Below are 56670 nucleotides of genomic sequence, written 5' to 3'. Positions count from 1 at the left end.
ATCCCCCACACCCCGAAGGCCCGCCCCGTGCGGGCCTTCCCGTTTCCGGGAGGCCGAGGCCTCCGGACGGGACATCCGGGGCGGCCGCAGGGAACGCCGCCACCGACCGAACCTTCCCACCGGCGCGCACGCGTGCGCAAACCCTGCGCTCCGCCGCGAAACGATAAAAAATATTATCAAAGTAAACAGCATGTTAAGAAATGGCACACCCCTTGCCATATTGAAATCAACGAAACCAAAACCAAGGAGACATTATGCGACGCTTCATCATCCTGACCCTGACCCTGTGCATGCTCGGCTTCACCGCTTCCGCCTGGGCCGGTCCCGGGAACAACGGCCGGGACAACCACGGCCAGGCCGTCCGCCAGTTCAACCAGCAGAGCCGACAGGGCAACCAGTCCTTCCACAACCAGGGCAACCAGTCCTATCACAACCAGGGCAACCAGGGCGTCCGGCAGTCCGCTCCCGGCATGTCCGGCCAACGCTTCATGCAGCCGGGCCACAACGTGCGCCATCAGCAGGCGAACTCCCCCCGCCATCATCAGGAACACCGCTTTCAGGGCCGCCACTTTCAGGGCCAACGTCCGCGCGAGGTGCGGCGCGAGGTGCACACCGGCCACCGGAACGTGACCACCTCCTCGGTGCAGGGTTCCTACCTGAGCATCGGCGGCGGCCAGATGCTCTCCCTCCAGATCCTGGCCACCGACTAGCCGCGCCCGACGCGGTCCGCCCCTCCTCCAAAAGAAAAGGCCCGCTCTCAGGCGGGCCTTTTCTCGTTTTCAGGGGAATGCCGGGATCAGGAGACGCGGATGGCCTCCTTCACGGCCTTGAGTTTCTTGACCTCGGCCAGGGCGGAGTAGAGCTGGTCCAGATCCTTGACCTCCACGGTGAAGTTGAGCAGCGTGGTGCCGTCCACCTTGGACTCGAACTCGCCGGAGTCGATGTTCACGTCCAGGTCCGCGAGCATGGAGCAGATGCGGCCGAGCATGCCCGGCTTGTTCAGGCACTTGATCTTGACCTTGGCCGGATACGGCTTCTCCTCCACACCCTCCCAGCTGACCTGGATGAGGCGTTCGTCCTCGAAGTGGCCCACGTTGGGACAGTCGATGCGGTGCACGGTCACGCCCCGGCCCCGGGTGATGTAGCCGATGATCGGCTCGCCGGGCAGGGGGTTGCAGCAGGAGGCGAAGCGGACCAGCACATTGTCCACACCGGAAATCTGCAACCCGTCGGCCTTGGGCTTCTTGCCGATCTCCACGGGCGAGGGGGCCGAGGGCTGCTGCTCTTCCTCGGGTTCCGTGGCGACGGCCGCCTTCTCCTTGAGCTTCCGCTCGTCCAGGGTTTCGCCGTGCAGGACCGCGTAGAGGCGCTTGACGACCTTGCGCGGAGTGAAGCGCGAGAAGCCGATCTGGGTCAGAAGCTCGTCCACGCTTCCGCAGTTGAACTCCCCGGCCAGCTTGATGAGCTCGCCGTCCTTGATGGCCTTCTGCATGTTGATGCCCACCCGGCGGCCTTCCTTCTCGAGCATCTCCTTGGCCAGGCTGATGGCCCGCTCCTTTTCCACGGTGCGGGTGTAGTGCTTGATCCGGGTCCGGGCCTTGGCGGTCTTGACGAATTTGAGCCAGTCCCGGCTGGGCACGCGGTTCTTGTCGGTGATGATCTCCACCGAGTCGCCGTTCTGGAGCCGGTACTGCAACGGCACGATGCGGCCGTTGACCTTGGCCCCGGCGCACTTGTCGCCCACCTCGGAGTGGATGGAATAGGCGAAGTCCACGGGCGTGGCCCCGTCGGGCAACTCCTTGATGTCGCCGTTGGGGGTGAAGACGTAGACCTCGTCCTGGAACATCTCCAGCCGCAGCGAGGACATGAACTCGCGCGGGTCGGACAGCTCGCGCTGCCAGTCCATGATCTGCTTGAGCCAGGTGTACCGCTCGGCGTCGCGCCGGCCTGCTGTCTTGCCCTTCTTGGCCCCCTTGCCCACCTCCTTGTACTGCCAGTGGGCGGCCACGCCGTATTCGGCGATGCGGTGCATCTCCTCGGTGCGGATCTGTATCTCGATGCGCTCGCCGTCCGGCCCCATGACCGTGGTGTGCAGCGACTGGTACATGTTCGCCTTGGGGATGGAGATGTAGTCCTTGAACCGGCCGGGCACGGGCCGCCAGGCCGCATGGATCAGGCCGAGCACGGCGTAGCAGTCCTTGAGCGAGCCGACGATGACCCGGAAGGCGATGAGGTCGTAGATCTCGTCGAAGGTCAGCCCCTGCTGCTCCATCTTGACCTGGATGGAGTGCAGATGCTTGGTTCGGCCGAACACCCTGCCCTTGATCTTGTTCTTCTTGAGCATGTCGGTGATCAGGCCGATGACCTTGTCGATGTACGGCTCGCCCGCGGCGCGGTGCTCGTGCACGGCCTCGGAGAGCTGGGCATAGACGTCGGGCCGCAGGTAGCGCAGGCAGAGGTCCTCAAGCTCGGTCTTGACCCGGTGCAGGCCCAGCCGGTTGGCCAGGGGCGCGTAGATGTCCTGGGTCTCCTGGGCGATGAGCCGCTGCTTGACCGGCTTCATGTACTCGAGCGTGCGCATGTTGTGCAGGCGGTCGGCCAGCTTGACCATGAGCACGCGGATGTCCTCGGCCATGGCCAGGATGAGCTTGCGGATGTTCTCGGCCTGCTGCACCGCCTTGGACTCGAAGTCCATGCGGCTGATCTTGGTCACGCCGTCCACGATGTCGGCCACGTCCGAGCCGAACAGCTCCTCGATCTCGTCCACGGTGGTGTCCGTGTCCTCCACGGTGTCGTGCAGCAGCCCGGCGGCCACGGTGGCCTCGTCCAGCTGCATGTCGGCCAGGAGGTAGGCCACGTTCATGGGATGCGAGATGTACGGCTCGCCGGACCGCCGGACCACGCCGTCGTGGGCCTGGGCGGAAAAGACGTAGGCCCGCTGGATCAGATCCAGGTCCGGGTCCTTGATGTATGAGGCCACCTTGTCGGTGATTTCGTTGATGCGAATCATATATGTCCGTCCGTGTTACGGCTGATGTTGCAGCCCGCGCGGTATCCACCACTTTTCGGAATTATAGGAGATTCCCGCCGGGGCGGCCTTGATGTTCTGAATCCGGGCCTGGACGATGGGCAGGGCCATGGGCACGTAGAGAAAGCAATAGGGCGCGTCGTCGTGCAGGATCTCCTGCACCCGGTCGTAGAGGGGCTTGCGCGCCGCCTGCCCGACCAGATGCCGCCCCCGTTCCAGCAATTCGTCCAGCTCGGGGTTGACGTAGCGGGTGAAGTTCAGCCCGCCGTCCACGGCCTGGGAGGAATGCCACACGTCGTAGATGTCGGGGTCCTGGAGGATGTTCCAGCCGAGGATGATGGCGTCGAAACGGCCCTTGTCCACGAACTCCTTGATGAACGCGGCCCACTCCACCGTGCGCAGGGAGACCTGGATGCCCACGTCCCTGAGCCGCTGCTGGAGGATGACCCCGGTCTTGATGCGCTGGGTGTTGCCCTGGTTGGTGATGATCGAGATGGCGAACCGCTTGCCGTCCTTGTCCAGCCAGCCGTCGCCGTCCGAATCGGTCCAGCCCGCCTCGGCCAGGAGCTCGCGGGCCTTGGCCGGGTCATAGGGGCGCGGCTTGACGTTCATGTCGTACTGCCAGGTGCCCGGCTTGTACGGCCCGTTGGCCGCCGCGCCCAGCCCGTAGAGCACGCCCTTGACCAACTCGCGGCGGTCGATGGCGTAGTCGACGGCCTGTCGCACGCGCACGTCCTGAAAGAACGGGTGCTTGAAGTTGAAGCCGAGGAAGGTGTAGCCCGAGGCCAGGAACTCGAACTTCTGGAAACTGCCGTCCCAGCCCGGCCCGGAGGTCTGGTAGAGGTATTGCAGGGGATCGAGCCCCATCATGTCGAGGTTCCCGGCCTTGAGCTCCAGGAACTGGGTGCCCATGTCCGGAATCATGCGGTAGACGATGCGGTCGATGTACGGCTTGCCCTCGAAGAAATTCGGATTGGCCGTCAGGACCAGCTGGCTGCCCGCGGTCCACTCCGTGAGCATGTACGGCCCGGCCCCCACGGGTGCGCGGCTGTACCTGGTGTTCAGCAGGTCCTCGCCCTCCAGGAGGTGCTTGGGCAGGATGTCCGTGGCCCAGGAGACCAGGGCCTTGGCGAACGGCCTGTCGTAGGTCACCTCGAAGGAGAATCTGCCGGTCTTGCGGAATTCCTTGACCAGCTTGAAGTTGCCCGCATAGGCCGTGGGCGTCTTGGGGTCGATGGTCAGACGGTAGGTGAACTCCACGTCGTCGGCCGTGAGCTGGACCCCGTCGGTCCAGTAAATGTCCTCGCGCAGCTTGAAGCGCAGCAGCCTGCCGTTGTCGAGGACCTCGTAGGACTCGGCCGCGTAGGGCACCAGGTTGATGTCCTTGTCGTACTTGAGCAGGCCGACGTAAATCTGGCCCGCGATCTCGTGGGAGGACCCGTCCGTGGCCAGGATGGGGATCAGGTTGCTCGGCTCGCCGATGGTCGGCTGGACCAGCGTGCCGCCCGATTCGGGCTCGGCCGGGATGTCGGCCGGGTTCACCGGAGGCACGGGCGTGGCCGGTCCTCCGCCGTCGGAACAGGCGGTCAGGAACAGTGCGCAAAGCAGGCAGGCAATCAGGTTCGCGAGTCTCATTTTCCCTTGCAAAAACAGTTTGGTTGGCCCATACAATTATGCGAGCATGGCTGATGTTCCCAGTATGGACCAACGGGTGCGAAAAGCCAAGGGTCCACATGGACATGGGGGAAAACAAATCCAGCTTGCCCATCGGCGGTGTTCCATGTAAGAAGTTCTGTTCGAATTTGTTGACCTGATTGATTTCGCGAGACATTGAATGAGCAGCGGTGAAGAACAGATAGTCAAATCCATACTCCAGGATTTCATCGGCGACAGCGTGCCGGACTACATCCTGGAGAGTGCCCATGGCATCGTGGCGGAGAACGGCGTCGCAAAACTGGACCTGAAGAAGCGGGAACAGTATTGGGACATCGACGGCCAGGTGCAGGGCGACGATTTCCAGAACTACACCTCGGAAATCGGGTTGAACCTGTCTGACAAGACCATCAATTACTACTGCAACTGCCCGGATTCCTTCTCCGGGGTCTGCCGTCACGTGGCCGCCACGGCCATCAAGCTGCTCAAGTCCCTGGACACCGAGTCCGGCGGCGAGATGCCCACCCCGCGCACGGACTGGCGCCAGACCTTCCGCCCCTTCTTCGCCACCGAGCTCGAACCCGAGGCGGGCCGCCACTACCTCATCTACCGCATCTACCCGGAGCTGGGCCGGTTGCAGGTGGCCTTCTTCCGCGCCCGGCAGAACAAGTCCGGCATCTCCCAGGTCCAGAACGAGGTCACCCTGGCCCAGATCGTCGAGAACGCCGACTGGTGCGACACCTCCCCGGCCCTGCCCGGCGTGGCCGAGCAGATCGGCCACTACCTGGACTACTGGGGCCACAAGGTCGAGATTCCGGCGGGCCTGCACTCCTGGTTCTTCCGCGCCATCAAGAACGAGTATTACCTCTATCTGCGCGAGACCGACCAGCCCGTGACCATCGAGTCCAAGACCATGCAGCTCAAGCTCTCGCCCGCGCTGAGCGAGGACGGCCTGTCCTTCGACATCCTCCTGGCCCGGGAGGACAAGATGCCCTTCCCCATCACCGACGAGGAGGAGATCTATTTCTACGGGCGGCTGCCGCTGTGGGTCTACTACAAGAACTCCTTCTACCCGGTGCAGACCGGGCTGGACCCCAAGCTGGTCCAGGGCATGGTCGAGCAGAAGCCCATCGTGCCCCACGCCGACGTGTCCGAGTTCCTGGACCGCGTCTGGACCCAGATTCCGGTCAGCGACCTCTACGGCCAGGAGGACTTCTTGGAGCGGGTCGGTCCCATCTTCCAGGACGCGGACTACGACCCCAAGCTCTACCTCGACGAGGAGGGCTCCCTGCTCGTGCTCAAGATCCAGAACATCTACTCCAACGAGCACGGGGAGTTCATCATGCCCGGCCCCAACCCGGACCTGCAGACCGGCTCCTACCACGAGGGCGGCAAGTCCTATCTCATCCGCCGCGCTCAGGACGAGGAGGCCCGGCTGCTGACCGAGCTCCAGGACATGAATTTCCAGCCCCGGAACAACCACATCTGGTTCATGGAACAGGAGGAGGCCATCAACTTCCTGCTGGACCACTACCCGCAGCTGGTCGAGGCCTACCGGGTCTACGGCGAACAGAACCTGACCCGCTACAAGGTGCGCACCACGCAGCCCGTGGTCGTGGCCGAGGTGGAGAGCGACGAGGAGGACAAGTGGTTCAACCTCGAGCTGTCCGTGCAGTACGACGACCAGCGCGTGCCCATCGACGTCATCTGGGAGGCGTGGACCAAGGGCAAGCGGTACGTCCAGCTCAAGGACGGCTCCTACACCAGCCTGCCCGAGTCCTGGCTGAACAAGCTCGGCCACAAGCTCAAGGCCCTGGGCTTCGACCCGGAAAAGGCCCCCAAGCAGCAGTTCAACCAGTTCGAGGCCCCGGTGCTCGAAAAGATCCTGGAGGACCTGCCCCAGGCCCAGACCGATGAATTTTTCGTCAAGCTGCGCGAGAAGATCAACAACTTCGACCAGATCAAGATCATCGCCCAGCCCAAGGAGCTGCAGGCCACCCTGCGCCCCTACCAGATTCAGGGCCTGAGCTACCTGAACTTCCTGCGCGAATACGGCTTCGGCGGCATCCTGGCCGACGAGATGGGGCTCGGCAAGACCATCCAGACCCTGTCCTACATCCAGTCCCTGGTGGACAGCGGCGTGACCGGGCCGAACCTGATCATCGTGCCCACCTCGGTCCTGCCCAACTGGGAGCGCGAGGCCCAGAAGTTCGTGCCCGGCCTGAAGCGGCTGACCATCTACGGAGCCAAGCGCGAGGGGCTGTTCCAGCACATCAAGGACTCCCACCTGGTCATCACCACCTACGCCCTGCTGCGGCGCGACCTCGACGAACTGCTCAAGTACGAGTACGCCAGCGTCATCCTGGACGAGGCCCAGAACATCAAAAACCCGAACACCATCACCGCCCGCTCGGTGCGCAAGCTCGAAGCAGGCCTGCGCGTCTGCCTGTCGGGCACGCCCATCGAGAACAACCTGTTCGAGCTCTGGTCCCTGTTCGAATTTCTCATGCCCGGCTTCCTGGGCTCCCAGCACTCGTTCCAGCGCGGCATCGTCAAGCCCATCAAGGACGGCGACGAGGAGACGCTGGATTACCTGCGCACGCGGGTCAAGCCGTTCATCCTGCGCCGCACCAAGGCCGAGGTGGCCAAGGACCTGCCGCCCAAGATCGAGACCACGCACTACTGCGACCTTGTGGACGAGCAGCGCGAGCTGTACAACGCCCTGGCCAAGAAGCTCAAGGACCAGGTCCTCAAGGACGTGGACGAGAAGGGCATGGCCAAGAGCCAGATGTCCATCCTGGACGCCCTGCTCAAGCTCAGGCAGATCTGCTGCCACCCGCGCCTGCTCAAACTCGACATGCCCGGCGTGTCCACCAACCTGCCGTCCGGCAAGTTCGACGCCTTCAAGGATTTGGTGGTGGACATCATCGAAGGCGGCCACAAGGTCCTGGTCTTCTCCCAGTTCGTGCAGATGCTCCATGTCATCCGCAACTGGCTGCAAATCCGGGAGATCCCCTTCGCCTACCTGGACGGCTCGTCCAAGGACCGCTTCGAGCAGGTGGACCGCTTCAACGAGAACCCGGACATCCCCATCTTCCTCATCTCCCTCAAGGCGGGCGGCACCGGCCTGAACCTGACCAGCGCGGACTACGTCATCCACTACGACCCGTGGTGGAACCCGGCCGTGGAGAACCAGGCCACGGACCGTACCCACCGCATCGGCCAGAAGCGCCAGGTCTTCGCCTACAAGATGATCCGCCAGAACACCGTGGAAGAGCGCATCCTCAAGCTCCAGGAGCAGAAGAAGGACGTGGCCGAAGCGATCATCCCCGGCCAGTCCGCCCTCAAGAGCCTGACCCGCGACGACCTCGAAATGCTTTTCGAAATTTAGGTTAATAGGAATATTTCCTATTTACTTTCCGCACGGTCCCTGCTAGTTCATCGACCGTGCCGGTTGACGGCGCGCAACCGATGGACTTATCCGGAAGAGATCATGCTACATCCCATGCACAAGATATACGACCTGGTGACCTTCACCTTCGATCCCCTGCACCACTTCTGGGAAAGGGACTCCACCCAGCGGGCCGTGGCCGGCTTCCTGGTGGTGGTCTTCGTCCTGGCGCTGATCACCATCGAGATGAAACGGCAGGGCTGGATCACCGGGCAGCTCGGAGCAATGATCCCGACCAGCCACTTCATGGCCATCAACCTGGCCTTCACCCTGGTCCTGGTCCTGGAGGTGGTCGGCCTGATCTTCACCCTGCCCTGCTCCATCTCCAAGTCCGTGGGCAAGCAGTTCGAGATCCTGGCCCTGATCCTGCTTAGGGACGCCTTCAAGACCCTGGCGGACTTCCCGGAACCCATCACCATCACCGGCCACGAGACCGAGCTGTGGGAACTCATCTCGGACGGCTGCGGGGCCGTAATCATCTTCTGCCTGCTCGGGGTCTACGCCCTGCTGCGCCGCAACCTGGACGAAACCATCAGGGGGGGCACCCCGCTGTTCAAGTTCGTGGCCGCCAAGAAGCTGGTCGCCCTGGTCATGCTGGCCATCTTCGTGGGCATGGGCATCCAGAACGGCCTGCACGTGCTCCGGGGCGAGCATCCCTTCCACTTCTTCAAGAGCTTCTACACGGTGCTGATCTTCAGCGACATCATGCTGGTGCTCATCGCCCAGCGGTTCCTGCCCGAGTTCCGGGCGGTCTTCCGCAACTCCGGCTTCGCCCTGGCCACCCTGCTCATCAGGCTGGCCCTGACCGCGCCGCCCTTCTACAACGTGGCCATCGGCATCGGCTCGGCGGCGTTCGCCTGCCTGCTGACCCTTGTCTACAACATCTTCTATTCGAGCAATTCGAAATTCGTCCAGAAACGGCTGTGACAACGGCCCGGAAGGAATTCAGAACAGTTCGCGCACCGCAGGCGCGTCCAGGTCGGCAGCGGCAAGGGACAACCCGCCGTCCGTGCCGAGGACCGTGCACTGCGCGTTGCCCGGCGTGAAGCGGAACAGATCGTCCAGGGGATGGCCGGTCAGACGGCAGCGCACCGCCCGGAGCACGCCCGCGTGGGTCGCCGCCAGCACCGGCTGCGGACCTCGGGCCAACTCCTCCAAAACGGCCATGGCCCGGTCGGCCACGTCGGCGAAGCTCTCCCCGCCCGGCACCCGGAACCGGCCGAGCCCCTGCCCGCGCGCCGCGTAGGCCTCGGGAAACCGCTCACGGAGGACCTCGAAGGGCAACCCGTCCCACGCGCCCATGTCGATCTCGTCCAGGGCGGGCAGGATGTCCACGACCCTGCCCAGCCGGGCGGCCAGCGGGCTCAGGGTCTCCCGCGCCCGGCGCGCCGGGCTGGAACAGAGCCGCGCCCACGGAATCTCCACGAAACATCCGGCCAGGTCCAGGGCCTGGACGTGTCCCTCGGGCGAGAGAAGCAGGGGCGTGCGCCCCACGCACATCCCCCGGCCGCCCTCGGTCCGGGCATGGCGCAGGAGCACGATCACGACAGGGCCTGCCCGGCGATGCGTTCGGACGAATCGGCCATCTCGCGGTCGAAGCGGTCCATGACCGCCCTGGCCCGGCCGAGCCGTCCCAGGATGGCCTCCTCCGCGCCCTCCTCGTGCCGGTACATGGCCACCTTCTCCATGTAGCGGTCCGCCAGCGGGACCGGCCCGTGGCAGCGGACCAGCTTGTCGGCCAGGAAGACGACCTCCTTCTCGGTGATCGGCGCGTCGTCGGCCAGGGCCACGTCGAAATGGGCGCCCACGACGTCGGCCGCGGCGGGAAAACCGTGGGCGCGGAGCAGTTCGGCCCCGGCGGCCTCGTGCCGCTTGGTGCCCTTGCCGATGTCGTGGGTCAGGGCCGCGCCCAGGACCAGGCCGGGATCCAGCCGGACCACGCGGGTCCCGGCGGCCCGGCGCTCGTCCAGACGGCCGTTCAACCGTTCGCACAGGGCCGAGGCCACGGCGGCCACGGCCCGGCAGTGGTTCCGGATGTGGTCCGAAACCCCCTGCAACCGGAACAGTTCGCGGCACTCGTCCGCGAGGGGATAGCCTATCCCGGCCACGGCCAAGGCCATCTCGTAGTCCTCGAGATGGTCCAGGTCGTACGAGATTCCGAAATCTGCCACGTCCAGGTCGCGCGCTCCCGCCTCGAACCGGCTCAGCACGGTCCGCAGCCCCCCGCTCCCGTCATGGGCGAGGATGTCCGGGACGACCTCGGCGGCGATGATCGGCGGGTGGCCGCGCTTCCCGGCGAACCGGGGGTAGAGCACGGTGGATCGCGTGCGCGAGTAGGCGTCCATGAGCCGCGTCACGGTCTCGGGCCGCACCAGGGGGATGTCCGCCGGAAGCATGAAAAAGGCGTCCACGTCCGGCTCGAGGGCGCGCACCCCGGTCAGGACCGAGGAATACATGCCCTGCTCGAAGGCCGCGTTGTGCACGGCCTCGGCCCCGGCCTCCATGGCGCAGGCGGCCACCTCGTCGGCGCGCTTGCCCGTGACCACCACGACCCGCTCCACGCCGCACGTCCTGAACAGCCGAACGCAACGCGACAGGACCGTGCCGCCGTCAAGGGGCAGGAGCGGCTTGAACCTGCCCACGCGCGAGGACAGCCCCGCGGCCGGGATGATCGCGGTCAGCCCCTTCATTGCTTGCCCGCCCGGACCTGGATGAGTTCGCCCACGATACTGACCGCGATTTCCTCCGGGGTCCGCCCGCCGATGGGCAGCCCGATGGGGCTGTAGCAGCGATCGATGTCGGCCTGGGTGAAACCGTCGGCCAGCAGGGAGTCGTAAATCTTGTTCCGCTTGGTGGAGCTGCCGATCATGCCCACGTAGTGCGCCCTGGTGCGCAGGGCCTCGGCCAGGACGTTGCGGTCGTGCAGGTGGCCGCGCGTGACGATGACCACGAAGGCCTCGGGATCGTCCTTGAAGGCATCGCAGCACCCCTCGAAGGAGTCGAGGACCACCACCTCGTCCACCTCGGGGAACCGCTCGCGGTTGGCGTAGTCCGCGCGATCGTCCAGGACCACGGTGCGGAAGCCGACCATGGCCGCCACCCGCGCGGTGAACCGGGACACGTGCCCGGCCCCGAAAATGTACAGCGGCGCGGGCGGGATGAACGGTTCGTCCAGGACCATGGGGTCGGCCTCGCGCGAAAAGACCGGCTCCTCGCCGACCGACCTGCCGAACAGCAGCTCGTGCCCGAGGATGCGCGGGGTCTTGCCGCCGTGGATGCGCGTGGTCAGCGTGGAGATCGCCCCCGTGCGCAACCGGTGATCGAGTTCGGCGTAGACGCGGGCGCAATCACCGCCCGGAGCGGCCATTTCCAGGAGCAGGGACAGCCCGCCGCCGCAGATCATGTCGGAATTCGCGGCCAGTTCCTGGGTCATGTCCACGAACATCAGCCTGGCCTCGCCGTCCTTGGCGCCGTTCGTCAACATCTCCACGGCCGCCCGGCAGGCCTGGGCCTCGGCCAGACCGCCGCCCACGGTGCCGAAAATGGACCCGTCGGGCCGCACGGCCATCTTCGCGCCCGAAGACCGGGGCGTGGACCCGGAACTCTCCACCACCGTGGCCAGGACAAAGGGCTCCTCGGCCCGCACCAGTCCGGCCACGTCGCGCACAAACGCTTTCATCATGCAACTCCTGTCGTTATGCGCCGCTTGGCCAGTCCTGGGACGGCGGGCGCGGCGTCATGCCTGTTCTCAATATCCACCTTCAGGGTGCCTTGGACAAGTCCCCCGGCCACGGCGGGCGCTCCCTTCAGGGCCGCCAGGACCGCGTCCGCCGGCTCGCTGCCGCAGACCGTGACGCGCAGGGTGTCGCCCTCCAGCCGGGCCGCGAAATCGGCCACGCCCGGCAGGCCGTACAAAATCTCGTTCAGTTCCCGCAGGGTCAGGCTACCGGAGGCCAGGGTCACACCGTCGCGCCTGCGCCGGACCAGCGGGTCCAGCCGACGCAGGGGACTGCCGCAACCGCACGCGCCGGGCAGGATGCGGCCCACGTCCCCGGTGCGGTAGCGGATGATCGGCATGCCCATCTTGAGCGGCGTGGTCACGACCATGTCGCCGAACTCGCCGTCCGGCAGCAAGGCGCCCGTGCGCGGGTCCACGATCTCAACGAAGACGTCGGTCTCGCGCAGGTGCATGCCCGAACCGGGCGCGCACTCCACGGCCCCGCCCAGGCCGGTCTCGATCATGCCCCAGTGGCGGAAGACCCGACAGCCCAGCCGCTCGGCCACGCTGGCCCGGACCGCGTCAGGGATGACGTCCCAGCAGAGCAGCGCGGACCGGATGCCCCCCTTGGGCAGGCCGCGCGCGGCCCAGGCGTGGGCCAGCAGGTTGACGTGGGCCGGGGAGCCGACCACGCAGGCGGCCTTCTCGGCCAGGCACCGCTCCACGGCCGCCCCGGCGTCCGTCAGTTCGCCGATGGCCACGACCCTGGAGCCGTGCCGCGCCAGGGCCTCGCCGAGCAGTCGCCCCACCCCGCCGGGCCGTTCGCCGGGCAGGAGCACCAGGGCCGTGCCGCCCGGCTCGACCATGTTGGCCATGCCCCAGCCGAAAAAATCCACCGTGGCCTCAAGGTCGGCGGCCGTGTGGAAGATGCGCTTGGGCTCGCCCGTGGTCCCGGAGCTGGACAGGGTGACCACCCGTTCGATCTCGCTGCGGGACACACTCAGGAGCGCGTCCGGGGTGGTCTGCAGCAGCTCCGGGGATATCTCCGGCAACCGGGCGAAGTCCTCCAGGGACGAAATGTCCGCGCCGGACACGTCCGCGAAGTGGCGGGCGTAGAACGGACTGCCCCGCCGGGCGTGGTCCACCAGCTCCCGCAGCCGCTCCAGCAGCCAGGCGCGCAGCTCGGGCCGGGTCGGCGTCGCGTCGCGCCCCATGCGCCCGGCCAGCCAGCAATCAAGATGGGACCGGCCCATGACATTTCCCCCGATACAGGGTTTCGCCGCCCATGGACGTCAGGTTGTAGGCGCAGAACGGGATGAGCCGCCCGTCCGGCGAGACCTCGTGGATGCAGCACCCCTTGAGCCGTTCCAGGTCCAGGGTCCAGCAATCCTGGAAGGCCATGGCCGAAACCGCGAAGGTGTGGGTGGCCGCCCGCCGGATGAAGGCGTCCAGGGCGTCCTCGGGTGCGCTCCGCGAAGGGGCGGCCCCGCCCGGCCCGTCGAAGGCCATGGGCAGCTGTTTGCCCGGGGCGGCCCACTGGCGCTTGACGAAGGCCTTGGCCGCGTCCGCCCCCTCGGAGGCCGGGCGCGGTGTGCAGCCGCAGGACCCGCCCGAGGAGAGCCGGGTCAGCCCGCCATCCTCCGTGACCACGTAGTTGGCGTGAAAGGAGCAGTAGGCGTGCTCGCAGCCCGGCGGCCGGAAATCCGTCGCCCTGAGCATCCCGCCCGTCTGGGCCTCCAAGCCGCGCATGATCTCGGGCAGGGTCATGCGCTCGCCGTCGTCCGGCTGCTTGGGATAGCGCCCGAAATAGCTGACCGGCTGAAAATGCACCCCGCGCACCGCCGGAGAGCGGGCCGCGCCCAGCCTGAGGATGTTGCCCAGGTCGCGGTCGTTGACCCCCGGCACCAGCGTGGGCACCAGGATGACGCCTACCCCGGCACGGGCCAATGCGTCCAGGGCCGCGAGCTTGGTTTCGAGCAGCGGGCGGCCCCGCAGGGCCTCGAAAATGGATTCCTCGGTGCCGTCGAACTGGAGAAAGACCGAATCCAGCCCGGCCTCGGCCAGCCGGTCCGCGTAGCCCGGTTCGCAACCGAGCCGCAGCCCGTTGGTGTTCAGCTGGATGAACGGAAATCCCCTGGCCTTGCCCAGCCGGATGATCTCGGGCAGGTCCTCGCGCACCGTGGGCTCGCCGCCCGAGAGCTGGATGTTGCAGTGGCCCGAGGCCAGCTCCACCCGGTCGAAGAGCGTGTCCAGTGCATCGAGGGACGGATCGGGTGGGGCCGCCTTGCCGGATGAAGCGAAACAGACCGGACAGCCCAGGTCGCAGCGCCAGGTGACCTCGATGAGCGCGGTGCAGGTGTGCTGCCGGTGGGCGTCGCACAGCCCGCAGTCCAGAGGGCACCCCCGCTCCACACGGGTGAACGGCGTCTTCGGCCCGGACGGGACCTTGGGACGCGCCCAGGAGTCGAAGGACGGCTCGCCGCGCCAGACCACGGTACGGAACGCGCCGTGCTCCGGGCACTCCTTGACCAGGAAGGTCTCGTGGGCCACGGTCTCGTGGCGGGCCGGGATCGGCCGCAGGCAGATCGGGCAGACGCTTCTCGGACTCGAATTCACGGCAGCTCGCGTCCCTCGGCCGGGTCGAGCCCGTTATCGACCAGAATTTCGCGCACCTTGGCGTTGGCCTCGGCCACCAACCCGCCGCAGCGCTCGGGATGGGGCTTGCCGCAGCCGCCGTCCAGGATCGCCCCGCAGGTGATGCCGCCGTATTCCAGGGTCCGCTCCGTAAACCAGTCGCGCAGGGACTCGAGCATGACCGGCAGGACCTCCTCGGGCTCCTCCATGTCCTGCCCCTTGCCCGCGTACAGGCCGAGCGCCAGGACCGAGCCCGTGAGCACGCCGCACGGTCCGGAGCAGTCGCCCAGCCCGTTGCACAGCCCGCCCGCGGCCCGGACCAGGTCCGGGTCCTCGCGGTCCATCTCGTCCAGGGCCATGATGACCATCATCTGGCTGCAACAATAGCCCTTTCCGGCAAGTTCCATGACGCGAAGTCCGGCGTCGTCCAGCATCAGTCCGCTCCTTGCTTTTGCGCGATCATCAGGAAATAGCCCAGGTCCCGGTTGCAGTCGGAGGCCGCCTCCCCGGCGGTCCAGACCAGCCGGGCGGCCAGGTCCCGCAGGTGGGCGCCGTGGTCCTCCAGCAGCCGGACCGTAAATCCGCCCTCTCGGACCAGCCGGTCGGTCTCGGCCAGGGGCGCGGCCCGGTCCGCGCAGGACGCGCCGTCGCCCACGGGGCAGCCGACGGCGCACAGGTCGGACAGGACCAGGAAACCGCCTGGCCTTAGCACCCGGTGAAATTCCGTGAGCCCTCCGGGCCGGTCGTCGAACAGGGAAAAGACGCACTCGCAGAAGAGCGCGTCAAAGGTTTCCGGCAGAAACGGCAACCGGTCGCCGCGCGCCCGGACGAGTCCCGGCGCACCCTTGGCCCGGTCGAGCTGGTCGGCCGAGGGCTCCACGCCCCAGGCCCGCACGCCGTAGCGCGCCCGCAGCCGGGCCACGGTGGCCCCCAGGCCCGCACCAACGTCCAGGACGCGCCAGCCCGGCACCGCGCCGATGAAGTCCGCCGCCCGGTCGGTCAGCTCGAAGCCGCCCGGCCGCAGGGTCTCCCCGGCCACGGCGCGCAGTTCCGCGCGCTCCCACAGCGGAGGCGGCGCGAATCGCACGGTTACTTGTCCTCCAGCAGTTGCTCCACCTGGTACATCTTGCCCAGGGCCAGGGACTCGGGGATGAGCACGTAGCCGCACTTGGGGCAGGTGGGCAATTCCACGTCAAACCGGGAGTTGAGATAGGTCAGCCCCACCGGTTTCATGACCATGTCCTCGTCGCAGGGGCCGCAACGCCAGCCCCCGGCTCCGGTTCCAGGTACCGTGATCGCGCTGCTCATGGCTGCCCTCCTTCTATCTTCATGCGGTGGCACCAGGCGTTATGCACCAGGTAGCCGCCGTCCGTGAGTTCGTATTCCACCCAGTAGGTCACCGTGTTCGGCCTGAACGAGGCCAGGAAGCGGCCGGTCTCGCCGTGGACCAGGTGCCTGCCGGATCGTTCGGCCTGGAGCAGGACCTTCTGCACGTCGCTGATGAGGATGCGCCGCTCCTCCATGGCCGCCGCGCCCATCTCGGTGCAGGTCATGCGGACCCGCTCGAAGTCCTCGGCCTGGACGCCGTCCGCCTCGCTCCACAGCTCGCGCAGGAGCTTCTCGCGCAGGTGGACGCGGTTCTCGCGCCGCTCGGAATGGCCTGGCGTGGGCCGCGCCCCCGGCTCGCCGCCGGGATAGAGCAGATCGTAGAGATGCATGGTCCGCTTGCCCGTGCGGGCGATCATGTCCCGGCACATGGCGCAGTAGGTCACGAAGTCCTCGTCCGCGCCGTCGGCCCTGGCCTGGGCCGCGGCCCGGCCGAGCTGGGGGTCCACCTCGTTGAGCAGGCCACCGTAGCCGCAGCACTGGGTCAACCCGCCACTGTACTCCGGTTCGACCACGGACACCCCGAGGGCGTCCAGCAGGCCACGCACCTCGCCGCGCAGCGCCCCGTCCTCGCGGGCAGCGCACGGGTCGTTCACGGCCAGGGTCCCGCCCGTCTTCAGGGCGGTGTCCGGCAGTCCCAGGGCGCTCAGGAGGGACCAATGGGAGACGATCTCCGCCTCGGGCATGGCCTGCCGCAGGATCTTGAGGCAGGAGGGGCAGGCCGCGATGATGCGCGGCGAGCCGAGGCCCTGCCAGTCCGCGCGCAGTTCGGCCAGGGACTCCCCGAACAGGGCGTCACGCCCGGACCAGGCGGCCGGAGCGCCGCAGCAGCGCAGGATCAGCCCGACCTTGCCCAGCCGGGTGCGGAGGTCCGCATAGGCGCGCTCCGCACCGCCGGGATCGGTGGCGGTCAGCTGGCAGCCGGGGAAAAAGACGTATTCGCTGGAGGTCTCGCCCGGCGCGTGCCGGGCCAGGGCGCACTTGTCGCCGTCGGCAAAGGCCATGTCGCGCAGAGCGAACTCGTGGGCCGAGGGCGGCATGGTCCCCTTGGCGATCATGTGCCGCCGCGCCTCGAGACAGACCTCGCCCATGGCGAAGTCCTCGGGACAGACCGTGTCGCACAGGCCGCAGAGCATGCACGAGTTGATCATCTTGTTGGCCTGGCGCGTGCCCCGGACAATGGCCTCGTTGTTGTAGACCTGGCGCACGTAGACCTTGGGGTACTGCTTGTAATGCTTGAGGAAGACGCAGCCCTTCACGCACTCCATGCATTCGCACTTCAGGCAGCGGGCGGCCTCCTCCACGGCGCGGGGCTGGTCATAGCCCTCCCCCACGGCCACGGGCGCCACCGGCTCCACCTTGTCGAGCACGGTGTACAGGCGCGTCTCGTAGGGGCCTTCGAGTTCGCGGCTCTTGACCATGGACACGCCCTGGGTGAACCGCAGGATGGAGTTGGCCGCGCGGCGTCCGGCCGCGGCCATGAAGACCGGCGAGGTCTCGCCCGGACGGGTGGCGAACAGCCCCAGACGGTTGGTGCCGAGCGTGATCTCGTCGGGTTCGGCGAAATTCAGGATCGCGTCGGGCACGCCGTCGCCGTCGATGAAGACCGCGTCGCATGCGTCCAGCCGGTCCTCGACCAGCTCCGGGGTCAGGGGTGCGCCCCGCTTGAGGGCCACGCCCATGCGCTCCATGTCCGCGAGTTCCCCGTCCAGGACCCCGTCGGGCAGGTCCGCGCCCGCGTCCGGCGCGGTGCAGTACACGGTCACGGCGAACCCCTTGCGGGCGATCTCCCAGGCCGCGCACAGCCCGGTCATGTTCCCGCCGATGACGGCCACGGACTTGCCGTTGCGCGGCAGGGGCCGGGGCGGTTTGGCCGCCTGGGCCGTTCCCGCCAGGAACCGTTCCAGGGCCCCCATCTCGATGGGGCCGCCCTTGTCCCGGCGCAGGCAGGCCGCCTTGCACGGCGCGTCGCAGGTCCGGGCCAGGACCCCCGGCAGGGGCATTGTCTTGGCCAGTACGGCCCACGCCTTGTCCACGCGGCCCGCGGCCAGCAGCGAACAGCACTCGCGCGCGTCCACATGCAGGGGGCAGGCCGCCGTGCACCGGGGGGATTCCTCCTGGATGCACTTCTGTTCCCACTGTCTGAGTTCCGCTTGTTCCATGGTTCACCACTTACGGAAAAAGGCGGCCCATGCCAAGGCACGGGCCGCCGTTGTTTCAAGTCTGTGCCGTTAGCCCTTGAGCGCTGCGAGCACCTTCTCGGGGTAGGCCGGCAGGTGGCGGATACGCGCACCGCAGGCGTTGTAGATGGCGTTGATGATGGCCGCATGCGGAGCGGTCAGAGGCATCTCGCCCACGCCGGAAGCGCCGAAGGGACCGTCGGGACGCGGGGATTCCACGTAGATGATCTCCATGTCGTCCGGGATGTCCTTGCAGTACGGGATACCGGCGCCGGCCATGTTGGCGTGCTTCTTGATGTCCTCGTAATCCTCGGTCAGCGCCAGGCCGATGCCCTGAGCGACGCCGCCGTGGATCTGGCCGTCCACCACGAGGTAGTTGTTCACCACGCCGATGTCGGCGACGGTGACGACCTTCTCGGCCTTGGCCTTGCCGGTGGCGATGTCCACGGAAACCAGGAAGCAGAACACGCCGTACATGTAGCAGCAGAACGGGTTGCCCTGGCCGTTGGCATCGCAGTCGTTGGCCGGAGCGGTCCACTTGCCGTGATAGAGCACTGCCAGACCGTCATCGACCATTTCCTTGTAGGTGCGGAAGGCGCCGTTGGGCTTCCGCATGGCGGCCACGAGCTGATCACAGGCGTTCTTGGTGGCCTGACCGACGACGACCTGGGAGCGGCTGCCGCCGGCGGGACCGGCCGCGGGGGAGTTGCTGGTGTCGCCCATCATCAGGTGGATCTGATCCGGGGTCAGGCTCAGGGGACGCAGGGCCTCGTGGGCGGTGCCCAGGGTACCCATGTCCGCGCCCTGGCCGTGGTCGCCCCAGGCGGAGTACACCGTGACGGTGTTGTCCTCGTTCAGGGCGATATCGACCTCGGCGGTGTCCGGGCCGTCCAGACCGGAACCGTACACGCCGATGGACACGCCCACGCCGTACTTCACGGCGTCGGTGGATTTCTCGGCGGCGATCTTCTTGAACTCCTCGTACTTGGGACGGACCTTGTCGATCATCTCAGGCAGGGAGTAGACCTCGGGATCCTGGCCGGTGGGGGTGGTGGAACCCTTGCGGTAGGCGTTCTTGTAACGCAGTTCCAGCGGGTCCATGCCCAGCTTCTCGGCCAGCTCGTCCATGCACACCTCGGAGGGGAACTCCGCCTCGGGAGCGCCGTAGCCGCGGAAGGCCGCGCCCCAGCAGTGGTTGGTGCACACGGTGCGGCCCTCGCCGCGAATGGCCGGGATGTCGTAACCGGCGCCGATGTACTGCGCGCCGCGCAGGGTCAGCAGGTCGCCGAACTCGGAGTACGGGCCGTGGTCCACGGTCCAGTCGGTCTCCATGCCGAGCAGCTTGCCGTCCTTGGTGGAGGCCAGGCGCACGGTGGTGAACTGCGGGGAACGCTTGCCGGTGTACTGCTGCTGCTGTTTCCAGGTGTAGTTCAGGAACACGGGACGGCCGGTGGCCAGGGCCGCCGCGCCGACCAGCGCTTCCATGGTCGGGGAGAACTTGTAGCCGAAGGTGCCGCCGGTCGGGTTCTGGACCAGGGCGATCTTGTCGGGCTCCAGGCCCAGACCGGGGGCGATCATCAGCAGATGCAGATGGATGCCGATGGATTTGGAGTGGATGAACAGCTTGTCGTCCTCACCCATGTAGGCGAACCCTACGTCGGGCTCGATGGGCATGTGGGGCTGGCGCTGGGTGTAGTAGTCGCCTTCCACGACCACGTCGGCCTTCTCGAAGATGGGCTTGGTGTCCGGTCCCTTGGCTTCCTTCTGGATGTAGTAGACGTTGGGGGTGCCGGGGTGGATCTCGATGGCGTCCTCGGCCATGGCCGCCGGGGCGGACATGTACTCGGGCAGCTGCTCGAGTTCGACCTTGACCTTCTTGGCGCCTTCCTTGGCCGCCTGCGGGGTGTCGGCGCAGACGATGGCGATGGCGTCGCCGTACTGGAAGACCTTCTCGTCGCACAGGATGGGACGATCCCAGCCGTCGCCGAGGTTGGTCGGGAAGGTGATCAGACCGGTGATGCGGTTCTTGCCCTTGACGTCCTTGTGGGTCACGACCTTGTAGACGCCGGGCACGGCCTCGGCCTCGGTCACGTCGATGGACAGGATGTTGGCGTGGGAAACCTCGGCCTGGACCAGTTCGCAGTGCAGGGTTCCCGGGGGCAGGCGCAGACCCATGTCGGCGCCGAAGTCCCAGGTGCCGGTGACCTTGGCCACGGCGGACGGACGCGGATACCGGGTGTTCCAGATGCGACCGCTCTCGGGGATCTTGAAGATCAGATCATCCATGGACTTGTCGCCGCGCATGACCTCGGCGGCGGCCATGACGGCGTCGACCAGGGGTTTGTAACCGGTGCAGCGGCAGACGTTCTTGTGCTGCTGGAACCAGTCGCGGATTTCCTCGCGGGTGGGGCTCGGATTCTCGGTCAAAAGCGCATAGGTGGAGACCAGGAAGCCGGGGGAGCAGAAGCCGCACTGCGCTCCGCCGTAGGCGATCCAGGCCATCTGAATGGGATGCAGGTTGTCGGGAGTGCCGAGGCCCTCCAGGGTCATGATTTTGGTGTTGTTCGGGACACGCTTCATCTTGACGGTGCAGGACCGGACCAGCTTGTCATCCCGCAGGATGGTGCAACTTCCGCACTGACCGGTGCCGCAACCGATCTTGACGCTGGTCAATCCCAGGTTCTGGCGCAACACGTTGGCCAGGGACTCTTCAGGCTCGCACACTACGTTCCTGGAGACTCCATTTACTCGGAGCGTCCTTTTGATCATGACAGTTTTCCTCCTAATTAGTTCTCACTGTCTCGCAGATGGTTTGGGTTCCCCCAGGGAACCATGATCTATTTACCGAAGGGACAGATGGGATAGCGACAGACCTCGCAGGTCGCACAAAACCCACCATGCCCCAGGGATACGATGTCCTCGCGGGTTACCTTCTCACCGGCCAGAATACGCGGGACGATCAAGTCGAACACGGACGCCCGGTAGTACATGACGCAGCCCGGCAGCCCGAGGATGGGCACGCCGTTGAGGTCCGCGACCATGAACATGACGCCGGGAAACGTGGGCGACCCGTAGGTGACGACGTCCGCCCCGGTGGCCCGGATGGCCGTGGGCGTCTGGTCGTCCGGGTCCACGGACATGCCGCCGGTGACCACGACCATTTCCGCGCCGCCGGCAATGAAGGCCAGGATGGCGTCGCGGGTCATGGACGGATCGTCGGAGGTCAGGGTCTGGCCCATGACCTCGGACCCGAGGTTGGAGAATTTCTTGCGGATGACCGGCCCGAACTTGTCCTTGATGCGGCCGTGGTAGACCTCGCTGCCCGTGGTCACCAGGCCGACGGACAGCCGCCGGAAGGGCCGGATGCCGACAACGTAGTCGTACTCGGCGCAGATGGCCTCCACCCGGCGGATCTTTTCCTCGTCGATGACCAGCGGAACCACGCGGGTACCGGCCACGGGACGGGTCTCCGTGACCTGCTGGCCCGTGTGCAGGGTCGCCAGGACGACTTCCTCGATGGAATTGATGCGGTGCAGGGCCTCGACGTTGACGTCGAGCAGGCCGGGTTCGGCGATGAAGTTGATGCGTCCCTCGGACACGTCCGACAGGGTTATGTGCGGCCCCACGGCCGCGTTGGCGATGCGTTGGGCAGCCTCGTTCTCATGGATGCAGCCCTTTTCCATATCCAGGACGTAGATGTGCTCCTTGCCGATCTCGAGCAACGTCCGGATGTCCTCTTCCGCGATGATGTGTCCTTTGCGAAAAACCGGCCCCTTGGTTTCCCCGGGAACGATTTTGGTCATGTCGTGGCACAGGACCATGCCGACGGCATCCTGAACTGGAACGGTCTTCATTGCTCCTCCACTAAAGACTCGACATATGTTCCGCCGCCCCGTTGCCGCGGGGCCGGCCACCGCCCGTTTCTGTCCCAAACAGGCTGTTTTTATGTCTTTTTGAGCATAATAAATGGGTCTGGGACCCCATACACGCCCATTCCTACCCGACATATCAGCATATGCAGAATTATGCCGAGTTGAGCCTAACCTATTCCGATGGATTGAACAGGTCAACCGTCTCGCTTATATTTAGCCCAAATTTTTCATCATGTTAGCTGTCCCGTTTTCGAACACACCGTCACCGCGGAGACGCACCAAACGGGAGAAAAATCCAACACGGGAATCACCGGGGAGGCAATAACCTTCTGTAAAAGGGGGGAATGTGCGGTACGGTAAGGGTCACGACTCCTCGCGCAGGTCGACCCACTGCCCGCCCGTGAGCGCGCCCAACCTGTCCGGCGTCAGCCGAAAGACCGCGTGCGGCGTTCCGGCGGCCGCCCATATCTCGGCATACTGTTCAAGATCCCGGTCCAGCACCGTGCGCAGGGGCACATCGTGGCCAACGGGCGGGATACCGCCGATGGCGAAACCTGTGCGATCCTTGACGAAATTGCCGTCCGCCCGGCCCAGGTCCAGGCCCGTTGCCAGGCGCACCCTGGCCGGGTCCACGCGGTTGACGCCCGAGGCCACCACCAGAACCGGATCGCCCGTGGCCCGCTCCCGAAAGACCAGCGATTTGGCGATCTGCGCCACCGAACACCCTATGCTGTCCGCCGCCTCGCGGGCCGTCCGGGTGGACGACGCCAGCTCCCTGACATCGAAGTCGTCTCCCTGTTTCGACAGGAAATCCTGGACGTTCTGCGCGCTCCTGCTCAACTTGTCCGCCATGCCCGTGCTCCTCTTTTCCGACGGACCGGTTTTCCTTGCCCGGCCCGTCGGCTCCTGCTATGAATTTTCATCGTGCGTGATAGCGCACGGGATCAAAAATAGCACCGTGCGTTAAAGCGCACAAGAAAAAACCAACGGCAAACTACGGATCAAAGGAGAAGACGTGTCCACGGAAGACATCCGTTCGGCCATTGCCGACCGCCTCAAGACGTGCAGAAAGGAACGGGAGATGAGCCTGGACAAGGCGGCCCTGCTCACGGGCGTGTCCAAGGCCATGCTCGGGCAGATCGAACGGCGGGAGTCCGCACCGACCATCGCCACCCTGTGGAAGATCGCCAGCGGGTTGAACCTCTCCTTTTCATCGTTCTTCGCGGGCAGGGGCGGCTCGGACTACCGGCAGGTGCCCTTCCCCAACGATCCCGACATGGCCATCCGGGTCATCTTCCCATACGACGCGGCCACGCGCATGGAGATGTTCCACGTCACCCTGACCAACGGGCACCACCAGCGCTCCACCGCCCACCGCTTCGGGGTCATCGAGCACGTGGTCACCCTCCGGGGCGTGCTCGACCTGATCTACGAGGGCAAAGTCCACCGCCTGGCCCAGGGCGAGGCCCACCGCTTCCACGCCGACGTCGCCCACCAGTACCGGGCGACCACGAACATGGTCCTGTTCCAAAACATCATCTGCTATACCTAGCGGTTGCAAACGTCCCGCCCCCGAAGCACAGGCGCAAAAAAAGAGGGCGGCAGGGCCGCCCTCGAAGAATTCGCATTGCACACCGGTTCCGGCGGCCGCCTAGAACGGCACGTCGTCCATGCCGCTGGCCTCGGACGGGAAGGCGGGACCGAGGTCCTCGTCCTCCGGATAGCCGTTGTTGTTCTGCTGGTAGCCGTTGTTGTTCTGCGGCGGACGGTTCTGCTGCGGCCGATTCTGCTGGTAGCCGCCCCCCTGCTGCTGGTAGCCGCCCTGCTGGGCGGGCTGCTGGCCGTCGGGCATGCGGTCCAGGCCCTGGATGTTGTCGGCCACGATCTCCGTGGTGTAGCGGTCCTGGCCGTCCTGGCCCTGCCACTTGCGGGTCTGGAGCTTGCCCTCGACCAGGACCAGGCGGCCCTTGCCGATGTAGTTGGCCACGAATTCGGCCTGCTGCCGCCAGGCCACCACGCGGTGCCATTCGGTGCGCTCCACCTTCTGGCCCGTCTGCCGGTCGCGGTATCCCTCGTCCGTGGCCACGGAAAAATTGGCCACGGCCTGGCCGGAGGTGGTATAGGAAACCTTGGGGTCCTGCCCGACCCGGCCGATAATGATCACTTTATTCATGCTGCCAGCCATTTCAACTCCTTAACATGGATAGGATTCGTCTTGGAAAAAGCAATATCAGAATTTGGAGGCGATGTCTTCCAAGGCGTCCATGACATCTTCCAGGGCATAGGTCAGCTTGTCCGCCTCGCCCGGCTGCCAGTCGCCCAGGGCCTTTTCGATGGCCAGGCGCAGCTTGTCCGCCTTTTCGGCATCCTCGCGCAGGGCCTTGGCCTGGTCGTCGGGGATGAGCCCGGCACGGACCGCGTCGAAGATCGCGTCGGCCAGCTCCATGACGCCCTTCCTGGGGATGGCGGAGCTGTCTTCCCAGGCCAGGTCCCACAGGGACGGCCACGTCTTGCGCACCTCGTCCTCGCTGTAGGTCCACGCCGACACCCGAATCTGCAACAGCCTGCCCATATGCGCCTCCCGGTGGTTGTCTACGCCTCTTCTTCCCACTCGCTCTGGATGCGGGCCACCACGTCCTGGATGACCATGAGCTGGTCCTCGGGACAGACGCCGATGAGGGGCTCGCCCTCGTCCACGTTGTCGCCGCGGCCGAAGTAGACGGAGTAGATGATGCCCTCGGGCCCGGAATAGGCCAGAGGCGTCTCCCGCTTCATGCGAGACACGATGAGAAATTCCATGCCGTCCTGGACCTTGACCGAGCGCTTGCCCGAGACCTTGAGCTTCTGGTCCACCTCGGGGACGAAGTAGTACTTGGCCCGCTCCGGGGCGCGGAACAGGTACAGGGCCTCCTGCAGGATGAGCTCGATGACCTCCTTGCGGGTCAGGTAATGCTTGATGGTCACCAGCGGCTCGCCCGCCTCAACGAACCGGCCCTCGTGCTGCGTGTGCACGACCTCGATGACACCCTTTTCCGGGGCCGGGATGGGCTTCTCGTTCTTCTCGCGGGTCAGGTGGGCCAGCAGGGTGCCGGGCTTCTCCAGGAACTCGCCGCGCGGGCCGTGGACCTTCTCGCCGGGCTTGACCGCCGCGAAGGAGACCACCCCGGTATGGGGCGCGCGGACCACGATCTCGCGATAGGGAGAGGCCTTTACCTTATCGAGCAATTCTTTGATATTCAGCACTATTTTTCCTCTATTGCGCTCTGATTCGCGTCTGTTTCAAACACGGGGCGCGCACGGGGGTGTCTCATAAAAATCAGCGATAGTAAAGGTTGCGCCCGCCCATGGTCAGGAGCGACTGGTGCAGGTTCTTGCGGACCTCCCGGCGGTCCCAGATGCCGTGGATGTGGCCGCGCGACAGGGCGTGGTAGGCCTTGTGGTAGTTGGGCGGCACGACGATCCCCGTGGTCTCGGAGATGACCCCCGGCCCGGCGAAGCCGATGTTCGAGGACTGCACCGCGAACTGGTACGGCGAGCAGCCCAGAAAGCTGGCCACGGGCCCGGCGTAGGAGTTGGTGTCGTAGAGCACCAGGTACAGGCCGCCCGCGTCGATGTAGCGGCGCACGGCGATGGTGCAGCGCGGCATCTGGATGACGCCGTTGACGCCCTCCTGGATGCGGATGCCCGCCGTGCCGTGCACGTAGGCGATGAACGGCTGGCGCTTGCGCGTGGCCCGCTCGGCCGCGCGGATGAACTTCTCGCCCTCGGCCGCGCCCACGGAGCCGCCCCGAAACGGCGCGCAGAGCACGGCCACCACGGCGTCCACCTCCTCGATGGAGGTCTCGAAGGTGATGCACGCGGACTTGAGCCCGGTGCGCTCCTTGGCCTTGTCCAGCTTGGTGTCGAACTTCTCGTAGCCCAGGGGGTTGATGGCCTCCAGCTGCTGGTTGAACTCCTTGGATTCGCTGTAGGAAAAGACGTTCTCCAGGTACCAGCGGTACTCCATGGGGAAATGGTGGCCGCAGGACGGGCAGACCCCGGCGAAGTCGCCGAACAGGTCCGGCACCCACAGGTCCGGACAGTGATGCGTGCGCACGTTGGGACAGGAGATAGTCCGGTCCTCCTGGCTGCGCGGGCTGGTCCAGGCCCACTCGCTGCCCACCAGGCAGGCCCCGTCCTCGGGGCAGGAGAGCCGGGTCAGCCTGTCCACCACGGCCTCGCCCACCTTGGGCTGGTCCCCGTTGTTGCCGGGCAGGACCTTGTCCAGGGTCTTCTTCAACGGCATGAGCACCTTGTGCCGGACCAGGTGCGCCTCGGCCCCGAGGTCCTCGAACATGGCGTTGAGTCGCTTCTTCTGGCGGCCGAGCAGGTCGTAGCGCAGGAAGGAGTGGGCGGCCCAGATGGTCCCCTTGGTGGCGGCCACGGCCCGGCTGATCACGCCGGTGCCGTCCAGCCGGGCATGGCGGCTCATGGCCCGGAACTTGCGCTGGCGCTGCTCCACCAGCCGGTCCAGGGCCGACTTGGACAGGGTCCAGCGCATGTAGATGGACTCGGCGTCGTCGGTCTTGGAGGTGCGCACGGCCATGGCCCGGTAGAGCTTCATGGACTTGACCGAGCTGACCACCTCGTTGGTGGTCTGGATCAGCTCGCGCCTGAGCTCGCGGAAAAAGTCGTAGTGGTACGGCCTCGCCCCCAGGGGCGGCTCGCGGAGCACGCGGTCCACGTAGCCGTTGGCCAGGTTGTCGTCCGCGGTGATGCGCAGCTGCCGGGCGCACTTCTCGATGAGCTCGGGCGTGGCCCGTTCCCCGCCGCGCAACCCGGCCTCGATGGCCGCCGCGCCCTCGGGCGAGATGACCGAATAGTAGCCGTGGGAGAGCATGATCCGGCGGTCGGCCAGGCCGATGGCCTCGGCCCCGCCCGAGCCGCCCTCGGAGAACACGGCCACCACGGGCACGCGCAGTCCGGCCAGCTCGTAGAGGTTGCGGGCGATCTGCTGGGCCGCGCCCGGCCAGTCCTCCACGGGATAGGCCCCCGGCGTGAACACGAAGGTGTGCACCGGGATGTTCTCGGTCTCGGCCACCTTCATGTAGTGCAGGGCCTTGGCGTTGCCCCACGGCTTGACCGAGCCGCCGTTGCGGAAGGCCTCGCCGTGGCCCTTTTCCTGGCCGATGACCATGACCATCTGGTTGATGACCTTGTCCCCCACCCGACGCGAGAACACGGCCCGGGCGATGAGCATGCTCGGGTCGATGTTGTATTCGCCCCGCCCGCCGATCTCGGTGTAGTTGTCGTAGACGTTCTCGAGGATGTCCTTGAGGCAGATGCGCTGGGGGTGGCGGACGATGCGCACCTTGTCCATGGGGGTCAGGGTGGTGTCGAGCTTGCGCTCGGAAAAGTCGAACAGGTCCTCGATGCGCGCCAGCTCCTCAAGCTTGGCCCCGCCCGGCATCAGGCGGTGGCGCTCCAGGAGCTCGCCGAACTTGGCGGCCAGCAGCCGGATGGACTCGTCCTCGCGGTTGGCGAAGATCTCCTGAATGTATGTCAGGCGGTCGCGCAACCCCTGGATTCTCCGTTCCCTGTCCATGCTCAGAACTCCAGGAGCCTGTCGGTCTTGGCCTTCAGGTACTCGATGTTGCTGTAAAATTCGCTGGTTGCGTTGCCGCACCGTCCCTTCAGGACCAGGCCGTCCAGGAATTCCCGCCCGCGCGCCTTGGCCTCGGCCAGGTCCGCGCCCCAGACGATGGCCAGGGCCAGGTTCGGGTCGTACTCCATGGGGATTTCGTAGGGGCGGTCCGTGGGCACGTGGGTGTGGACGTGCAGCCACTCGCGCTCGGGCCAGGCCAGCCGGGTGATGGTCCCGGCGCAGGGCGTGAACCGTTTGGCCGTGTTCTCGGCCACCAGCCGGTACTCGATGCCCACGCCCTCGAAGGTGATGTCCTCCTGGGTGTAGCGTAGGGGCTCGCCCAGGGCCAGGCGGATCTGCTCGGTGATGATGTCCACCGGCTCCCCGTGGACCCTGGAGATGACCGCGGACACGCCGTTTTCCACCTGGATGCGGGTGTTGACCTCCATCAGGAACGGCTCGCCGCGCGGGGTGATGATCCACTCCCAGGTGCCCACGTTGTCGTAGCGGGTCTCGCGGGCCATGGCCAGGGAGTGGTCGGTGATCTCGGACAGGACCCTGGCGGCGTCGAAGGTGTAGGCCACCACGTCCGGGGCGAAGCCGGGAGCCACCTCGATGCGTTTCTGTTTGCCCGTGGACTGGACCGAACAGTTGCGCGTGCCGAAGTGCACGTGGTGCTGGCCGCCCCGCCCGGAGACCACCTGGACCTCCAGGTGGTTGAAGTCGAAGATGCGCTGCTCGATGAGCACGCCCTCGTCTCCGAAATTGCGTTTGGCGTAGTTGCGGATGCGCCGGAAGACAGAGCGGAACTCGTTGAAGTCGCCGACCTCCTCGATGCCCATGCCCCCGCCGCCGGCCGAGGCCTTGACCATGATCACCCCGTCCACGATGCCCTGGCTGGCCTGGAACTCGAACAGGGAGGAGGCGATCTCGTCGGCCTCGATCTCGCTGTACACCGGCCGGTCGGAGCCGGGCACGGTGGGCACGTTCAGGGAACGGGCGATGCGCTTGGTGTTGATCTTGTCGCCCAGGTCGCGGATGACCCACCAGCTGGGCCCGATGAACTCCATGGGCCGGTCCCGCCGGACCACGCGCCGGGCAAAGCGGAAGTCCTCGGCGAAGAAGCCGTAGCCCGGATGCACGGCCGTGGCCCCGCTCGCGTCGGCCACGGAAAAAATCTCGTTGGCGTCCAGATAGGAGGTAATGGTGTAGACCGCGTCGTCCCCGGCCAGTTCGCGGGCCATGCGGACGTGGCCGGACTCGCGGTCGACGGCCGTGCACACGCAGACGAAGTCGAGCCCCAGGCGCGTGCACGCGCCCATGACCCGCATGGCGATCTCGCCTCGGTTGGCTATGAGGACCTTGTGACGGTCGATGGTTCTGCCTTGCACGGTCAGCCTTGCTCGCGCTTTTTTTTGCGCAGGGCGATGAGTCTTTTCTGCACCTCGAGGACCAGCTTGTCGAGCTTGATCTGCTTCTGCCGTTCGAGATCCGTGAAGTTCAGGCCCACGATGCCGTCTTCGCGCACGCGCATGCACATGGCCCTGGTCCCGCCGAGGAACAGCCTGCCCTTGATCTGCAACTCCACGTCGTAGGTCTCCCGCTCGGTGAACCGCCCGTTCTTGTCGATGACAGCGAAGCCGGTGGCGCTCAGGTCGGACACATCGAGGACGAGGCCGATCTCGGAAAACCGGGCGGTCAGGCCCGGAACCCTGGTACGGAAGGCCTTGCGCAGCCTTTCCTCTTCATCCGGCAACTGTATGTTGAAATCCATCACTCCCCCTTCCCCAAAGATGATTGGCGACCGCCCACGGCCCTACTTGCCGGAGACCCGCTTTTCCAGGATGAACTCCACCCGCCGGTTCTTGGCCCGGTACTCCTCGGAGGTGTTCGGGTAGAGCGGGTTGAGATAGGCCAGGCCCGTGGCCGTCAGCCGGGTGGATTCCAACCCCAGCTTGAGCAGCTCGCGCAAAACGTTGACCGCGCGCATGGCCGAAATCTCCCAGTTGTCCTTGAACCGGGAATTGCCGCCCGGCCGGACGTTGTCGGTGTAGCCGACGATCTTGATGTTCTGGTCCTTGTGCTTGATGAAGAAATCCTTGAGGTCGGCCACCAGTTGCGCCCCCTTGGGCGTGAGTTCCACCTGCCCGGACTGGAACATGACGTCGCCGGGCACGCGCAGGGTGATGACCCCGTCCTCGAAGTTGGCGGAGACCAGCCCCTCCACGCCCTTCTTGGTCTGAAGGGTCTTGACCTCGGCGAAGACCTTGCGCTGGGACTCGATGATCTGGCGGCGCATGAGGGCCTGGTCCAGGAGCACCCCGGCCTCCTCGCGGGTGATCCGGCTGGTCGAAATCTTGTCCATCTTGCCCTGCAACGCCTTGGTCACCGACGAAAAGGTCTCGGAAAACTTTTCATTGTCCAGGGTGGACATGGAATAGAGCAGGATGAAGAAGACCAGCAGCAGCATGGAGAGGTCGGCGAAGGTCGTCAACCACTCGGAGCCCTCCGAATCGTCCTCCTCGAAGTCGATGAGCAGGTCGTCGTCGTATTCGTCGCTCATCGCTGGGTCTCGCGTTCCGCCGGGGCCAGGAAGGAGGACAGCTTCTCATAGACCAGGCGGGGGTTGTTGTTCTCGAGGATGGACTTGGCCCCCTCGAAGATGACTTCCAGGTGCAGCTGTTCCTGGAGGGTGCGCGCCTTGAGCTTGGCCGCGATGGGAATGAAGAAGAGCGTGGACATGGCCGACCCGTAGAAGGTCGTCAGGATGGCCACGGCCATGGCCGGGCCGATGGCCTTGGGATCGCTCAGCTGGGAGAGCATCTGGACCAGGCCGATGAGCGTGCCCATCATCCCGAAGGACGGGGCCAGGGCCGCCAGCCGCTTGAACACGTCCTGGGCCACCTGGTGGCGGCGGCGCATGGAGTTGATCTCGATGGACAGGGTCGTGCGGATGAGCGCGGGGTCCGCGTTGTCCGCGATGAGCTGGCAGGATTTCTTGAGGACCATGTTCTCGGTCTGGACGTTCTCCAGGGCGATGAGCCCCTCGCGGCGGCTGATCTCGGCCACCTTGACCATGATGTTGACCACGTCACGGACCCGGCTCTTGCGCCCGACGAACATCTTGAACGCGGCCTTGAAGGCCTGTATGATCTCCTCGAACGGAAAGGCCACCAGGATGGAGGCGAGTGTTCCGCCGACGACGATCATCATGCCGGGAACGTTGATGAAAACATCGACTGCACCGCCGATGATGATGGCCCCGATGATGAGCGACAAGCCGACGGCGAGACCCAGTAACGTCACGATATCCATAAAGCGTGCCTATCCTTCACGTGTCTGATCGGTCCGTTCTCGAAACCCATCTCCCCCCGCCCGACGGCGCGTCCAAGCCAAAGGAGCCTGCATGGAATACCATGGTAAGATACAGCATTCTGCCGCATACATACATGAAAAGCTAGACAAAATTCAAGCTGGTACCGTTGCATTTATAACGGGTACAGGCTTGGGCCCCCTGACCGGGGCCATCGAGGACCCGGTGGTCATTCCCTACGGGGACATCCCCCACTTCCCGGTCTCCTCGGTGAAAAGCCACTCCGGCCGCCTCATATCCGGGACCATCGAGGGCGTCCCGGTCCTGGCCCTGGACGGCCGCTTCCACCTCTACGAGGGGTTCACCCCGCAGGAGGTCACCCACAACATCCGCGTGCTCGGGGAACTCGGCATCAAAACCCTGGTCCTGACCAACGCGGTGGGCGCGCTCAATCCCTCCTTCGAGGTGGGCTGCCCCATGCTCATTGAGGACCACATCAACCTGACCGGCCAGACCCCCCTGCGCGGCCCGAACGTGGACGCCTGGGGCGACCGCTTCCCGGACATGTGCGCGGTCTACGACCCGACCCTGCGCAGGCTCGCCGTGGACAAGGCGCTCGAACTCGGCATCCGCCTGGAGCGCGGCGTGTTCATGCAGGTCATGGGCCCGAACATGGAGACCCCGGCCGAGACGCGCATGTACAGGATCATGGGCGCGGACGCCATCGGCATGTCCACCTGCATGGAGGCCATCGCCGCCCATCACATGGGCATCCGCGTGCTGGGCCTGTCCTGCCTGACCAACAAGAACCTGCCGGACTGCATGGAGGAGGCCCCCCTGGAATGGGTCATCGCCCAGGCCGAGAAGTCCTCGGCCGCCATGGTCCGGCTCCTGCGGGCCATCCTAAAGGAAATGGGCCGACCTGCCGAATAGGCTTCGGGGCCCTCCTGCCCCGAGGCACGGCAACGGCGAAAACAACGACCGGGACAACGACATGAACAGAGCGGCCTTGAGCATACTGACGGCGACCCTCCTGCTCTTCGCGCAGGGGTGCGGCAACCGCATGTGGGAAGACACAAAGGAGGCCTCGACGGACACCTTCAACTACGTGTTCGACTCCGAGCCCACGGCCCGGACCTACCACGAGACCGCGTCCGTGCCGATCATCGAACTCAACTACCGGGCCGCCGACACCCTCTTCGCCAACGTGACCAGCGACGAGCTGACCCTCAACTCCGCCGTGTTCGTCACGCCCTTCACCAACCAGGACGACCCCGGCGACAAGTCGGTCTTCGGCCAGACCATGACCCGGCAGATCGCCGACCGCCTGGTCCAGCACGGGGTGCACATCACCGAGGGCGTCCCCAACGCCACGGACTTCACCTACGCCTCCGGCCTCAAGGGCGCGGACTACGAGAAGGCCGCCGGGCTGGCCGGCTCCTCCCGCGAGCTGCCGCCCCGGTCCGCCCGGCTGACCGGCTCCTACGTCATCGCCGACCGGTACGTGTACATGACCGCGCGCGTCGTCCGCCTGGTGGACTCCACCGTGGTCTCCGCCCACAACTGGACCCTGCCCATCACCGACAGCGTCCGCCAGATGCTTCCCCAGCTCCAGGCCAGGGACGAGGGCATGGTCCCCACGGTCAAGACCTCGTTCAACGACTGATCCCCGCGACGGCCTGAAGCCGGGTAGAACGGCGCATACCGCCGCCGCGTCCCCCGGCCCGCGCAGGCTCACCGGACCACCGAGGTCCGTCCTTCGGTCGCTGGAACCGTCCGCCCGATCGTCGTCCGCTCGGGCTGAGGCGTTCCGGGCGCTCGTCAGGCCATCCGCGCCGGACCGGACAACCGCCCTTCTCGCCTGACGGACCGTGCCCGACGCCCCTCGCCGACCGGAAACGGGAATCCGCCCACGTGCGTGCCGTCCGCCCGAAAAGCAAAAGGCGCACCCCCTGCGGGATGCGCCTTGCATACAGGCGATATAACCGGATTCCAGCCTACTTCCGGATGAAACGCTTCCGGCCGAAGGCGACCAGGCCGCACAGGCCCGCGCCGAGCAGGAGGAAGGCCGAGGGTTCGGGAACCGTGGTCGGCGGCTCGATGACGACGCCGTTGCGCACGTTGAACAGGTAGCGGCCGGTGACGCCGATATTGCTGTTTTCCGCCAGGGCATTGACGCCACCGTCCAGGAAGGCGCCGTTCACGAGGGACCCGGCCAGCTGATAGTACACCAGGTCTTCGTCGCTCAGCCCGTTGGAATACCCGGCCGCGGCCGACGTTCCGCCCACGCCGCCCGAACCGCCGGACGCGTCGCCGGTTTCCCACTGAATCTGATCGTAGTTGAATTCGATGTCGAAATCACCCGCGGCGATGTCGCTGCGGTCGATCAGGATCAGCTGGAACGAGTTCAGCAGGTCGGTATGGTAGGCAAAATAGCCGACGTTGATCCAATCCACGCCGAAGGCCGAGTGCCCGTTCACCGTGTTGGTGCCGTAGGTCAGCACGTTACCGGCCCGGGTGTCCACATCCGCGAAGAAGGGCGCGATTATGGGTCTGGAGACCCCGGACAGGCCAGAGGGGGTGTAGGTGGACATGGGCGAACCGAAGGTCACGTTGCCGTTGTTGTTCACGTACAGCGTGCTCAGGGTGTTGCCGAAGAAATTGACGTCGAACCCGATGGCGACCTCGCCTGTCGAGCCATCATCGTTTGCGGCAAGGGTGGATGCGGTAAACAGCCCAGTGCGAATTACGCTGGCTTCTGCCGTGGAAGCCATCGCGCCGAAAATGAATACGGTCATGACGATAAGTGCCAGTTGAATGCGTATTTTCATGATACCTCCTCAAAATTATAAACACGATATTAAGAAGCAAGTCCCGTACCACGCATATAACACGCATGAATTATTATATTTTAAATCATATGATCACAGTTGAGCCTTAAGAACTGTTAAGAAGTCCATACAAGATGTCGATTTTTTTTACCTGGACGTGCAACCTGCCTGCCCTTCGCCCCCGCCCCGGCCCCATGTCCCGGACGAATGCGTCACGGAGCGGACCATGCCGTCGAGGGAAGAGCGCGCCGCAGACATGAAAAAGGTGGAGGCGGCAACGCCGCCCCCACCTTGGAGTTCCGTATCCGACGGGGATCAGTCGATCTCGCCGTATTCCTCCACGCGCCAGACCTCGCCCGCGTCCTCGCCCCACTCCTTCCTGGCCAGCCTGTGGCCGAGGTTGAAGGCCTTGACGTTCAGGGCGCGAATCTTGGCCGGAAGCACGGATTCCAGGGTCTTGCGCATGGTCGCCTGGTTGATGAAGGGCAGGAGGAAGGACAGCGCCCCGAGGACCACGGTGTTCATGGCCTGGACGTTGCCGATCTTGTCCTTGGCCAGGCCGGTGAACGGCAGGCCGAGGTACTGGTTGGTGGGCGGCTGCTTGACCAGGTCGGATTCAAGGACCAGGATGCCGCCCTTCTTGAGGTACGGGAAGTAGGCGTTGCACGCCTCCTGGGACAGGGCCACGAGCAGGTCCAGGGATTCGGCCTTGGGGTAGCTGATTCGCCTGGAGCTGATGACCAGGTCGCACTTGCTCGAGCCGCCGCGCGCCTCGGGACCGTAGCTCTGGGTCTGGGTGACGTTGTAGCCGTGACCGAGCGCCAGTCCCTGGCCCATGATCTTGCCGAGGGTGATGATGCCCTGGCCGCCGAGGCCGGAGAAACGGATTTCGAAACGGTCGAGTTCCTGTAGCGCCTTCATCTACTTGCCCCCCTTTGCGGCCTGCTTGAGGTAGTTCTCCTGGCGGGCGTAGTACAGTTCCTCGTACCCCGGACGGCCCCGGTCCACGAACACGCCGATGGGCATGCGGTCCGCGCGCTTGTCCTCGGGCAGCTCGTTGTAGCGTTCCAGGGGAATGGCCGTGGACTTGAGCCACTTGTACATGTCCACCGGGGTCTTGTAGTTGTTCTTGCGGCCGAACTGGGTGTGGCAGGGCGTGATGGCCTCCACCAGGGAGAAGCCGGGCCGCTCCAGGGCCTCGATCATGATCTTTTCCAGGTGGTTGACGTGGAAGACCGTGCCGCGCGCCACATAGTTGGCTCCCGCGCCCCTGGCCAGCTCCACGGTGTCGAAGCTGTGGTCCAGCTGGCCGTAGGGGTTGGTCATGGTGGTGGACCCCTCGGGCGTGGCCGGGGAGCTCTGTCCGCCGGTCATGCCGTAGATGCTGTTGTTCAGGATCATGGCCGTGACGCCGATGTTGCGCCGGGCCGCGTGGATCAGGTGGTTGCCGCCGATGGACAGGGCGTCGCCGTCGCCCATGAGGGCGATGACGTGCAGCTTCGGGTTGGACATCTTGATGCCCGTGGCGAAGCTGAGCGCCCGGCCGTGGGTGGTGTGCACGGTGTTGAAGTCCACGTACACGGCCAGCCGCCCGGAACAGCCGATGCCCGCCACCACGACCACGTCGTCCTTGGGGATGCCCAGGGAGTGGATGGAGCGGATCAGGGTGCCGAGCACGATGCCGTGGCCGCAGCCCGCGCACAGGACGTGCGGGAACTTCTTGTTGTGCCTCAGGTACTGATGGATGATTTCGTTGCCGGTGATCTTGCTCATGACGCTACCCCTGCATGATGACCTTGAGGATTTCCGAGGGAGTGACGATCTGGCCGTCCACGCGGTTGATGGTCCGGACCGCGGCGTGGCCCATGTTGACGCGCTTCACCTCGCGGGACATCTGCCCCATGTTCATTTCCGGGACCACCAGGGTCTTGGCGTGGGCCAGGATCTTCTCCGTGTGCCTGCGGGGGTACGGGAACAGGGTCATGAGCTTGAGCAGCCCGGCCCTGACGCCGTGGCTGCGGGCCTGCTGCACGGCCAGTTCGGCCGAGCGGGCCACCGAGCCGTAGGCGATGACGCAGACGTCGCAGTCGTCGGTCATGATCTCCTCCACGAGCTGGATGTCGTAGAAGAACTGGTCGATCTTGCGGTGGATACGCTCCATGAGCTCGACCACCTCCTCGGGCCGCTGGGTCGGGAACCCGTTGCGGTCGTGGGTCAGGCCGGTAACGTGGAAGCGGTAGCCCGAGCCGATGGGCGGCATGGGCGGCACGCCGCGCACGGTCTCCTCGTAGGGCTTGTACCACTCGGGCGGCATGCTCGGCACGGTGCGTGAAAAGACCTCGTACTCGCCCTCGTTGGGAATCTCGATCTTCTCCCGGGTGTGGGAGGTGACCTCGTCGAGCAGCAGGATGACCGGGGTGCGGTATTTTTCGGCCATGTTGAAGGCCGTGATGGTCATGTCCAGGCACTCCTGCACGTTGGAGGCCGACAGGACGATGATGGGATGGTCGCCGTGGGTGCCCCAGCGGGCCTGCTGCACGTCGCCCTGGGCCGGGCTGGTGGGCAGCCCGGTGGACGGCCCCCCGCGCATGACGTTGACCAGGACCAGCGGGGTCTCGGCCATGACGGCGTAGCCCAGGTTCTCCTGCATGAGCGAGAAGCCCGGGCCGGAGGTGGCGGTCATGGCCTTGCGCCCGGAGAGCGAGGCCCCGATGACCGCGCCCATGCTGGCGATCTCGTCCTCCATCTGCATGAACACCCCGTTCTCCATCACGGGCAGGCGGGTGGCCATGATCTCCATGATCTCCGAGGACGGGGTGATGGGATAGCCGCCGAAGAACGTGCATCCGGCCAGCAGCGCGCCCTGGACGACGGCCTCGTTGCCCAGCGCGAATATTTCGGTCCGTTTCTTGGGTCTGGGCATGTCGGTCAAGCCCCCTTCTTCCCGGCCGTCCTCTTCGGGGGCGGCGGGGTTTCGGCGTCCTTGTCGGACAGCCCGTTTTCCATGGGTTCCTTGTCGCTGACCACGATGGCGAAATCCGGGCAATGCAGTTCGCAGAATCCGCACCGGATACAGTCTTCCTCGCGCTCCACCACGGCCTTGCCTTCCAGGCTCAGGCCCAGGACCTTGCCCGGACAGAACTCGACGCAAATGCCGCAGCCTTTGCACCAGTCCGGGTAGACGGTCACCTTGTTCTTGCCTTTGTTCTTACGGGACATGGCTCCTTCCAGGGCTGCTGAAATTCCTCGGGCCGGGCCCGAGCGAAACGAAATGTTCTCCCAAGGCACCCTATCCGCAGGGTACACAGCAGACTTTTTAACAGGAATTTCCGCCGTGTCCAATGATTTCAAAAAATTGATCCGCGCCTTGCGAAAACCGATGGCGAAAAAACGCGAAATGCGCCCGGAGGATTTCCCTCCGGGCGCATTTTTTAACAGGAAAAAACCGAAAATCAGGCGGCGAGCACGGCCAGGGCGTTGATCACCGAGGCGGCCAGGGCGCTGCCGCCCTTGCGTCCCTCGACGGAAATGTACGGGATGTCCCGGCTCATGAGCAGCGCCTTGGACTCGGCCGCGTTCACGAATCCCACGGGCATGCCGACCACAAGAAGCGGATTCGCGGCCCCGTTGTCCACGTGCTCAACCAGCCGGATGAGCGCGGTGGGCGCGTTGCCCACGACCCAAATATCCGGCTTCAACTCGGCCACGGCCACGTCCACGGCCGCCTTGGCCCGGGTGATTCCCTCGACCTTGGCGCGCTCGACGACGCGCGGATCGTTCATCAGGCAGTGCACGGAACAGCCCAGGGGATCGAGCCGGCGCACGGGCATGCCGCGCCTCGCCATCTCCGTGTCCGTGACGATCACGGCCCCGTTGCGCAGGGCGGCCAGCCCGTTTTCCACGGCCTTTGCGTGGAAACGAACCAGGGACAGCATCTCGAAATCCGCCGTGGTGTGGATCATGCGGCGGACGATGTCCCACTGCGGGCCCGCGAACGGGCGCGGCTCGGGCACCTCGGCGTCGATGATCCGGAAGGATTCGGCCTCGATGTCCTCGGGTTTCTGGAAGCTCTGGAACGTAATGTCGGTCAAGACGGCGGCCCCCCGGTACATGTTTTCAGCGTTTCTTGATTTGTTTTCTACGCAAAATCGAAACGGTCCGGAACAGTTTTCACTCGTTTCCCGGACCGTTTCGGTTCGTGTCGTTCCCGGTCGGCGGCTTGAGCCGCCCCGCTTCCTAGCGATCCCGCGCCTGATAGCGCGACAGCTGGGCCTCCAGCCGACGGCTGTAGGAGGTCAGGATATAGCAGATCAGGAAGTACAGGCAGGCGATGGTGATCCATATCTCGAAGGAGGCGACCGTCTCGCGGTTGTCCACCTGGATGCCGGTCCGGGTCAGTTCGATGACGCCGAGGATGGCGGCCAGGGAGGTGTCCTTGGTCAGGGAGACGAACTGGTTGACGAAGGACGGGATCATGTTGCGCAGGGCCTGGGGCAGAATGACCAGCTGCATGGCCTGGACGTGGGACAGCCCGGTGGACCGGGCGGCCTCCATCTGGCCCTTGGGCAGCGCCTTGACGCCCGCGCGGACGATCTCGCCCACGTAGGCCCCGGTGAAGATCATGAAACAGACCATGGTCGTGGAAAAGGCGGGCAGGTTCTGCCCGGTGATGACCGGAGCCAGGTAATAGAACCAGAAGATGAGCAGGAGCAGCGGCATGCCGCGGATGACTTCGATGTAGCAGACCGCGGGAATCTTGATCCACCAACGCCGGGACATGCGCATGAGTCCTGCGGCCAGGCCGAGCCAGAAGGCGCCGAAGATGCCGAAGATGGCCAGGATGACGCTGGCCACCAGCCCCTCGGGATTGTGGATGAACGGAAAATGCCAGTCGAAGTTCGTGGTCCCGTAGAGGAAGTAATCGAGGTTGCTGAACGCGATATCCCAATGCATGACAAGCCCTCCCTTAGTACATGACCTGAATCATGAAGTGCTTGTTGTACATGGTGATGCAGAACGAGACGACCAGCGAGATCGCCAGGTAGATCAGCAGGGCAACGGTGAAGGCCTCGAACGGCATGGCGTGGTAGGACTCGATCTGGGTGGCCTGGTACATAAGGTCGGTCACGCCCAGGACCATGACCAGGGACGAGTTCTTGATCAGGTTCAGGGCCTGGGAAATAAGCGGCGGAATGACGATGCGCAGGGCCTGGGGCAGGATCACGTAGCGGTATCCCTGCAAAAAGGAAAGGCCCACGGCGCGGGACGCCTCCAGCTGGTTCTTGGGGATGGAGAAGATGCCCGCCCGGATCTCCTCGGCGATGAAGGCCGAGGTGTACACGGTCAGGGCGATGATGCTCATGATGAACTCAACGTTGAACAGCACCCATTCGCCCACGAATTGGTGGCCGAACAGGGAGAACGGGCCGGGGAACCAGTAGTAGAGGTCGTTCATCCACTGGTTGATGACCTCGGGGATGATCACGTGCGCCCCGTTGTACCAAAAGAAAATCTGAATGAGCAGCGGCGTGTTGCGGAAGAATTCGGTGTAGGCGAGGCTGAACCACTGGAAGGGCTTGAACGGGGTCATGCGCAGGATGCAGATGATGATCCCCAGGATCATGGCGGAGACCAGGGAAATGGTCGAAATCTGCATGGTGGTGCAGAAGCCCTCCCACATCCACCGGGCGGGTTCGCCCGAAAACATCCTGGCCCAATGAAACGTATATTCCAAAATAGCATCCGTCGGTTGCGGTTGCGGCAAGAGCCGGGAGCGCTCTCGCGCTCCCGGCATATCGGACTAAATCGCCCTTACATGGGCCAGAGTTCCATCTCCCAGCCGGCGGGCAGGTCGTAACCCATCCACTTCTTGAAGAGCTTGTGGTAGGTGCCGTCGAGCCACATCTCGTTCAGGCACTTGTTGACGAAGTCGCGGAATTCGGAGTCGTTCTGCGGCACGCCGAGACCGTAGGGCTCGGAGGAGAAGAAGGCACCGACGATTTCCCACTTCTCGGGGTTGTCGTCACCGGCCTTGAGACCGGCCAGGATGCCGGAGTCGGTGGTCACGGCCTTGACCTTGCCCTGCTTGAGCGCCATGAAGGCCTGCGGGTACTCGTCGTAGGAGATGACCTGGGCGGCGGGCTGGGCGGCCTTGATGTTCTTCTCGGAGGTGGAGCCCTTCACGGTACCGACCTTCTTGTTGGCCAGATCGGCGGTGGAGGTGATGCCGGAGCCCTTTTCGACCAGCAGCTTCTGGCCGTCCATGAAGTAGGTGATGGAGAAGTCGATCTGCTCGTCACGGGAGAACTTGTGGGTCATGGTGGCGGCCAGCATGTCCACGGAACCCTGGGCCAGCATGGGGATGCGGTTCTTGGAGGTGACGACCTTGAATTCGGTCTTCACACCGATCTTGTCGGCGATGTACTTGCAGATGTCCACGTCAAAGCCGACCAGTTCCTTGGTGTTGGGATCGACGAAGCCGAACAGGTTGACGGAGTCCTTGACGCCGCAGACGAGCACGCCCTTGGCCTTCACGTCCTCCAGTTTACCCGCGAAGGCGGCGTTGGCCGCGAACACGAACGACAGGACCAGGGCCAGAATCAGTACCAAACGTTTCATGAATCCTCCTCTCTCTTGAGATGTCCAGTGTTATGCCAATTAAAGAATTTCCTTCAGGAAGTTCTTTGTGCGCTCGTTTTGGGGGTTGCGGAAGAACTCGTCGGGCGCGGCCTGCTCAACGACCACGCCGCCGTCCATGAACAGGACGCGGTCGGCCACCTCGCGGGCAAAGCCCATTTCGTGGGTCACGCAGAGCATGGTCATGCCCTCGCGGGCCAGGTCCTTCATGACGTTGAGGACCTCGTTGATCATCTCGGGGTCGAGCGCCGAGGTGGGCTCGTCGAAGAGCATGACCTTGGGCTTCATGGCCAGGGAGCGGGCGATGGCCACGCGCTGCTGCTGGCCGCCGGAAAGTTCGGCCGGATACTTGTGGGCCTGGTCGTGGATGCCCACCCGTTCGAGCAGGTGCAGGGCGATCTCCTCGGCCTGGTCCTTGGGCATGTTCTTGACCTTGGTGGGGGCCAGGGTGACGTTCCGGAGCACCGACAGGTGGGGATAGAGGTTGAACTGCTGGAAGACGATGCCGATCTCGGCCCGCAGGTCGTTGATGTTCACGTCCTTGTCCAGGATGTTCTTCCCGTCGAACAGAATCTGTCCTTTCTGGTATTCCTCGAGTCGGTTGATACAGCGAATGAAGGTGGACTTGCCGGAACCGGAAGGGCCGCAGATGACCAGCACCTCGCCCTTGTTCACGGATTCGGTGATCCCCTGCAAGACATGAAAATCGCCATACCACTTGTGCAGTTTCTGCACTTCAATCATTGCCATTTGCGGTTGTCTCCGAACCTGAAAGTGAAAAATAAAGAGAAAAGGCCCCTCCCGTCCGCCGCGTGCCCGGACAGACCGGCAGGGCTCCAGTCACAGACAGAAAATATTGTCCGAAACGGAAATAAAGTCAAGGCATCCGGGGAAAAATACAACATTGTCAACACCCGGAGCGTGCCGATTTCATGCCGATTTTCCGGGATGGCGGCACCCTGCTGACCCAGGCCGCGCGCCGGTCGTCCGGGAAGACGCCATCCCCCCGCATTCCCACGGAATACCGCGTCGGACGCCTATTGCAGCCCGGCTTCGCGGTAGTAGCGGGCCGCCCCCGGATGGATGGGAGCGGACAGCCCCTGCAACATGTCCATTTTTGTCAAATCGGCGAAGGCGGGCTGCTGCGCCTTGAAGGTCTCGAAATTCTCGAAGACCTCGCGGGTCACGGCGTAGACGACAGGGTCCGGCACGTCGACCGAGGTGACCAGGGTGGCCTTGACCCCGAAGCTCTCCACGTCGCGCCCAGCGTCGGCCGCATCGGGATAGTACTTCATGTTGACGCGCGACGGCACGTAGTAGGGATGCAGGATGAACAGGCTGTCCACCCCGGTGATGGGCACGATGCGCACCTTGCGCTTGCCCCGGGCGATCTTCAGGATAGCCGCCGAGGGGTGCCCCACGGTGTAGAAGAAGGCGTCCAGGGTGCCCGCCTCGAGCATCTCGATGGCCTCCATGGCCTTGATCTCCACGGCCTCGATGTCCGTCAGGGCCAGCCCGGCCGCCTCCAGGGCGTCCAGGGAGTTCTGGTGCTGGCCCGAGCCCGGATTGCCGATGTTCACCCGGTGTCCCTTGAGGTCGCGGATGTCGCGGATGCCGGTGTCCTCGCCGGCCACCAGGGTCACGGTCTCGGGGTGCATGGAGAACACGGCCCGCAGCTTGGTCTGCGGTCCCCGCTCCCGCCACTCGGCGATGCCGTGCACGGCCTGGAACTGGCGGTCCGCCTGGGCGATGCCGAACTGGAGGTCCCCGGCGATGACCGAATTGATGTTGAAGACCGACCCGCCCGTGGATTCCACCGTGAGCCGGACGTTGTACGTGTCGCGCTTGAGGTTGACCATGTTGGCGATGGCCCCGCCCGTGGGATAATAGACCCCGGAAATGCCGCCGGTGCCGATGGTCGCGAACACGGGCTTCGAGGCCTTGAGGGTCCCGACCGACGAGTCGGCCGCCGCGGGTTTCCCGTTCGAGGTTTCCCGCTCCCGGCTCGGCGCGTCGCCGCAGGCGGCCAGCAGCCCCGCCGAAACCAACAGGACCGCCGCCGTTATCATCGCCCTGATGCAAGCCGTCATGCTCTCCTCCCTGAATTGCCGGATGCGGCGCAACCCGCCCCATGGTCATGCCGATCCACACCACCATGGATACATCCTTTCGGGCCATCAGGCAAACCGGGTATATTACGCCGGACACCGGCCTCGCGACGCGCTCCATCTCCCGGCCGTACCGTGGCGGAGCCCGTCGCCGGCCCGCGTTTTTCCGCCCTGAGAACGCCGCCCCATGGCCCCCCCATCCCGTAAAAAAAGAGACCGCTCCGAAGAGCGGTCTCCCGTTTGGTGATGGGGTGTGCGTGCGCTAGTTCAGCTCGCGTTCCTGCGGGAACAGCGGCAGGTAGCGGTACACCAGGGTCAAGACCAGGAAACCGTAGGCCACGATCATGATCGAGGAGGCGTACTCCACCCAGTTGGGGGCGTAGACCTGCCAGGAATCGAAGGGCATGGCCGGGAAGGCGATGGTCTGGACGGTGAAGATGTACCGGTTCAGGGACACGCCGAAGCAGTCCAGCAGCGCTGCGGTGTACAGCAGGGCCGGACGGTTGCGGATGGACGGGGTGATCAGCATGATGGCCGGGACCACGCCGCACAGGACGATCTCGGTGTAGAGCAGCCACTTGCCGTAGACCAGGCCGTAGAACATCTCGTCGAAGGTCAGGCCCACGGAGGGCAGGTAGCCGGTGGCCCACGCCCAGGTGTCGAGGATCTTGAAGAACATGTAGACGGTCAGCATGGTGCCGGCGATCTTGCCCATGAGGGCCTTGGTCTTGAAGTCCACGAGTTTCTTGCCGGTCAGCTTCTCCATGAAGGTGCAGACCAGGACGGTGAAGACCGGGCCCGAACCAACGGCGGAGAGGACGAACAGGAAGAAGGTCCACGGCCAGATGAAGAAGCCCTCGCGGAAGGCGAAGGGACGACCGATCAGGACGCCGTACATGCCGCCCAGGGAGCCCTGGTGGAAGGTGGACAGGAACGCGCCGATACCGGCGAACAGCGCCATGTTCACGTGCATGTTGTGCGCCAGGGCGTGGATGAAGGGAATCTTGTTCAGCTGCTTCTGTTCGAGGACCAGCGGGACGAACTCGATGATCAGCACGGTGCAGTAGCAGGTGATGCAGAAGATAACTTCGGTCAGCATGGAGTGGACGTTCGGATGCCAGTAGCCGAACCACGCGCGGCCGGGCTGCCCGATGTCGAGCGTCAGGACCAGCATGGCGCCGGAGTAGCAGATGAAGCCCACGACCACGGTCAGGTTGATGATCTTCTCAAGCTGTTTGATCTTGAGGATGTACTTGAGCAGTCCGGTGAAGAACGCACCGGCGCCCAGGGCGATCACGGCCAGGTCGAAGGTGATCCAGGCACCGAACCCGAAGTAGTTGTCGAGGCCGGTGGTGCCGATGCCGTTGTAGAGGACCAGCACGGCGGCGTACAGGCCCCACAGGAAGAAGGCCAGGATGACGGCCGTCCAGATCAGGAACTGGCCGAAGGAGCAGCGCCGCACCCCTTCCGGGAAGAGTTTGCTATCCATTTGTTCAGCCTCCTAGTGGTGTCCGCCGGCTTCGGCGTTGTAGTTGTCGCCCTGCTTGCGGACCCATTCACGCTCGGACATGTAGTAGACCTGCGGGTGCAGGCCCAGCTTTTCGAGCAGACGGAACGCATTGGGGCTCTGAATGAGTTCGTGCACCTTGTGTTCCGGATTGTTCAGGTCGCCGAAGGTGATGGCCTTGGTCGGACAGATCTCGGCGCAGGCGGTGATGTACGCGCCCTCGGGCAGGTTCATCGGATCTTCGCCGTCCAGACGGGCCTTGTCCTTGGCCTTCAGATAGCGGGTGTGGCAGAAGTTGCACTTCTCGACCACGCCGCGCGGGCGGGGCGAAACGGCCGGGGACAATCCCTTGTCCATGCCTTCGGGCCAGAGCGGATCCCACCAGTTGAAGTACCGGGCATGGTATGGGCAGGCGGCCATGCAGTATCTACATCCGATGCACCGGGGGTAGATCTGGGAGACGATGCCGCCCTCCTCGTTCTTGTCCGTGGCCACGACCGGGCAGACCGGAACGCAGGCCGGGCTGCCGCACTGCATGCAGGGACGCGGCAGGTAGGCGGTCTCGTGCTCCGGATACGCCTTGCCGTTGGACAGCTCGTAGACGTTCATCCAGGTCAGGGTCCTGAGCTTGTTCGACGCGTCGTCGCGCGGCTTGGTCAGGGCCTGGACATAGTTATAGGGGTCGCTTTTGGTCATCGGAGCGATATTGTTCTCCACCTGGCAGCCGACCATGCAGGCGCCGCAGCCGGTGCACTTGTCAATATCGATGACCATGCCCCATCTGATTTTGAATTCTTTCGTTTGCATTGACGGTTCCCCCTAGATTTTGGCGACGTTCACAGTGGAACCGGCCCATGTGGAGGCGCCGGCGGCAGCCTCCGAGCTCACCGTGAGGATCTTGTAGACATTATCGCCCTTGCCCTTCGAGAACTCGTCGCCCACGGTGTGGCCCAGCCCCAGGGGAGCGGCCACGACGCCGGGCATGACGCCTTCGAAGATCTGCACCAGGGCTTCGCATTCGCCCTTCCCACCGGAGAGCTTGACCTTGGAGCCGACGGTCACGCCGAGCTGCTTGGCCGTGGCCGAACCCATCATGACGACCATGTTGTCGCCGAGCAACTGGTTGTTGCTGATGGTGCACGGCGCGTTGGGCGTGGTGGCCCGGTTGGCGGTGCCGACGTTGAGCAGGGTGTAGGGAGCGAGTCCCACTGCGCCGGTGCCCTTGACGGGAACCGCGGCCTTGCCCAGAACGTTGGCGGCCAGGGAGACGGCCATGGGGGCTTCGCCCTTGACCACGAAGGCCTCGCCGCCCTGCAACGCGTCCATGTCCGCGCCGATGGCCTCGACCTTGGCGCCGAGCACTTCCTCGAAGGACTCGAAACCGAGGTCGGCCAGGCCCAGGATGAAGGTCGCGGCACAGGCCGCGTTCACGGACGGCTTGGAGACCGGCGCGCCCAGGGAGTAGACGGCGGCGGACAGCCCGTAGGGGCTGACCAGGTCGTCGAACCGCTCGTAGGGGTGCAGGCTGGGCAGGACCAGGTTGGCCGTGGCCGTGGTCTCGGTCTGGACCATGTCGAAGGCCACGGTAAAGGCGGCCTTGACCTTTTCGGGCAGGGCGTAGGCCGGGTTGGCCTCATAGACGAACAGCAGGTCGGCGTCCACGCCTTCCAGGATGTCCGCCTTGAGCATCTCGGAGCGGCTCATGGCGGAGGGGATGGCCTTGGCGAACTCGGGCAGGACCTTCATGGCCCCACCGAGCAGCAGGTTCAGGGCGAAGGCGGCGCCGTGGGCGGCCACGGGGCCCGCCGGGACGACCACCGGATTGGCGGCGGTCAGCAGCTGCTTGGCCAGGGAGGCCAGCTGGTCGGCCTTGACGCCGGTGGCGGCCTCGACCTTGGCCGGGCTGTAGTCGCTCATGACCATGGCCTTGAACTGGCCGAAGTCGGCGGCGTCCACGGTCTTTCCGGCCTGAAGGACGTAGTAGGCGATGCCCAGGGTGAAGGCGGCCATGCCCTCGGCCGGAACCGGGACCCATTTGGCGGTCACGGAAGCGGTCTTGGTCTGCATGGGACCGGCGAAGATGAACTTGCCGGACTCGTTGGCGGCAAACGCCTTCAGGTTGGCCACGGTCGGTCCCCAGGACTCCAGGGCGTCGGCCCCGGCCAGGAGGACCAGGTCGGCCCCTTCCAGGTCGTAGCCGATCTGACCGGAACCGCCCATCAGGCCGGTCCAGGCCTTGTCGGCCGCCTGCATGTCGCAGGGCATGACGTAGAAGGCGTCGCTGCCCTTGTCGTTGAGCAGGGCGGAGAAGACCTCGTTGACCGTGCCGGTCTGATCGCCGGAGATGACCGCGACCTTGGAACCGGCGGCGGCCAGCTTTTCGGCCACGACTTCCTGGGCTTTCTCCCAGGTGATCTCCTGGCCGTCGAGCATGGGGGCCTTGATCCGGTTGGGGCTGTTCTTGACCTGGACGCCGTTGGCGCACAGGGGGCAGATACCGCCGCCGGAGATCGGGTTGTCCTCGTTGCCCATGGTGCCGAAGGCCTCACCGGCCACGGTGCGGACCTTCACGGCACAGCCGGACTCGCACATCTTGGACACGGTGGGCTTGGCTTCCAGAGCCCCGTATTTCAACTTGGGAATCCAGGGCCAGTTCTGGGTCCAGATGGAGACATCGTCAAGGGCTTTCCAGACCGTCGGAGTAAAAAGAATACCGACGGTGGCGCCCGCACCCAACTGAATAAAAGTTCTGCGTGCTACGCTCATTCTCAGTACCCCTTTACTTGTGACAGGTGTAGCAGGCGTTGGGCTGGCCCTTGAGGGCATGGCACCGTTCGCACTTCCACATCTTCATGGTCGTCTTGCTGTACCCCGACAGGATATTGCGCTCGAAGGCCGGCGGCACGTCGTTCGTCTGGATATCCTTCAGGTGGCAGAGATTGCAGTTCTGCTCGGGGGCCTCGCCCTCGAAGACCGAGGGATCGACCACGTCGGACAGCTCCTTCTTCAGGCTCGCCAGTTCCTCAATGGACAGGCTCTTGTGCGAGGCGTGCGAGAAGTAGACGTTGTCCGGCTGGTACTGATAGTTGAGCCAGGGCACTTCCTTGCCCTGAATCAGGTACTTGACCACGTACTCGCGTTCGGCCTGCTTCTTGTCGTCGTCCGAGGAAGCCAGGTTGTCCTCGATGGCGCCGATCTCGGCCTTCACGATGGCCGCGTAGTCGTTCAGGTCGATGCCCTCTTCCGCAATGGCCTCGCGGGCCTCCTCGGGATCGACCGCGTGACACTCGGCGCAGACTTCGTTGGTCGGGAAACCGGCATAGGTGCCGTCATCCCGGAAATAGTGACAGCTTTCGCAATCCATTCCCTGACCGTCCACGTGCACGGCGTGGCTGAACCACACGGGCTGTTCCTCCTTTTCGAAGAACAGACCGGGGATCACGGCCCACCCCAAGACGCAGAAAGCCAGGAAGCCGATGATAAAGGGGAGCACCCCTCCACACCGTTTTGATGCTTTTCTTTCCTCCATAACCTCGCCCCATCACTCTAAAGTTAATGTGAAAATCACACCAATTAAACTACGTTCCCATACGGTACCAATCGTTTTCGTGTCAAGAGAATATGAAAATTTTCACGAACTCTGGAACCGGTAAAATCACTGACATTTCAATCGTTAATCCTCCAATAACGGTTGGAAATCTATTTCTGCACCCGACCGTAGACGTCGTCGAAGCGGACGATGTCGTCCTCTTCCAGATACGGCCCGCTCTGGATCTCGATGATGTCCAGCGGGACCTTGCCGGGATTGGCCAGCCGGTGCTGCGAGGCCTTGGGGATGTCCACGGACTGGTTCTCCACCAGGATGCGCGGCTCGTTGTTCACCTCCACCTCGGCCGTGCCGTCCACCACCACCCAGTGCTCGCTGCGGTGGTGATGCATCTGCGAACTCAGACGCGCGCCCGGGCTGACCTGAATGCGCTTGATCTTGTACTGGGGCCCCTCCTCGAGCACCGTGTAATTGCCCCACGGCCGATAGACCGTGACGTGGCTCTCCACCAGGCGGCTGCCCTCGGCCTTGAGGGCGGCGACCACGTCGCGCACGGTCTGCACGCGGTCCATGGGACAGGCCAGGGTGGCGTCGCGGGTCTGGACCATGATCGTGTCCCGGAGCCCAGACACGGCCAGCTTGCCGCCCTCGCTGATGAGCAGGCAGCCCGTGCAGTTCAGGGCCAGCACGTCGCCCCGGATCACGTTGCCGTCCGCGTCCTTGTCGCCCAGCCGGTACATGGCCTCCCAGCTGCCCAGGTCGTCCCACTCGAACCCGGCCCGGACCACGGTGATGTTGTCGATCTTCTCGACCACGCCGTAGTCCACCGAGATATCGGGGATGTCCCGGTACCCCCGGACCAGCGGGGTCTCGTCCCGGGCCATCCACCAGTCCCACAGGACCGGCTCGCAGCGGGCCACCTGGGTCAGAAAATGCTTGGCCGAGAACAGGAACATGCCGCTGTTCCACAGGTGGGTGCCCTCGCGCAGGAAGCGGTCGGCGGTCAGGAAGTCCGGCTTCTCCACGAACCCCTTCACGGAGTAGGCGTTGCCCCCGAGGTCGTCGCCCAGGGCGATGTAGCCGTAGCCGGTCTCGGGTTTGTCCGGCCGCACGCCGAAGGTCACGAACCGTTTTTGCGCGGCCAGTTCCGAGGCGCGCACCAGGTCCGCGGCCCAGGCCGCGCCGTTGCGGATGAGGTGGTCGGACGGAAAGACCGCGGCCAGGGCCTTGGGGTCGGCCTCTACCACCTTGTCCAGGCCGAGCATGATGGCCGGAAGGGTGTTGCGGCTCAAGGGTTCGGCCAGGATCTGCCCCTTCAGGGCCGGGTCCAGGACCGCCACCTGCTTGCGCACCTCGAAGACGTGCTCCTCGTTGGTCACCACCCAGACGTGGTCGGGCGGAAAGATTTCGAGCACGCGGGCCACGGTCTGCTGCAACAGGGTGGACGCGCCGCCCAGGACCAGGAGCTGCTTGGGCAGCAGGGTCCGGGAGAGCGGCCACAGCCTCGTGCCGGACCCGCCCGCCAGGATGATGGCGTGGCAGTCCTCGGCAAACCGCGTGGCGACCGGTTCGGTCCGGGTCATGCGCTCAACCCTCGAAGGTGAAAGGTGATTCGAACCCGGCCAGTCCGGACAGCCGCCGGTCCTTTTCGGAGAGAATGGGCTCTTGCCCATGCAGGGCCGCGTCCCAGTCCATGCCGATGTCCGGGTCGTCCCAGGCCAGGCCGCCCTCCAGGGCGGGCGCATAGGGCGCGTCCACCTTGTACTGGAACTCGGTGTCCGGCATGATGGTCACGTAGGCGTGGCCGAATCCCCTGGGGATGAACATGCGCTTGAAGTTGGCGGCGCTCAGGATGACGTGCTGCCACCGGCCGTAGGTGGGCGACCCGATGCGCAGGTCCACGACCACGTCCAGGACCGCGCCGCGCGTCACCCAGACGAGCTTGGCCTGGGCCTGGGGCGGCCTCTGGAAGTGGAAGCCGCGCAGCACGCCCACGTCCCTGGAATAGGCGTGATTGTCCTGGATGAACGTGCAGGTTATGCCGAGTTCCCGGAAATGATTGGCATTGTAGCTTTCCAGAAAAAAGCCCCGCTCGTCCTGGAAGACCTGGGGGACCAGGACGAGGAGCCCGGGAAACTCCGTCTCGTGAACCTGCATGCACGACTCCTTGCAAAAGGTGGGCGACTGGAATTCCTGTAGCCGAGTTCAGCAAGGGACACAACCCCGATCCACTTTTCCGGCCTCGGCCCATTACAAAATTATACCCTGAATGCGGTTCACATTTCGGTCGCAGTTTGCTAGGGCTCTGTGAGGAAGTTCACTTCAGCCGACCATGGGTGCATTTACATGAATTTTCTGGATATCGTTCTCATCTGCATCGTCGCCCTCTTCCTCCTGCGCGGTTTCTTCCGCGGCCTGGTGCAAGAGGTCCTGTCGCTCATCGCCGTGGTCCTGGCCATATTCCTGGCCTCCCGGTTCGACGACGTCCTGGCCCCGCACCTCAAGCTGTACATCGAGAGCGACATCACGGTCAGCGCGCTGTCCTACTCGCTCATCTTCATCGGCACCCTGGTGCTGGTCTGGCTGCTGACCAAACTGATCCGCAGCGTGCTGGAGATATCCCTGCTCGGCTGGATCGACCGCACCCTCGGCGGAATCTTCGGCCTGCTCGAGGGCGTGCTCATCTGCCTGGTCGGGCTCATGTTCCTGCAGACCTTCGCGCCCCGCTCCGACATCCTGACCGAATCGTACATCGCGCCCAAGGCCCAGCACCTGGTCGGCAAGCTGGGCGAATACGTCGATCTGCCCGAGGCCCTGGACTCGGCCAAGAGCGCGCTGGGCATACCGGGCGGCGACAAGGCCGAGTAGCCCCCACTTCAATCAACCCGCTTTCCGCCTCTTCAAGGAGATTCGCCATGAGCGAAACGAAACACGACGCCCCTGCCCAGGCCCTGCGCGAACTGCTCGGGGTCATCGACGCCCTGATCGCGCCCGACGGCTGCCCCTGGGACAAGGAACAGACCCCCCTGACCCTGTGCGACTACCTGGCCGAGGAGACCTTCGAACTGATCGAGGGCATCCGCTCGGGCAAGCCCCACGAGGCCATGGAGGAGCTGGGCGACGTCATGTTCATCCTCCTGTTCATGGCCACCCTGTACGAACGCGAGGGGTCGCATACCCTGGCCGACTCCCTGAACTACAGCGCGGCCAAGATGATCCGCCGCCACCCCCACGTCTTCGGGGACAAGCATTTCGACAACATCACCGAGCTGTGGGACAATTGGGAGAAGACCAAGCGCGAGGAGAACAAGGGCACGGACCGCAAACGGGTCTACGACTCCCTGCCCTCGGGGCTGCCGCCCCTGCTCAAGGCCTACCGCATCCACTCCAAGGCCGCGCGCAACGGGTTCACCTGGCCGTCGGATCGTGAGGTGGAGGTGCAGCTGCGGGAGGAATGGGACGAGTGGCAGGAGGCCCTGGCCCAGGGCCACGCCGGGAACTCGGAGCGCGAGTTCGGCGACTACCTCTTCACCCTGGTGGAGCTGGGACGGCGCAAGGGCATCAAGGCCAACGCGGCCCTGGACTTCGCCAACCAGAAGTTCCTGTCCCGGTTCGCCCGCATGGAGGAGCTGGCCGAGATGCGCGGCCAGACCCTGACCGACCTCGGCCTGGACGAGATGAACACCCTGTGGAACGAGGTCAAGAACTGGGAACGGTCCTAGCCGAGGCCTAGGTGAACAGATACTGCAACAGGTAGAATACGGCCGCGCCCGCGCCGATGGCTGCGTACAGCAGCATTCACGGCAGGCAGCGCGACCGGAACTTCCTGTAGATCAGAAATCCCACGCCCGCTCCGGCGGCCACGGCCGCGATGAGCATCAGTGTCTTGCCCATGGTTCCCTCCCCCGGCCGGCTCAGGGCCAGCCCGTGCGGCCGGTGCCGAAGAACACGTTCAGGATGTAGTACGAGGCGAACAGGGTCCCGAGGATGGTGATCCAGACATACAGCCTCGGCAGCACCGGGCGTTGCCATCGGTGCAGGACCACGCCCACCAGGCCGCTGATGACGGCGGCCGCGATCAGCCACGGAATGTCGATGTTCATGGGACCCTCCCTTACCCCCTCTTACACGCAGTTGTATTCATTGGGCAATATTTTTTCGCTCCAAGCCTAAAGATCTACGGGAAATCGCCGATAGGGCGGATAGGCGTTATTTCCGTCCTGAAGACAGGAGGGTGCTTATGAGTATGGCAATCGGCGGCCTCGGAAGCTACGCGCCGTTCGATCAGCAGACATTCGGCGCATCCGTGGTTTCCGAGACCCTGGACTACATGAACGACAGAGGCCCGAGCCTCGCCCCGGTGGACAAGGTCTCCGCCGAGGCGTCGCTCGTTTCCAAAACCCTGGACTACATGAACCCCGGGACCTCGACGGCGGACAAGGCCGGCCTGGCCCAGAGCTACAACTTCCAGACCGACGTCCTCGGCCCCTACGCCAAGGGCGCGGTCCTCGACACCATCATCTGACGGTCCGGAGATAACGCCTCGGCAACAAAGCCCCGCCCTCCCCTGCACAGGGACGGCGGGGCTCTTCGTTCGCCCCGCCCCCCGCTCCGGGAAAAAACTTTCCCTCTCCGCCCATCCGCCGTAGCATGGCCATACGGGAAGGTGCGACCGCCCTTCCCCCACCGGAACACCGGAGCGATGCACATGGACGAGACCCTGCGGGACCGCGCGGCGGGCGCGCTGATGGGCGCCTGGATCGGCGACGGCCTGGGACTGGGGCCACACTGGTACTACGACCTGGACGAACTGCGCCGCGACTACGGCCCGTGGATCGACGGCTACACCGACCCCATGCCGGGCCGCTACCACGACGGCATGAAGGCGGGCCAGCTGTCCCAGTCGGGGTTCATTCTCGAACTGACGGCCCGCTCCCTGGTCGAAAATGGCGGCTACGACCAGGCGGACTTCTGCCGCCGCATGGACGAGGAGCTCTTCCCCCTGCTCAACGGGGAACCGGCCAACGGGCCGGGCGGCTACACCAGCCAGTCCATCCGCGAGGCCTGGCGCAGGCGGGTGGAGCAGGGCCGCCCCTGGGGCGAGACCGCCGGGCACGCCGATACCACCGAGGCCATCGAGCGGACCCTGGCCATCGCCGTGCGCTACGCCCTTGATCCGGGGAGCCTGGCCGAAGCCGTGGCCCGCAACGCGGCCCTGACCCAGTCCGACGATCTGGTCCTCTCCCTGACCGTGGCCTACGGTGCTGTCCTCGCCCAGCTCGTCCGGGGCGAAACACTCGACGCGCGCCTGTCAGACAAGCTCATGCACCTGGTCAAGAAGGGCGTCCTGCCCTTCCACGCCGTGACCCGCGACGGGCTCAAGCCGCCCCGGCCCGGCGACCCGGACCCGCCGCGCGCGGGCCGCTTCGCCTCGCCCGACGCCCTGCTCTCGCCGAGCTACATGGCCAGGGCCGCGGCCGACCCGGACATCCGCATCGAACCGGCCTGGAAGGTCTCCCTGGTCTACGGCATGCCCTGCGCCATCTACCACATGCTCCCGGCGGCCTACTACCTGGCGGCCCGTTTTTGCGACGACTTCGAATCCGCCGTGCTGCACGCCGTCAACGGCGGCGGCCAGAACCAGGTCCGGGCCATCCTGACCGGGGCCCTGGTCGGGGCCCAGGTGGGGCTGTCCGGCATCCCCGAACGATTCATCGACGGCCTGGAACAGGGCCGCGCCCTGCGCGACCTGGCCCTGACCCTGGCCCAACAGGCGGCCCGGCCGCCCAAGGAATAAGGAAAGATCATGCAAGAACCCAAGCCCGGCCGCCACGCCGTCATCTACATCTCCCACGGCGCGGGCCCCCTGCCCCTGCTCGGCGACGAGGGCCACGCCGAGATGGTCGCCAACCTCAAGGTCCTGACCGCGCGCATCCCCCGGCCGTCCGCCATCCTGGTGATCAGCGCCCACTGGGAGGAATCCGCCCCCACCGTGACCATGGGCGACCGTCCGCCCCTCTACTACGACTACTACGGCTTCCCCCCGGAGTCCTACGAGATCGCCTACCCCGCCCCGGGCGACGACGCGCTGTCCCAAGCGGTCCGCGACGCCCTGGCCGCCCGCGGCCTGCCCTGCGGCCAAGAGCCGGAGCGCGGCTACGACCACGGCCTGTTCGTGCCGCTCAAGATCATGTACCCCGAGGCGGACATCCCCTGCGTGCAGCTCTCCCTGCTCAAGGGACTCGACCCGGCGGCGCACCTGGCCCTGGGCCGGGCCCTGGCCGACCTCGACCGGGACAATCTGCTCATCCTCGGCTCGGGATTCTCCTTCCACAACATGCGCGCCTTCTTCACCCCGGACACGGCCGAGACCGCCGACGCCAACGACGCGTTCCAGCGGTGGCTCATCGAGACCTGCGCCGACCCGGCCCTGACCCCGGACGAACGCGGGCAACGGCTCGTCCACTGGGAATCCGCGCCCCACGCCCGCTACTGCCACCCGCGCGAGGAGCACCTCCTGCCCCTGCACGTCTGCTGCGGCGCGGCGGGACGACCCTGCGACGAACACTTCCGCCTGACCATCATCGGCAAGGGCGCGAGCACCTTCCTCTGGCGGCCGACCGACTAGCGGGGGAAAATCAGGTTTGAAGGCCGCTGCGCGGCGATTGACGGATGACTTCGCCTCCGGCGGGCAGCCCCAGCTCTTGGCGAGTCTTCGAGCCCCGGAGATGGCGACAGCAGCGATAGGGTTCGCACCCCTGCACCCCATCCGGCGCCTGCGGCGCGGAGGGTGAAACAAACATAAAAAGGGAAGGTCTTCTTCGGAAGACCTTCCCTTTCCTTGCGCGAGAGACGGCGGGTGCGGGACCGGCTATTTCAGCCGGAGCCAATTCCGGGCCACGTTCCGGCAGAAGTCCCCGGACTGCGGAACGAGGAGCGGAAACCGGCCGCGCATCTCGGCAAAGAATTCGTCGGTGAACTGGTCGCGGTATTTCGCGTAGGTGTCGATGTCGCCGCGCTGGAACTCTTCGAACCACGCCTCGGCCCCGATGGAGTCCAGCTCCAGGTGAAACTGAAACCCGTAGGAGGCGTTGCCCGCCCGGAAGCACTGGTTGGCGCAGGCCGCGCCCGTGACCAGCAGTTCGGCCCCCTCGGGCAGGTCGAAGGTGTCCTCGTGGAACTCCATGAGCGGCGGGATGGGCCCGGCCGGGCCCACCACCGGGTCCTGCGCGCCCGCCTCGGTCACGGTCAGCCGCACGTAGCCGAACTCCAGCTCGGGCATGGTCCGGATGGTCGCGCCGAAGGCCCTGGCCAGGATCTGGCAGCCCAGGCAGATGCCCGCCACGGGCTTGCCCGCCGCGTCGAAGCCGCGCATGAGTTGCATCAGCGCCGGGAAGTGCGGCGAGCCCTGATCGTCGAAGGCGTGCTGCGGGCCGCCCAGGACCACCAATCGGTCAAACCCCTCGGGCGAATCGGGCAGCGCGTCCCCTTCGCCGGGCATGACGGTGGTCAGTAGGCACCCCTGCCGGGCCAGTTCCTTGGTGAAATTGCCGCCGGGCGACTCGTCCGAGTGCTGGATTACCAGCACGCGGGAGCCGATGATCCCGTCGTCCGGGCACGGCTCCACCGTGACCCTGGTCTCGTAGAACGGCGTGCCCTGGCCCACGATGGAGGCGATGTCCCTGGTCAGCAGGTTGACCCCGTGGCCCGCCTTGTTCCAGCCGCCGCGCTCGGTGACGAGCACGTCGCCCCGCGTGGCCTCGTCCACCTTGAGCAGGGCCATGAGCCGGCCGTAGGCGCTGCGCACCAGCACGTGGCCGCCGTCGCACACGCCCCGCCTGCGGGCCTCCTCGGTGTTCAGGACGACCGTGGGCAACGCCTCGTGCTCGGCCATGGTCCGCTCGGAGCAGATGTACCCGTGGGGCGCGATGGTCAGGAGCTTGTACGGATATTCCGGGTCCTCGTCCTGAAGCACGGCCGGGTCGAATTCCGTCATGAACTGGAACTTGCCCGATTCGGTGGGGAACACGCCGTCCGCGTACGGGACCATGGGCGCGTCCAGACGGAACGGCCCCCTGCGCACGGTTTCGAGGTCCGCGCCCTGCTCCCAGAGCGGGGCGCAGATGGTTTGCAGCCAGTCGGCCACGGACCGCCGGTATTCCCCGGCAAAGGGGAACCGCTCGGACAATTCCTGGAACATCTGAAATTCGGACTTGGTCTCGCCCACCGGCTCGATGGCCGGGTTCACCGGGCCCACGAAGTTGTGGCCGTAGCTGGCCATCAGGTCGTCCTCCTCCAGGAAGGTCGTCGCGGGCAAAAAGATGTCGGCCAGCTCGGCGGTGTCGTCCAGGAAGTGGCCGGAGTAGACGACCATCTCGGCCTTCTTGAACGCCCGGACGATCTTGTCCGCGTTGGGGGCCATGCACACAGGGTTGCCCGCCGTGACCACGATCATGCGGATCTCCGGGTCGCGCGCGTTCAGGATCTCCTCGCCCACCTTGGCGATGAGCAGGGTCCGGTGGTCCGGGTGCAGCTGGTCGCCCCACCAGGCCTGGTCGTAGGGGCCGTACTCCTCGAACCCCTGGCTGACCCCGCCGCCCGCCGTGCCGAGGAGGCCCGCGATGCCGCCCAGGGCGTCGATGGGCCGGATGACGTAGTGGGCGTACTCGTGGCGGTGCAGCCCCCAGCCGAGCAGGATGGAGGTCGGGAACTGATGCATCAGGGTGTCGGCCAGCAGTTCGGCGTCGGCCGTGGACACCCCGGCCAGGGAACACAGCTCGGGCACGGTGAAGCCGTCGAGGATGGCCTGGTACTCGGCCCAGCCCACGGCCCGGTTCTCCAGAAAATCGCGGTCCTCGGCCCCGGCCTTGAGGATCAGCTTGGCCGCGGCCATGGCCAGGAAGCCGTCGCGGCCCGGCTTGGGCCGGATGTGGTCGGTGGCGATGTTCACGGACAGGCTGCGCGCCGGGTCCACGACGATCACGCGGCCGCCGCGCTTCCTGATGTCCTTGGCGATCCTGACAAGGGAGATGTTCGTGGACACCGGGTTGCGCGCCCACAGGATCATGGACTTGGAGTTGTAATGGTCCAACGGGTCGTGGGACACGCGGTTGCCGAAGTCCAGGTTCTGGGCCCCCTGCCCGGCCCCGCCGCACAGGGAGCCGCGCATGGTCGTGGCCCCGC

At 65.3% G+C, this 56670-nt stretch carries 52 protein-coding genes (1 of these 52 running past the window's edge); 11 read left to right on the top strand and 41 right to left on the bottom strand.

The window, feature by feature from the left end; all coding sequences use genetic code 11:
- Positions 1 to 254: 254 nt before the first annotated feature.
- Positions 255 to 710, top strand: coding sequence for a hypothetical protein (locus tag DND132_RS00785; RefSeq protein WP_014320801.1), 456 nt, complete (start codon positions 255 to 257; stop codon positions 708 to 710).
- Positions 711 to 796: 86 nt separating this feature from the next.
- On the opposite strand, the gene DND132_RS00780 is transcribed toward DND132_RS00785, so the two are convergent.
- Positions 797 to 3010, bottom strand: coding sequence for a RelA/SpoT family protein (locus tag DND132_RS00780; protein WP_014320800.1), 2214 nt, complete (start codon positions 3008 to 3010; stop codon positions 797 to 799).
- Between the two features lie 15 nt (positions 3011 to 3025).
- Positions 3026 to 4663 carry a peptide-binding protein gene (locus tag DND132_RS00775; RefSeq protein ID WP_014320799.1) on the bottom strand — a complete coding sequence of 546 codons (1638 nt, stop codon included), beginning with the start codon at positions 4661 to 4663 and terminating at the stop codon, positions 3026 to 3028.
- 199 nt (positions 4664 to 4862) lie between these two features.
- Between DND132_RS00775 and DND132_RS00770 the strand changes: the two genes are divergently transcribed.
- A complete protein-coding gene (locus DND132_RS00770) occupies positions 4863 to 8072 on the top strand; it encodes a DEAD/DEAH box helicase (protein ID WP_014320798.1) in 3210 nt (1069 codons plus the stop codon).
- 102 nt (positions 8073 to 8174) lie between these two features.
- Complete coding sequence (locus tag DND132_RS00765; RefSeq protein WP_014320797.1) at positions 8175 to 9059, top strand: hypothetical protein; 885 nt, start codon at positions 8175 to 8177, stop codon at positions 9057 to 9059.
- Between the two features lie 18 nt (positions 9060 to 9077).
- Here DND132_RS00765 and DND132_RS00760 read toward each other — a convergent pair whose 3' ends face one another.
- The 12 genes from DND132_RS00760 to DND132_RS00705 form a co-directional block, all read right to left on the bottom strand.
- Positions 9078 to 9677: a histidine phosphatase family protein gene (locus DND132_RS00760; RefSeq protein WP_014320796.1), complete on the bottom strand. Its 600-nt coding sequence runs from the start codon at positions 9675 to 9677 to the stop codon at positions 9078 to 9080.
- Complete coding sequence (locus DND132_RS00755) at positions 9674 to 10822, bottom strand: DVU_1551 family NTP transferase (RefSeq protein WP_014320795.1); 1149 nt, start codon at positions 10820 to 10822, stop codon at positions 9674 to 9676. Before DND132_RS00755 ends, DND132_RS00760 begins: the two co-directional genes overlap by 4 nt.
- Positions 10819 to 11814: an XdhC family protein gene (locus DND132_RS00750; RefSeq protein WP_337998557.1), complete on the bottom strand. Its 996-nt coding sequence runs from the start codon at positions 11812 to 11814 to the stop codon at positions 10819 to 10821. Before DND132_RS00750 ends, DND132_RS00755 begins: the two co-directional genes overlap by 4 nt.
- The gene (locus tag DND132_RS00745; RefSeq protein WP_014320793.1) at positions 11811 to 13103 is read right to left on the bottom strand and encodes a DVU_1553 family AMP-dependent CoA ligase; all 1293 of its coding nucleotides are present in this window, start codon (positions 13101 to 13103) and stop codon (positions 11811 to 11813) included. The genes DND132_RS00750 and DND132_RS00745 overlap by 4 nt, the downstream gene beginning before the upstream one ends.
- Entirely contained in the window at positions 13084 to 14466 is a 1383-nt protein-coding gene (gene trsS, locus DND132_RS00740) for a radical SAM (seleno)protein TrsS (protein WP_014320792.1), read from the bottom strand. Before trsS ends, DND132_RS00745 begins: the two co-directional genes overlap by 20 nt.
- A complete protein-coding gene (locus DND132_RS00735) occupies positions 14463 to 14918 on the bottom strand; it encodes a DVU_1555 family C-GCAxxG-C-C protein (protein WP_014320791.1) in 456 nt (151 codons plus the stop codon). Before DND132_RS00735 ends, trsS begins: the two co-directional genes overlap by 4 nt.
- A complete protein-coding gene (trsM, locus tag DND132_RS00730) occupies positions 14918 to 15571 on the bottom strand; it encodes a DVU_1556 family methyltransferase (protein ID WP_014320790.1) in 654 nt (217 codons plus the stop codon). The genes DND132_RS00735 and trsM overlap by 1 nt, the downstream gene beginning before the upstream one ends.
- 2 nt (positions 15572 to 15573) lie before the next feature.
- On the bottom strand, positions 15574 to 15792 hold the full coding sequence (locus tag DND132_RS00725) for a DVU_1557 family redox protein (protein ID WP_014320789.1): 219 nt from the start codon (positions 15790 to 15792) through the stop codon (positions 15574 to 15576).
- Positions 15789 to 18032, bottom strand: a complete 2244-nt coding sequence (locus tag DND132_RS00720; RefSeq protein ID WP_014320788.1) for a pyridine nucleotide-disulfide oxidoreductase/dicluster-binding protein — start codon at positions 18030 to 18032, stop codon at positions 15789 to 15791. The genes DND132_RS00725 and DND132_RS00720 overlap by 4 nt, the downstream gene beginning before the upstream one ends.
- Positions 18033 to 18101: 69 nt before the next feature.
- Positions 18102 to 20819 (bottom strand): molybdopterin-dependent aldehyde oxidoreductase, encoded by a 2718-nt coding sequence (locus DND132_RS00715; protein ID WP_014320787.1) that lies wholly within the window; start codon positions 20817 to 20819, stop codon positions 18102 to 18104.
- Between the two features lie 68 nt (positions 20820 to 20887).
- A complete protein-coding gene (locus DND132_RS00710) occupies positions 20888 to 21904 on the bottom strand; it encodes a molybdopterin-binding protein (RefSeq protein WP_014320786.1) in 1017 nt (338 codons plus the stop codon).
- Positions 21905 to 22285: 381 nt separating this feature from the next.
- Complete coding sequence (locus DND132_RS00705) at positions 22286 to 22774, bottom strand: YbaK/EbsC family protein (RefSeq protein WP_014320785.1); 489 nt, start codon at positions 22772 to 22774, stop codon at positions 22286 to 22288.
- 163 nt (positions 22775 to 22937) lie between these two features.
- On the opposite strand from DND132_RS00705, the gene DND132_RS00700 reads away from it, so the two are divergent.
- The gene (locus tag DND132_RS00700; RefSeq protein WP_014320784.1) at positions 22938 to 23474 is read left to right on the top strand and encodes a helix-turn-helix domain-containing protein; all 537 of its coding nucleotides are present in this window, start codon (positions 22938 to 22940) and stop codon (positions 23472 to 23474) included.
- Positions 23475 to 23573: 99 nt separating this feature from the next.
- On the opposite strand, the gene DND132_RS00695 is transcribed toward DND132_RS00700, so the two are convergent.
- The 8 genes from DND132_RS00695 to DND132_RS00660 form a co-directional block, all read right to left on the bottom strand.
- Positions 23574 to 24107, bottom strand: a complete 534-nt coding sequence (locus DND132_RS00695) for a single-stranded DNA-binding protein (RefSeq protein ID WP_014320783.1) — start codon at positions 24105 to 24107, stop codon at positions 23574 to 23576.
- 45 nt (positions 24108 to 24152) lie between these two features.
- The gene (locus tag DND132_RS00690) at positions 24153 to 24494 is read right to left on the bottom strand and encodes a hypothetical protein (protein WP_014320782.1); all 342 of its coding nucleotides are present in this window, start codon (positions 24492 to 24494) and stop codon (positions 24153 to 24155) included.
- 20 nt (positions 24495 to 24514) lie between these two features.
- Positions 24515 to 25165, bottom strand: coding sequence for a biotin/lipoyl-containing protein (locus DND132_RS00685; RefSeq protein ID WP_014320781.1), 651 nt, complete (start codon positions 25163 to 25165; stop codon positions 24515 to 24517).
- 73 nt (positions 25166 to 25238) lie between these two features.
- Positions 25239 to 27506, bottom strand: coding sequence for an acetyl-CoA carboxylase carboxyl transferase subunit alpha/beta (locus tag DND132_RS00680; RefSeq protein WP_014320780.1), 2268 nt, complete (start codon positions 27504 to 27506; stop codon positions 25239 to 25241).
- 2 nt (positions 27507 to 27508) lie between these two features.
- Positions 27509 to 28936 carry an ATP-binding protein gene (locus DND132_RS00675; protein WP_014320779.1) on the bottom strand — a complete coding sequence of 476 codons (1428 nt, stop codon included), beginning with the start codon at positions 28934 to 28936 and terminating at the stop codon, positions 27509 to 27511.
- Positions 28937 to 28938: 2 nt separating this feature from the next.
- Positions 28939 to 29319, bottom strand: a complete 381-nt coding sequence (locus DND132_RS00670) for a PilZ domain-containing protein (protein WP_014320778.1) — start codon at positions 29317 to 29319, stop codon at positions 28939 to 28941.
- A gap of 42 nt (positions 29320 to 29361) precedes the next feature.
- On the bottom strand, positions 29362 to 30108 hold the full coding sequence (locus DND132_RS00665; protein ID WP_014320777.1) for an OmpA/MotB family protein: 747 nt from the start codon (positions 30106 to 30108) through the stop codon (positions 29362 to 29364).
- On the bottom strand, positions 30105 to 30860 hold the full coding sequence (locus DND132_RS00660) for a motility protein A (RefSeq protein WP_014320776.1): 756 nt from the start codon (positions 30858 to 30860) through the stop codon (positions 30105 to 30107). The genes DND132_RS00665 and DND132_RS00660 overlap by 4 nt, the downstream gene beginning before the upstream one ends.
- A 91-nt stretch (positions 30861 to 30951) precedes the next feature.
- On the opposite strand from DND132_RS00660, the gene DND132_RS00655 reads away from it, so the two are divergent.
- Positions 30952 to 31791, top strand: coding sequence for a purine-nucleoside phosphorylase (locus tag DND132_RS00655; protein WP_014320775.1), 840 nt, complete (start codon positions 30952 to 30954; stop codon positions 31789 to 31791).
- Between the two features lie 76 nt (positions 31792 to 31867).
- Entirely contained in the window at positions 31868 to 32524 is a 657-nt protein-coding gene (locus DND132_RS00650) for a FlgO family outer membrane protein (protein WP_238528238.1), read from the top strand.
- Positions 32525 to 32855: 331 nt separating this feature from the next.
- Here the strand turns inward: DND132_RS00650 and DND132_RS00645 are convergent, their stop codons facing one another.
- The 17 genes from DND132_RS00645 to rfbC all read right to left on the bottom strand — a co-directional run bounded on the left by DND132_RS00645 (position 32856) and on the right by rfbC (position 49644).
- On the bottom strand, positions 32856 to 33689 hold the full coding sequence (locus DND132_RS00645; RefSeq protein WP_014320773.1) for a nidogen-like domain-containing protein: 834 nt from the start codon (positions 33687 to 33689) through the stop codon (positions 32856 to 32858).
- A 315-nt stretch (positions 33690 to 34004) separates the two neighbouring features.
- Entirely contained in the window at positions 34005 to 34610 is a 606-nt protein-coding gene (locus DND132_RS00640) for a 2-oxoacid:acceptor oxidoreductase family protein (RefSeq protein WP_014320772.1), read from the bottom strand.
- Positions 34611 to 35462 (bottom strand): 2-oxoacid:ferredoxin oxidoreductase subunit beta, encoded by an 852-nt coding sequence (locus DND132_RS00635; RefSeq protein ID WP_014320771.1) that lies wholly within the window; start codon positions 35460 to 35462, stop codon positions 34611 to 34613. It lies immediately after the preceding gene.
- 4 nt (positions 35463 to 35466) lie between these two features.
- Entirely contained in the window at positions 35467 to 36612 is a 1146-nt protein-coding gene (locus tag DND132_RS00630; protein ID WP_014320770.1) for a 2-oxoacid:acceptor oxidoreductase subunit alpha, read from the bottom strand.
- 5 nt (positions 36613 to 36617) lie between these two features.
- Positions 36618 to 36908: a 4Fe-4S dicluster domain-containing protein gene (locus DND132_RS00625; protein WP_014320769.1), complete on the bottom strand. Its 291-nt coding sequence runs from the start codon at positions 36906 to 36908 to the stop codon at positions 36618 to 36620.
- Between the two features lie 233 nt (positions 36909 to 37141).
- Positions 37142 to 37801 carry a precorrin-8X methylmutase gene (locus tag DND132_RS00620; RefSeq protein ID WP_014320768.1) on the bottom strand — a complete coding sequence of 220 codons (660 nt, stop codon included), beginning with the start codon at positions 37799 to 37801 and terminating at the stop codon, positions 37142 to 37144.
- A gap of 124 nt (positions 37802 to 37925) precedes the next feature.
- Positions 37926 to 38642, bottom strand: a complete 717-nt coding sequence (locus DND132_RS00615) for an amino acid ABC transporter permease (protein WP_014320767.1) — start codon at positions 38640 to 38642, stop codon at positions 37926 to 37928.
- Between the two features lie 13 nt (positions 38643 to 38655).
- Positions 38656 to 39423: an amino acid ABC transporter permease gene (locus DND132_RS00610; RefSeq protein WP_041915641.1), complete on the bottom strand. Its 768-nt coding sequence runs from the start codon at positions 39421 to 39423 to the stop codon at positions 38656 to 38658.
- Between the two features lie 77 nt (positions 39424 to 39500).
- Positions 39501 to 40307 (bottom strand): ABC transporter substrate-binding protein, encoded by an 807-nt coding sequence (locus DND132_RS00605; protein WP_014320765.1) that lies wholly within the window; start codon positions 40305 to 40307, stop codon positions 39501 to 39503.
- Positions 40308 to 40346: 39 nt separating this feature from the next.
- The gene (locus DND132_RS00600) at positions 40347 to 41075 is read right to left on the bottom strand and encodes an amino acid ABC transporter ATP-binding protein (protein WP_014320764.1); all 729 of its coding nucleotides are present in this window, start codon (positions 41073 to 41075) and stop codon (positions 40347 to 40349) included.
- Between the two features lie 287 nt (positions 41076 to 41362).
- Positions 41363 to 42415 carry a TAXI family TRAP transporter solute-binding subunit gene (locus DND132_RS00595; RefSeq protein ID WP_014320763.1) on the bottom strand — a complete coding sequence of 351 codons (1053 nt, stop codon included), beginning with the start codon at positions 42413 to 42415 and terminating at the stop codon, positions 41363 to 41365.
- A 280-nt stretch (positions 42416 to 42695) separates the two neighbouring features.
- Positions 42696 to 43922, bottom strand: a complete 1227-nt coding sequence (gene qrcD, locus DND132_RS00590; RefSeq protein ID WP_014320762.1) for a menaquinone reductase integral membrane subunit QrcD — start codon at positions 43920 to 43922, stop codon at positions 42696 to 42698.
- 12 nt (positions 43923 to 43934) lie between these two features.
- Positions 43935 to 44747 (bottom strand): menaquinone reductase iron-sulfur cluster-binding subunit QrcC, encoded by an 813-nt coding sequence (gene qrcC / locus DND132_RS00585; protein WP_014320761.1) that lies wholly within the window; start codon positions 44745 to 44747, stop codon positions 43935 to 43937.
- A 12-nt stretch (positions 44748 to 44759) separates the two neighbouring features.
- Complete coding sequence (gene qrcB, locus DND132_RS00580) at positions 44760 to 46706, bottom strand: menaquinone reductase molybdopterin-binding-like subunit QrcB (protein ID WP_014320760.1); 1947 nt, start codon at positions 46704 to 46706, stop codon at positions 44760 to 44762.
- A 13-nt stretch (positions 46707 to 46719) separates the two neighbouring features.
- Positions 46720 to 47469, bottom strand: coding sequence for a cytochrome c3 family protein (locus DND132_RS00575; protein WP_014320759.1), 750 nt, complete (start codon positions 47467 to 47469; stop codon positions 46720 to 46722).
- Positions 47470 to 47639: 170 nt separating this feature from the next.
- Positions 47640 to 49070 (bottom strand): mannose-1-phosphate guanylyltransferase/mannose-6-phosphate isomerase, encoded by a 1431-nt coding sequence (locus DND132_RS00570; protein WP_014320758.1) that lies wholly within the window; start codon positions 49068 to 49070, stop codon positions 47640 to 47642.
- A gap of 4 nt (positions 49071 to 49074) precedes the next feature.
- A complete protein-coding gene (gene rfbC / locus DND132_RS00565; protein ID WP_014320757.1) occupies positions 49075 to 49644 on the bottom strand; it encodes a dTDP-4-dehydrorhamnose 3,5-epimerase in 570 nt (189 codons plus the stop codon).
- A gap of 189 nt (positions 49645 to 49833) precedes the next feature.
- Between rfbC and DND132_RS00560 the strand changes: the two genes are divergently transcribed.
- Both DND132_RS00560 and mazG read left to right on the top strand, forming a co-directional pair.
- Positions 49834 to 50355, top strand: a complete 522-nt coding sequence (locus DND132_RS00560) for a CvpA family protein (protein WP_014320756.1) — start codon at positions 49834 to 49836, stop codon at positions 50353 to 50355.
- A gap of 47 nt (positions 50356 to 50402) precedes the next feature.
- A complete protein-coding gene (mazG, locus tag DND132_RS00555) occupies positions 50403 to 51209 on the top strand; it encodes a nucleoside triphosphate pyrophosphohydrolase (protein WP_014320755.1) in 807 nt (268 codons plus the stop codon).
- 192 nt (positions 51210 to 51401) lie between these two features.
- Here mazG and DND132_RS00550 read toward each other — a convergent pair whose 3' ends face one another.
- Positions 51402 to 51590: a hypothetical protein gene (locus DND132_RS00550; RefSeq protein WP_014320753.1), complete on the bottom strand. Its 189-nt coding sequence runs from the start codon at positions 51588 to 51590 to the stop codon at positions 51402 to 51404.
- Positions 51591 to 51727: 137 nt separating this feature from the next.
- Between DND132_RS00550 and DND132_RS00545 the strand changes: the two genes are divergently transcribed.
- The 3 genes from DND132_RS00545 (at position 51728) to DND132_RS00535 (ending at position 54115) form a co-directional block, all read left to right on the top strand.
- Positions 51728 to 52012, top strand: a complete 285-nt coding sequence (locus tag DND132_RS00545; protein WP_014320752.1) for a hypothetical protein — start codon at positions 51728 to 51730, stop codon at positions 52010 to 52012.
- Between the two features lie 183 nt (positions 52013 to 52195).
- Positions 52196 to 53284 carry an ADP-ribosylglycohydrolase family protein gene (locus DND132_RS00540; RefSeq protein WP_014320751.1) on the top strand — a complete coding sequence of 363 codons (1089 nt, stop codon included), beginning with the start codon at positions 52196 to 52198 and terminating at the stop codon, positions 53282 to 53284.
- A 9-nt stretch (positions 53285 to 53293) separates the two neighbouring features.
- Positions 53294 to 54115, top strand: coding sequence for a DODA-type extradiol aromatic ring-opening family dioxygenase (locus DND132_RS00535; RefSeq protein WP_014320750.1), 822 nt, complete (start codon positions 53294 to 53296; stop codon positions 54113 to 54115).
- 243 nt (positions 54116 to 54358) lie between these two features.
- Here the strand turns inward: DND132_RS00535 and DND132_RS00530 are convergent, their stop codons facing one another.
- On the bottom strand, positions 54359 to 56670 hold the 3' portion of the coding sequence (locus DND132_RS00530) for a molybdopterin-dependent oxidoreductase (RefSeq protein WP_014320749.1). 373 nt of this gene lie beyond the right edge of the window; 2312 of the gene's 2685 nt are visible here — the last part of the coding sequence; its start codon lies off the right edge, out of view; its stop codon occupies positions 54359 to 54361.

It is taken from the genome of Pseudodesulfovibrio mercurii (genome assembly GCF_000189295.2).
Taxonomy (GTDB): domain Bacteria; phylum Desulfobacterota; class Desulfovibrionia; order Desulfovibrionales; family Desulfovibrionaceae; genus Pseudodesulfovibrio; species Pseudodesulfovibrio mercurii.
This window is presented reverse-complemented; position numbering and strand designations above follow the sequence as displayed.

Bases quoted from the DNA above. Each gene is read 5' to 3' on its own strand.
- DND132_RS00605 (WP_014320765.1), bottom strand. From the start codon at position 40,307: ATGAAACGTTTGGTACTGATTCTGGCCCTGGTCCTGTCGTTCGTGTTC.
- qrcB (WP_014320760.1), bottom strand. From the start codon at position 46,706: ATGAGCGTAGCACGCAGAACTTTTATTCAGTTGGGTGCGGGCGCCACC.
- DND132_RS00755 (WP_014320795.1), bottom strand. From the start codon at position 10,822: ATGAAGGGGCTGACCGCGATCATCCCGGCCGCGGGGCTGTCCTCGCGC.
- mazG (WP_014320755.1), top strand. From the start codon at position 50,403: ATGAGCGAAACGAAACACGACGCCCCTGCCCAGGCCCTGCGCGAACTG.
- DND132_RS00615 (WP_014320767.1), bottom strand. From the start codon at position 38,642: ATGCATTGGGATATCGCGTTCAGCAACCTCGATTACTTCCTCTACGGG.
- DND132_RS00750 (WP_337998557.1), bottom strand. From the start codon at position 11,814: ATGATGAAAGCGTTTGTGCGCGACGTGGCCGGACTGGTGCGGGCCGAG.
- DND132_RS00745 (WP_014320793.1), bottom strand. From the start codon at position 13,103: ATGGGCCGGTCCCATCTTGATTGCTGGCTGGCCGGGCGCATGGGGCGC.
- DND132_RS00770 (WP_014320798.1), top strand. From the start codon at position 4,863: ATGAGCAGCGGTGAAGAACAGATAGTCAAATCCATACTCCAGGATTTC.
- DND132_RS00735 (WP_014320791.1), bottom strand. From the start codon at position 14,918: ATGCTGGACGACGCCGGACTTCGCGTCATGGAACTTGCCGGAAAGGGC.
- DND132_RS00705 (WP_014320785.1), bottom strand. From the start codon at position 22,774: ATGGCGGACAAGTTGAGCAGGAGCGCGCAGAACGTCCAGGATTTCCTG.
- qrcC (WP_014320761.1), bottom strand. From the start codon at position 44,747: ATGCAAACGAAAGAATTCAAAATCAGATGGGGCATGGTCATCGATATT.
- DND132_RS00645 (WP_014320773.1), bottom strand. From the start codon at position 33,689: ATGAAAATACGCATTCAACTGGCACTTATCGTCATGACCGTATTCATT.
- DND132_RS00655 (WP_014320775.1), top strand. From the start codon at position 30,952: ATGGAATACCATGGTAAGATACAGCATTCTGCCGCATACATACATGAA.
- DND132_RS00625 (WP_014320769.1), bottom strand. From the start codon at position 36,908: ATGTCCCGTAAGAACAAAGGCAAGAACAAGGTGACCGTCTACCCGGAC.
- rfbC (WP_014320757.1), bottom strand. From the start codon at position 49,644: ATGCAGGTTCACGAGACGGAGTTTCCCGGGCTCCTCGTCCTGGTCCCC.
- DND132_RS00545 (WP_014320752.1), top strand. From the start codon at position 51,728: ATGAGTATGGCAATCGGCGGCCTCGGAAGCTACGCGCCGTTCGATCAG.
- DND132_RS00620 (WP_014320768.1), bottom strand. From the start codon at position 37,801: ATGTACCGGGGGGCCGCCGTCTTGACCGACATTACGTTCCAGAGCTTC.
- DND132_RS00570 (WP_014320758.1), bottom strand. From the start codon at position 49,070: ATGACCCGGACCGAACCGGTCGCCACGCGGTTTGCCGAGGACTGCCAC.
- DND132_RS00550 (WP_014320753.1), bottom strand. From the start codon at position 51,590: ATGAACATCGACATTCCGTGGCTGATCGCGGCCGCCGTCATCAGCGGC.
- DND132_RS00780 (WP_014320800.1), bottom strand. From the start codon at position 3,010: ATGATTCGCATCAACGAAATCACCGACAAGGTGGCCTCATACATCAAG.
- DND132_RS00595 (WP_014320763.1), bottom strand. From the start codon at position 42,415: ATGACGGCTTGCATCAGGGCGATGATAACGGCGGCGGTCCTGTTGGTT.
- DND132_RS00765 (WP_014320797.1), top strand. From the start codon at position 8,175: ATGCTACATCCCATGCACAAGATATACGACCTGGTGACCTTCACCTTC.
- DND132_RS00665 (WP_014320777.1), bottom strand. From the start codon at position 30,108: ATGAGCGACGAATACGACGACGACCTGCTCATCGACTTCGAGGAGGAC.
- DND132_RS00695 (WP_014320783.1), bottom strand. From the start codon at position 24,107: ATGGCTGGCAGCATGAATAAAGTGATCATTATCGGCCGGGTCGGGCAG.
- DND132_RS00560 (WP_014320756.1), top strand. From the start codon at position 49,834: ATGAATTTTCTGGATATCGTTCTCATCTGCATCGTCGCCCTCTTCCTC.
- DND132_RS00710 (WP_014320786.1), bottom strand. From the start codon at position 21,904: ATGAAGACCGTTCCAGTTCAGGATGCCGTCGGCATGGTCCTGTGCCAC.
- DND132_RS00690 (WP_014320782.1), bottom strand. From the start codon at position 24,494: ATGGGCAGGCTGTTGCAGATTCGGGTGTCGGCGTGGACCTACAGCGAG.
- DND132_RS00635 (WP_014320771.1), bottom strand. From the start codon at position 35,462: ATGAGCAAGATCACCGGCAACGAAATCATCCATCAGTACCTGAGGCAC.
- DND132_RS00575 (WP_014320759.1), bottom strand. From the start codon at position 47,469: ATGGAGGAAAGAAAAGCATCAAAACGGTGTGGAGGGGTGCTCCCCTTT.
- DND132_RS00680 (WP_014320780.1), bottom strand. From the start codon at position 27,506: ATGGACAGGGAACGGAGAATCCAGGGGTTGCGCGACCGCCTGACATAC.
- DND132_RS00670 (WP_014320778.1), bottom strand. From the start codon at position 29,319: ATGGATTTCAACATACAGTTGCCGGATGAAGAGGAAAGGCTGCGCAAG.
- DND132_RS00775 (WP_014320799.1), bottom strand. From the start codon at position 4,663: ATGAGACTCGCGAACCTGATTGCCTGCCTGCTTTGCGCACTGTTCCTG.
- DND132_RS00715 (WP_014320787.1), bottom strand. From the start codon at position 20,819: ATGATCAAAAGGACGCTCCGAGTAAATGGAGTCTCCAGGAACGTAGTG.
- DND132_RS00720 (WP_014320788.1), bottom strand. From the start codon at position 18,032: ATGGAACAAGCGGAACTCAGACAGTGGGAACAGAAGTGCATCCAGGAG.
- DND132_RS00785 (WP_014320801.1), top strand. From the start codon at position 255: ATGCGACGCTTCATCATCCTGACCCTGACCCTGTGCATGCTCGGCTTC.
- DND132_RS00540 (WP_014320751.1), top strand. From the start codon at position 52,196: ATGGACGAGACCCTGCGGGACCGCGCGGCGGGCGCGCTGATGGGCGCC.
- qrcD (WP_014320762.1), bottom strand. From the start codon at position 43,922: ATGGATAGCAAACTCTTCCCGGAAGGGGTGCGGCGCTGCTCCTTCGGC.
- DND132_RS00630 (WP_014320770.1), bottom strand. From the start codon at position 36,612: ATGCCCAGACCCAAGAAACGGACCGAAATATTCGCGCTGGGCAACGAG.
- DND132_RS00640 (WP_014320772.1), bottom strand. From the start codon at position 34,610: ATGAAGGCGCTACAGGAACTCGACCGTTTCGAAATCCGTTTCTCCGGC.
- DND132_RS00660 (WP_014320776.1), bottom strand. From the start codon at position 30,860: ATGGATATCGTGACGTTACTGGGTCTCGCCGTCGGCTTGTCGCTCATC.
- DND132_RS00600 (WP_014320764.1), bottom strand. From the start codon at position 41,075: ATGGCAATGATTGAAGTGCAGAAACTGCACAAGTGGTATGGCGATTTT.
- DND132_RS00725 (WP_014320789.1), bottom strand. From the start codon at position 15,792: ATGAGCAGCGCGATCACGGTACCTGGAACCGGAGCCGGGGGCTGGCGT.
- DND132_RS00535 (WP_014320750.1), top strand. From the start codon at position 53,294: ATGCAAGAACCCAAGCCCGGCCGCCACGCCGTCATCTACATCTCCCAC.